The sequence below is a fragment of the Acinetobacter sp. YH12241 genome, from assembly GCF_013417535.1.
Taxonomy (GTDB): domain Bacteria; phylum Pseudomonadota; class Gammaproteobacteria; order Pseudomonadales; family Moraxellaceae; genus Acinetobacter.
The window spans coordinates 1-57,671 of sequence record NZ_VPDQ01000003.1; the positions used below are offsets into that span (position 1 = coordinate 1).

The 57,671-nt window shown below is 42.7% G+C and carries 52 protein-coding genes and 6 tRNA genes (1 of these 58 running past the window's edge); 31 read left to right on the forward strand and 27 right to left on the reverse strand.

Annotated features, from left to right (window positions below; all coding sequences use genetic code 11):
• From FTV18_RS02525 to trpC, 4 genes are all read left to right on the forward strand, one after another.
• Positions 1-221, forward strand: a 221-nt coding sequence (locus FTV18_RS02525; RefSeq protein WP_180016882.1) for an IS30 family transposase, incomplete at its 5' end; no start/stop codon positions are given.
• Positions 222-522: 301 nt separating this feature from the next.
• Positions 523-1,107, forward strand: a complete 585-nt coding sequence (locus FTV18_RS02530; protein WP_004782771.1) for an aminodeoxychorismate/anthranilate synthase component II — start codon at positions 523-525, stop codon at positions 1,105-1,107.
• Between the two features lie 17 nt (positions 1,108-1,124).
• A complete protein-coding gene (trpD, locus tag FTV18_RS02535; protein WP_034590018.1) occupies positions 1,125-2,171 on the forward strand; it encodes an anthranilate phosphoribosyltransferase in 1,047 nt (348 codons plus the stop codon).
• A 20-nt stretch (positions 2,172-2,191) separates the two neighbouring features.
• Positions 2,192-2,998 (forward strand): indole-3-glycerol phosphate synthase TrpC, encoded by an 807-nt coding sequence (trpC, locus tag FTV18_RS02540; RefSeq protein WP_180004238.1) that lies wholly within the window; start codon positions 2,192-2,194, stop codon positions 2,996-2,998.
• A 70-nt stretch (positions 2,999-3,068) separates the two neighbouring features.
• Here trpC and FTV18_RS02545 read toward each other — a convergent pair whose 3' ends face one another.
• Positions 3,069-3,509, reverse strand: a complete 441-nt coding sequence (locus FTV18_RS02545) for a GFA family protein (protein WP_159124403.1) — start codon at positions 3,507-3,509, stop codon at positions 3,069-3,071.
• A gap of 252 nt (positions 3,510-3,761) precedes the next feature.
• Here FTV18_RS02545 and FTV18_RS02550 point away from each other — a divergent pair, with 252 nt between their 5' ends.
• The 4 genes from FTV18_RS02550 (at position 3,762) to FTV18_RS02565 (ending at position 6,333) form a co-directional block, all read left to right on the forward strand.
• Positions 3,762-4,445, forward strand: coding sequence for a Smr/MutS family protein (locus FTV18_RS02550; RefSeq protein ID WP_034590020.1), 684 nt, complete (start codon positions 3,762-3,764; stop codon positions 4,443-4,445).
• Positions 4,446-4,538: 93 nt separating this feature from the next.
• Positions 4,539-5,087 carry a GTP cyclohydrolase I FolE gene (gene folE, locus FTV18_RS02555; protein ID WP_171064799.1) on the forward strand — a complete coding sequence of 183 codons (549 nt, stop codon included), beginning with the start codon at positions 4,539-4,541 and terminating at the stop codon, positions 5,085-5,087.
• A 64-nt stretch (positions 5,088-5,151) separates the two neighbouring features.
• On the forward strand, positions 5,152-5,511 hold the full coding sequence (locus FTV18_RS02560) for a cupin domain-containing protein (protein WP_180016880.1): 360 nt from the start codon (positions 5,152-5,154) through the stop codon (positions 5,509-5,511).
• Between the two features lie 267 nt (positions 5,512-5,778).
• Positions 5,779-6,333 (forward strand): DUF4385 domain-containing protein, encoded by a 555-nt coding sequence (locus FTV18_RS02565; protein ID WP_159124405.1) that lies wholly within the window; start codon positions 5,779-5,781, stop codon positions 6,331-6,333.
• On the opposite strand, the gene FTV18_RS02570 is transcribed toward FTV18_RS02565, so the two are convergent.
• The 5 genes from FTV18_RS02570 to hemE all read right to left on the reverse strand — a co-directional run bounded on the left by FTV18_RS02570 (position 6,330) and on the right by hemE (position 12,390).
• Positions 6,330-7,727, reverse strand: a complete 1,398-nt coding sequence (locus FTV18_RS02570) for a diguanylate cyclase (RefSeq protein WP_180016878.1) — start codon at positions 7,725-7,727, stop codon at positions 6,330-6,332. The two genes, FTV18_RS02565 and FTV18_RS02570, sit on opposite strands and share 4 nt — an antisense overlap.
• 204 nt (positions 7,728-7,931) lie before the next feature.
• Positions 7,932-9,818: a DUF4105 domain-containing protein gene (locus FTV18_RS02575; protein WP_180016876.1), complete on the reverse strand. Its 1,887-nt coding sequence runs from the start codon at positions 9,816-9,818 to the stop codon at positions 7,932-7,934.
• Between the two features lie 73 nt (positions 9,819-9,891).
• A complete protein-coding gene (locus FTV18_RS02580) occupies positions 9,892-10,362 on the reverse strand; it encodes a DUF3015 family protein (protein WP_004782788.1) in 471 nt (156 codons plus the stop codon).
• A gap of 143 nt (positions 10,363-10,505) precedes the next feature.
• Entirely contained in the window at positions 10,506-11,309 is an 804-nt protein-coding gene (locus FTV18_RS02585) for a DUF817 family protein (protein WP_159124408.1), read from the reverse strand.
• 10 nt (positions 11,310-11,319) lie between these two features.
• Positions 11,320-12,390, reverse strand: coding sequence for a uroporphyrinogen decarboxylase (gene hemE, locus FTV18_RS02590; RefSeq protein WP_180016874.1), 1,071 nt, complete (start codon positions 12,388-12,390; stop codon positions 11,320-11,322).
• A 206-nt stretch (positions 12,391-12,596) separates the two neighbouring features.
• Here hemE and FTV18_RS02595 point away from each other — a divergent pair, with 206 nt between their 5' ends.
• From FTV18_RS02595 to FTV18_RS02610, 5 genes are all read left to right on the forward strand, one after another.
• A complete protein-coding gene (locus FTV18_RS02595) occupies positions 12,597-13,814 on the forward strand; it encodes a L,D-transpeptidase family protein (protein ID WP_180004225.1) in 1,218 nt (405 codons plus the stop codon).
• A gap of 163 nt (positions 13,815-13,977) precedes the next feature.
• Positions 13,978-14,676, forward strand: a complete 699-nt coding sequence (locus FTV18_RS02600) for a pirin-like bicupin family protein (protein WP_180016872.1) — start codon at positions 13,978-13,980, stop codon at positions 14,674-14,676.
• Positions 14,677-14,981: 305 nt separating this feature from the next.
• The gene (locus FTV18_RS02605; protein ID WP_180016870.1) at positions 14,982-15,962 is read left to right on the forward strand and encodes a methyltransferase; all 981 of its coding nucleotides are present in this window, start codon (positions 14,982-14,984) and stop codon (positions 15,960-15,962) included.
• 236 nt (positions 15,963-16,198) lie between these two features.
• Positions 16,199-16,546 (forward strand): hypothetical protein, encoded by a 348-nt coding sequence (locus FTV18_RS15670; RefSeq protein ID WP_257218571.1) that lies wholly within the window; start codon positions 16,199-16,201, stop codon positions 16,544-16,546.
• A 48-nt stretch (positions 16,547-16,594) separates the two neighbouring features.
• Positions 16,595-19,129 (forward strand): ImpA family metalloprotease, encoded by a 2,535-nt coding sequence (locus FTV18_RS02610; protein WP_257218570.1) that lies wholly within the window; start codon positions 16,595-16,597, stop codon positions 19,127-19,129.
• A gap of 107 nt (positions 19,130-19,236) precedes the next feature.
• Here the strand turns inward: FTV18_RS02610 and FTV18_RS02615 are convergent, their stop codons facing one another.
• The 8 genes from FTV18_RS02615 to FTV18_RS02650 form a co-directional block, all read right to left on the reverse strand.
• Positions 19,237-19,722 carry a CinA family protein gene (locus FTV18_RS02615; protein WP_125278923.1) on the reverse strand — a complete coding sequence of 162 codons (486 nt, stop codon included), beginning with the start codon at positions 19,720-19,722 and terminating at the stop codon, positions 19,237-19,239.
• A 476-nt stretch (positions 19,723-20,198) separates the two neighbouring features.
• Positions 20,199-20,396 (reverse strand): hypothetical protein, encoded by a 198-nt coding sequence (locus tag FTV18_RS02620; protein ID WP_034706083.1) that lies wholly within the window; start codon positions 20,394-20,396, stop codon positions 20,199-20,201.
• 70 nt (positions 20,397-20,466) lie between these two features.
• A complete protein-coding gene (locus tag FTV18_RS02625; protein WP_004782813.1) occupies positions 20,467-20,694 on the reverse strand; it encodes a hypothetical protein in 228 nt (75 codons plus the stop codon).
• A gap of 102 nt (positions 20,695-20,796) precedes the next feature.
• Positions 20,797-21,012 carry a cold-shock protein gene (locus FTV18_RS02630; RefSeq protein WP_004782814.1) on the reverse strand — a complete coding sequence of 72 codons (216 nt, stop codon included), beginning with the start codon at positions 21,010-21,012 and terminating at the stop codon, positions 20,797-20,799.
• Between the two features lie 417 nt (positions 21,013-21,429).
• Positions 21,430-23,130 (reverse strand): NAD-dependent malic enzyme, encoded by a 1,701-nt coding sequence (locus FTV18_RS02635; protein ID WP_180016868.1) that lies wholly within the window; start codon positions 23,128-23,130, stop codon positions 21,430-21,432.
• A 424-nt stretch (positions 23,131-23,554) separates the two neighbouring features.
• Positions 23,555-23,645 (reverse strand) — tRNA-Ser (locus FTV18_RS02640).
• Between the two features lie 87 nt (positions 23,646-23,732).
• Entirely contained in the window at positions 23,733-25,769 is a 2,037-nt protein-coding gene (locus FTV18_RS02645; protein WP_034704913.1) for an NADPH-dependent 2,4-dienoyl-CoA reductase, read from the reverse strand.
• Positions 25,770-25,916: 147 nt separating this feature from the next.
• Positions 25,917-26,270 (reverse strand): hypothetical protein, encoded by a 354-nt coding sequence (locus tag FTV18_RS02650; protein ID WP_125278928.1) that lies wholly within the window; start codon positions 26,268-26,270, stop codon positions 25,917-25,919.
• A 245-nt stretch (positions 26,271-26,515) separates the two neighbouring features.
• On the opposite strand from FTV18_RS02650, the gene argG reads away from it, so the two are divergent.
• Positions 26,516-27,859: an argininosuccinate synthase gene (argG, locus tag FTV18_RS02655; RefSeq protein WP_180016866.1), complete on the forward strand. Its 1,344-nt coding sequence runs from the start codon at positions 26,516-26,518 to the stop codon at positions 27,857-27,859.
• 57 nt (positions 27,860-27,916) lie between these two features.
• Here argG and FTV18_RS02660 read toward each other — a convergent pair whose 3' ends face one another.
• Positions 27,917-29,188, reverse strand: coding sequence for a GGDEF domain-containing protein (locus FTV18_RS02660; RefSeq protein WP_166138230.1), 1,272 nt, complete (start codon positions 29,186-29,188; stop codon positions 27,917-27,919).
• A gap of 152 nt (positions 29,189-29,340) precedes the next feature.
• Here FTV18_RS02660 and pyrC point away from each other — a divergent pair, with 152 nt between their 5' ends.
• The 13 genes from pyrC (at position 29,341) to FTV18_RS02725 (ending at position 39,102) form a co-directional block, all read left to right on the forward strand.
• Positions 29,341-30,375: a dihydroorotase gene (pyrC, locus tag FTV18_RS02665; protein ID WP_004782837.1), complete on the forward strand. Its 1,035-nt coding sequence runs from the start codon at positions 29,341-29,343 to the stop codon at positions 30,373-30,375.
• Positions 30,360-31,019 (forward strand): ribonuclease T, encoded by a 660-nt coding sequence (gene rnt, locus FTV18_RS02670; protein ID WP_034704922.1) that lies wholly within the window; start codon positions 30,360-30,362, stop codon positions 31,017-31,019. The genes pyrC and rnt overlap by 16 nt, the downstream gene beginning before the upstream one ends.
• A gap of 20 nt (positions 31,020-31,039) precedes the next feature.
• Positions 31,040-31,115, forward strand: a tRNA-Glu gene (locus FTV18_RS02675).
• Positions 31,116-31,276: 161 nt separating this feature from the next.
• Positions 31,277-31,432 carry a hypothetical protein gene (locus FTV18_RS02680; protein ID WP_004782839.1) on the forward strand — a complete coding sequence of 52 codons (156 nt, stop codon included), beginning with the start codon at positions 31,277-31,279 and terminating at the stop codon, positions 31,430-31,432.
• A 132-nt stretch (positions 31,433-31,564) separates the two neighbouring features.
• Positions 31,565-32,995, forward strand: coding sequence for an amino acid permease (locus FTV18_RS02685; RefSeq protein ID WP_159123358.1), 1,431 nt, complete (start codon positions 31,565-31,567; stop codon positions 32,993-32,995).
• Positions 32,996-33,205: 210 nt separating this feature from the next.
• Positions 33,206-33,281 (forward strand) — tRNA-Glu (locus tag FTV18_RS02690).
• A 109-nt stretch (positions 33,282-33,390) separates the two neighbouring features.
• Positions 33,391-34,803: an amino acid permease gene (locus FTV18_RS02695; protein WP_034170462.1), complete on the forward strand. Its 1,413-nt coding sequence runs from the start codon at positions 33,391-33,393 to the stop codon at positions 34,801-34,803.
• An 84-nt stretch (positions 34,804-34,887) separates the two neighbouring features.
• Positions 34,888-35,778, forward strand: coding sequence for an alpha/beta fold hydrolase (locus tag FTV18_RS02700; RefSeq protein ID WP_180016864.1), 891 nt, complete (start codon positions 34,888-34,890; stop codon positions 35,776-35,778).
• 248 nt (positions 35,779-36,026) lie between these two features.
• Complete coding sequence (locus FTV18_RS02705; RefSeq protein WP_180013915.1) at positions 36,027-36,938, forward strand: alpha/beta hydrolase; 912 nt, start codon at positions 36,027-36,029, stop codon at positions 36,936-36,938.
• Positions 36,939-37,069: 131 nt separating this feature from the next.
• A tRNA-Glu gene (locus tag FTV18_RS02710) sits at positions 37,070-37,145 on the forward strand.
• Positions 37,146-37,169: 24 nt separating this feature from the next.
• Positions 37,170-37,245, forward strand: a tRNA-Glu gene (locus FTV18_RS02715).
• A gap of 45 nt (positions 37,246-37,290) precedes the next feature.
• Positions 37,291-37,366, forward strand: a tRNA-Glu gene (locus FTV18_RS02720).
• A 314-nt stretch (positions 37,367-37,680) separates the two neighbouring features.
• On the forward strand, positions 37,681-39,102 hold the full coding sequence (locus FTV18_RS02725) for an iron-containing redox enzyme family protein (RefSeq protein ID WP_180016862.1): 1,422 nt from the start codon (positions 37,681-37,683) through the stop codon (positions 39,100-39,102).
• A gap of 67 nt (positions 39,103-39,169) precedes the next feature.
• Here FTV18_RS02725 and FTV18_RS02730 read toward each other — a convergent pair whose 3' ends face one another.
• The 5 genes from FTV18_RS02730 to FTV18_RS02750 all read right to left on the reverse strand — a co-directional run bounded on the left by FTV18_RS02730 (position 39,170) and on the right by FTV18_RS02750 (position 47,766).
• The gene (locus FTV18_RS02730) at positions 39,170-40,414 is read right to left on the reverse strand and encodes an NADH:flavin oxidoreductase/NADH oxidase family protein (RefSeq protein WP_180016860.1); all 1,245 of its coding nucleotides are present in this window, start codon (positions 40,412-40,414) and stop codon (positions 39,170-39,172) included.
• 127 nt (positions 40,415-40,541) lie between these two features.
• A complete protein-coding gene (locus FTV18_RS02735; RefSeq protein WP_166138250.1) occupies positions 40,542-41,552 on the reverse strand; it encodes an ABC transporter permease in 1,011 nt (336 codons plus the stop codon).
• Complete coding sequence (yejB, locus tag FTV18_RS02740; RefSeq protein WP_034703759.1) at positions 41,552-42,595, reverse strand: microcin C ABC transporter permease YejB; 1,044 nt, start codon at positions 42,593-42,595, stop codon at positions 41,552-41,554. Before yejB ends, FTV18_RS02735 begins: the two co-directional genes overlap by 1 nt.
• Before the next feature lie 22 nt (positions 42,596-42,617).
• On the reverse strand, positions 42,618-44,450 hold the full coding sequence (locus FTV18_RS02745) for an extracellular solute-binding protein (RefSeq protein WP_180016858.1): 1,833 nt from the start codon (positions 44,448-44,450) through the stop codon (positions 42,618-42,620).
• A 16-nt stretch (positions 44,451-44,466) separates the two neighbouring features.
• Positions 44,467-47,766: a LysM peptidoglycan-binding domain-containing protein gene (locus FTV18_RS02750; RefSeq protein ID WP_180016856.1), complete on the reverse strand. Its 3,300-nt coding sequence runs from the start codon at positions 47,764-47,766 to the stop codon at positions 44,467-44,469.
• Positions 47,767-47,974: 208 nt separating this feature from the next.
• Here FTV18_RS02750 and dnaQ point away from each other — a divergent pair, with 208 nt between their 5' ends.
• The 3 genes from dnaQ (at position 47,975) to nudC (ending at position 51,897) form a co-directional block, all read left to right on the forward strand.
• Positions 47,975-49,348: a DNA polymerase III subunit epsilon gene (gene dnaQ / locus FTV18_RS02755; RefSeq protein ID WP_180016854.1), complete on the forward strand. Its 1,374-nt coding sequence runs from the start codon at positions 47,975-47,977 to the stop codon at positions 49,346-49,348.
• A 126-nt stretch (positions 49,349-49,474) separates the two neighbouring features.
• Positions 49,475-51,118 carry a chemotaxis protein gene (locus tag FTV18_RS02760; RefSeq protein ID WP_180016852.1) on the forward strand — a complete coding sequence of 548 codons (1,644 nt, stop codon included), beginning with the start codon at positions 49,475-49,477 and terminating at the stop codon, positions 51,116-51,118.
• Positions 51,118-51,897: an NAD(+) diphosphatase gene (gene nudC / locus FTV18_RS02765; protein WP_180016850.1), complete on the forward strand. Its 780-nt coding sequence runs from the start codon at positions 51,118-51,120 to the stop codon at positions 51,895-51,897. The genes FTV18_RS02760 and nudC overlap by 1 nt, the downstream gene beginning before the upstream one ends.
• Positions 51,898-51,966: 69 nt before the next feature.
• Here nudC and FTV18_RS02770 read toward each other — a convergent pair whose 3' ends face one another.
• The 4 genes from FTV18_RS02770 to FTV18_RS02785 form a co-directional block, all read right to left on the reverse strand.
• A complete protein-coding gene (locus FTV18_RS02770) occupies positions 51,967-52,845 on the reverse strand; it encodes an alpha/beta hydrolase (protein WP_180016848.1) in 879 nt (292 codons plus the stop codon).
• The gene (locus FTV18_RS02775; protein WP_159123345.1) at positions 52,835-53,527 is read right to left on the reverse strand and encodes a BON domain-containing protein; all 693 of its coding nucleotides are present in this window, start codon (positions 53,525-53,527) and stop codon (positions 52,835-52,837) included. The genes FTV18_RS02770 and FTV18_RS02775 overlap by 11 nt, the downstream gene beginning before the upstream one ends.
• Before the next feature lie 136 nt (positions 53,528-53,663).
• Positions 53,664-54,077, reverse strand: a complete 414-nt coding sequence (locus FTV18_RS02780) for a YraN family protein (protein WP_034703744.1) — start codon at positions 54,075-54,077, stop codon at positions 53,664-53,666.
• A gap of 9 nt (positions 54,078-54,086) precedes the next feature.
• On the reverse strand, positions 54,087-55,046 hold the full coding sequence (locus FTV18_RS02785) for a penicillin-binding protein activator (RefSeq protein WP_180016846.1): 960 nt from the start codon (positions 55,044-55,046) through the stop codon (positions 54,087-54,089).
• Positions 55,047-55,056: 10 nt separating this feature from the next.
• Here FTV18_RS02785 and rsmI point away from each other — a divergent pair, with 10 nt between their 5' ends.
• Positions 55,057-55,899, forward strand: coding sequence for a 16S rRNA (cytidine(1402)-2'-O)-methyltransferase (gene rsmI, locus FTV18_RS02790; RefSeq protein ID WP_180016844.1), 843 nt, complete (start codon positions 55,057-55,059; stop codon positions 55,897-55,899).
• A gap of 68 nt (positions 55,900-55,967) precedes the next feature.
• Here the strand turns inward: rsmI and FTV18_RS02795 are convergent, their stop codons facing one another.
• From FTV18_RS02795 to ubiH, 3 genes are all read right to left on the reverse strand, one after another.
• Entirely contained in the window at positions 55,968-56,219 is a 252-nt protein-coding gene (locus tag FTV18_RS02795) for a hypothetical protein (protein ID WP_004782870.1), read from the reverse strand.
• A 174-nt stretch (positions 56,220-56,393) separates the two neighbouring features.
• Positions 56,394-57,641 (reverse strand): FAD-dependent monooxygenase, encoded by a 1,248-nt coding sequence (locus FTV18_RS02800; protein ID WP_166138271.1) that lies wholly within the window; start codon positions 57,639-57,641, stop codon positions 56,394-56,396.
• Positions 57,638-57,671, reverse strand: the 3' end of a protein-coding gene (gene ubiH / locus FTV18_RS02805) for a 2-octaprenyl-6-methoxyphenyl hydroxylase (RefSeq protein WP_034703738.1). 1,175 nt of this gene lie beyond the right edge of the window; 34 of the gene's 1,209 nt are visible here — the last part of the coding sequence; its start codon lies off the right edge, out of view — the gene reads right to left on this strand; the stop codon is at positions 57,638-57,640. Before ubiH ends, FTV18_RS02800 begins: the two co-directional genes overlap by 4 nt.

Genomic DNA, 57,671 nt, shown 5'->3' on the forward strand with positions numbered 1-57,671 from the left:
ATTTTGCTGATCCTTACAAGTCTATTCAGCGAGCTAGAAATGAAAATACGAATGGTTTAATCCGTCAATATCTGCCAAAATCATCATCGTTTGATGGCGTGTCAAACGAACAAATAGAGCAGATAGAATTTGCACTCAACCATCGTCCTAGAAAAACACTAGGTTGGTATACACCGAGTGAAGTTATGGCTGGTTTTTATACTGTTGCACTTGCCGCTTGAATCCGCCTTAATTTAAAAAAATAATAACTGCAATATTTATTTAAACTTACTTTTCATCAGTTAATTACTTATACACACATTTAAAATATTTAAAAGGCTGTGAGCTAATCACCAGGCTGAAAATTGAAAAATTATTGCGCCCGATGTGGCTATTTTTTGCTATGATGAGGCGTGCTTTATTTTCACACAATGAAATCAACGATTTAGTAGTGTATTCCCTAGACTTGCAACAAGTCCCGATAAAGCTCAATCTGGATCACTTTAGCACAGTTAAGTGCAATAATTTCAATAGGTTAAGCTCATGCTTCTAATGATCGACAACTATGACTCCTTTACTTATAACATCGTCCAGTATTTTGGCGAACTGAATCAAGAAGTAAAAGTAGTCCGCAATGATGCCGTGACATTGGAGGATATTGAGCGATGGCAACCCAAGTATCTGGTGATTGGTCCTGGTCCATGTTCGCCAAGTGAAGCAGGAATTTCGATTCCTGCCATTCAGCATTTTGGCGGCAAGATTCCCCTGCTCGGTGTTTGTCTGGGACATCAAAGTATTGGTCAGGCTTTTGGCGGCGATATTATTCGTGCCAAACGCGTCATGCATGGTCGTTTGTCTGACATGTATCACAGCGACAAAGGCATTTTTAGCAACTTGCCGAATCCTTTCTCTGCGACGCGTTACCACTCGCTGGTGATTGATCAGGCCACTTTACCTGAATGCCTGGAAGTGACCTGCTGGACCAATGAAGAAGATGGCTCTATGGAAGAAATCATGGGGATTAAACATAAGACACTACCGATTGAAGGTGTGCAGTTCCATCCGGAATCAATCCTGAGCCAGCATGGTCATCAGATCTTTAAAAACTTTCTTGAAATTTACGCATAATGGGCAAAACGCAAGTCATGAATATTCAACAAGCTTTAAGCAATATTACTAAAAACATTCACCTGACTCAGGAACAAATGGAAGACGTGATGCGCACCATTATGTCTGGCGAAGCAACCGATGCCCAGATCGGTGCTCTGCTCATGGGTCTACGCCTGAAAGGCGAAAGTATTGACGAGATTACTGCTGCAGCACGTGTCATGCGTGAACTGGCAACCAAAATTGATGTCAGTGATGTCCCTCATCTGGTGGATATCGTCGGTACAGGCGGTGATGGACAAAACCTGTTTAACGTATCTACCGCTTCAGCCTTTGTAATTGCAGCAGCTGGTGCAACGATTGCCAAACATGGTAACCGTGGTGTTTCTACCAAATCAGGCTCTTCAGATTTACTGGAACAGGCAGGCATTAATCTTGATTTGAATATGCAGCAAACCGAACGCTGTATCCGTGATATTGGTGTGGGCTTCCTGTTCGCACCGAATCATCACAAAGCCATGAAATATGCGATTGGTCCACGTAAAGAACTGGGTATTCGCAGTATTTTCAACCTGCTCGGCCCGCTTACGAATCCGGCCGGCGTAAAACGTTTGGTCATCGGGGTATTTTCCAATGAACTTTGCCGCCCAATTGCAGAAGTCATGAAACAGCTCGGTGCTGAACATGTCATGGTCGTACATTCACGTGACGGTTTAGATGAAATCAGTCTGGCTTCTTCGACGCATGTGGCTGAGCTGAAAAACGGTGAAATCACTGAATGGGAAATCATTCCTGAACAGGTCGACATTGAATCGCAAACCTTAACTGGCTTAATTATTGAAAGTTCAGCAGAAAGTCTGGCTCTGATTAAAGATGCCTTAGGCAAGAAGAAATCTGAGATCGGTCATAAGGCTGCCAATATGATTGCCCTAAATGCCGGTGCTGGTATTTATGTATCAGGCCTGACTTCAAGCTATAAGCAAGGTGTGGCATTGGCACACGATATTATTTATGGTGGCCAGGCACTGGAAAAAATGAGCGTGCTGTCTGAATTCACCAAAACCATCAAACAATATGAAGCTTAATACGGTCAGGAATTTGAATCATGGTTGATATTGCAAATACAATTTTGGGTAAAATTGTTGATCGTAAGAAAGAAGAGTTCGCTCTTCGTTTGAAGCAGAAAAGCTATAAGGATATAGAAGAGTTAGCTCAAGGCGCGACACCTGTACGTGGTTTTGCTCAATCTTTAATGTCTAAACGTCCGGGTGTAATCGCTGAAATTAAAAAGGCTTCTCCGTCCAAAGGCGTGATTCGTGAAAACTTCAATCCTGCAGAAATTGCGGCGCAATATCAGGATGCCGGCGCTGCCTGTTTATCTGTACTGACTGATGTGGATTTTTTTCAGGGTGCTGATGAAAATATTCAGATCGCCCGTTCGCACTGTGACTTGCCTGCGTTGCGTAAAGACTTCCTGATCGATCCTTATGGCGTGATTGAAGCGCGTGCACTACATGCAGACTGTATCTTGCTGATCGTGGCCTGTCTGTCTGATCAGCAGTTAGAAGAAATGTCTAAAACCGCATTTGAGCATAATCTGGATGTACTGGTTGAAGTGCATGATGAAGAAGAATTAGGACGTGCTTTAAAACTGTCTGATCGTTGTCTGCTGGGTGTGAACAACCGTAATTTAAAAACTTTTGATGTCGACCTGAATACATCACTACGTTTAAAAAGATTACTGGATCCTTCACGCCTGCTGGTCACTGAAAGCGGTATCGCAACCCCTGCTGATGTTGCGATGATGCAGGAACATGATATTCATGCTTTCCTGGTCGGTGAAAGTTTCATGAAACAGCCACGCCCAGATCATGCTTTCCGTGATTTATTCGGTGAGCCTGAATCGGTTTAAAATATTAAGTATATAAAAAAAGTCCCATATCAGCATGGGGCTTTTTTTTATTTCTATTAACCAAATTCATTTAATACTGAGTTGAATGATCAAAATAAGAGATTAATTTTTCAAATTCTGGCAGTTCAGAATAGGACTCATCCGCCTTGATTTCATCTGCCCAATCCACCTTCGAGTTCAGACAAAAACTCAGTCTGTGCTGAATTTTGGGTGCTTGATCCAGAAGCCCTAAAGGAATCCAGATCAATGCAATTGTACCTACCTGATTCGGTACAGGCGAGCCACAGTGTTGACAAAAATGAGAACGAAATCCGGTCTCTTTTTGATAGCAGGAAATTGAAGTCTGTTCTGAGGTCCATTCAAAATATTGCTGATGAACTAAAGTTGCTGCATTTGCGGCCGTACCACTCTGTTTACGACATAAACTGCAGTGACAATGATACATGGCCTGAATATTCGTATTTACTTTGAACTGGACATCGCCACACAAACAACTGCCTGAATAACTCATTTTTTTATTTTCCAGGTTTGATTGATTTATATTTAAAGAGAGATGTTCCATCGCGGCAACTGTTAAGATGATAAAAGGAGAATATTCATGAATTATTTTCTATTTAAAGTTCATCAAGCTATACAATCTTAGAAAACTATTGAGAAATTAATGCTGGGTTTGGGATATGTTGTATTTAGTGCAATTCATTTCTCCTTTCAGTCATTTAAGACTATAATTTACCAAATTCAGTATCTCCCCCGTTTCCAGATTATGAGCAAACACGATTCTTCGCTTTCTAAAGATCAGTACAATTTACTCAAAGATCTTAAAAAGCAAATTAGTCATCCTCAGCCTAAGGCTGAACCTGTTGCCCCTGTCGTGAAAACAGCGGAGCAGGAACAGGAGGAAGACCTCGATCTATTTCGCAAGCAGATGCAAGGCGTACAAAAAATTGATGCCGGCAATATTGCGAAAATAGAAAAATCTCCCAAGAAAAAAGTCGATGCGCAAACTTTGGCCAAGCGTGCTGCTGCCGAAGGCCCCATGCATACCGATGAAACCGTCCTGTCTGATACTCAAGCCATGCTCAATCCGGTTGGCAGTCAAGCGAGCTTAAGCTACCGCATTGCGACCTTGCAGCATAAGGTTTTTGAAGATTTAAAAGCAGGCAATCTGCGCTGGTTCGAAGCTGTCGACCTGCATGGTTGTACGGTCGAAGAGGCACGTCAGGCTGTGCTTCAGATTATCCAGATCGCCAAAGATGAAAACCAGAACGTGATCAAGATCGTACATGGCAAAGGGCCGGAAGCGATTTTAAAAACTTATGTCAACGGCTGGTTACGTCAGCACCGTGATGTTCTGGCCTTTGTCAGTGCGCCTGAAAAACAGGGTGGCACTGGCGCAGTTTTAGTTTTGCTAAAACGTGCAGAAAAAAATCCAAAGTTTAAACAGTAAGCGGATTTACCCCCAAAATAAGGCATTGTAAAAGATTTCTGCTACAATGCCGTCCTTGTTCATTCTCAGTTTAAGTGAATACGTCATATGACTATGCAGCAATCTTACGCAAACATTCTTACTGCCGTTGGTGAAGATCTCAATCGCCCTGGTCTCAAAGATACGCCCGTGCGTGCTGCGAAAGCGTTTTCGTATTTAACCTCAGGTTATAGCCAGACTCTGGAAGAAGTGACCAATAGTGCGGTTTTTCCATCAGATAACCGTGAAATGGTTTTGGTGAAAAATATCGAATTTTATTCACTGTGCGAACACCATTTATTGCCGTTTTATGGCCGTGTACATATTGCCTATTTACCTGAAGGCAAAGTATTGGGGCTATCTAAATTTGCCCGCATTACTGAAATGTTTGCCCGTCGTTTACAGATTCAGGAAAATCTGACCCAGCAAATCGCAGAAGCGGTTGCTGAAGTCACCAATGCACGTGGTGTGGCTGTGATGATTGATTCAGCACATATGTGTATGATGATGCGGGGCGTTGGCAAACAGGAATCCACTACGCGTACGGTGTCATTTATCGGTGACTTTAAAACCGATAAAGAAGTCCGCCGTGAGTTTTTAGGTGCTGTACCAGAAAGTTATTAATATAGATTCATACATGAAAGCCTCAATTGATATTGGGGCTTTTTTACACGATGAGGTTATGAAAATGTCATCTATTTGGATTGCGGGTCAAGGTTTAGGCCAGGCTGAAGAAAGTATCGATTATCCACGTCCAGACCGGCTGGTTAAAGGTAATCCTAAACGCCTGACCCAGAGTGCCTATCAACATCCCCATATGGATTGCGGAATCTGGCAATGTGAAGTAGGCGCCTGGAATATTGTATTCGCTGAAAATAAACAGGAATTCTTTCAGGTAATCGAAGGGATCGTCCGTTTACATGATGCTCAGGGACAATCCTTTGTTGAAATCAAAGCAGGTGAAGCCGGCATTATTCCACCCGGTTTTATTGGCACTTTTGAAGTGGTTGAAGCCGTTAAAAAATATTATGTCGTGGTAGAAAGTTAAAAGATAAGTACGAATTCAATACCTTCATCAGTTAAGGAATTTTGCAATCAATTCCTTAACTTTTCTACGTATTCATTCAATTTCTTAAAATTTTATCCCTACATTCTTTTCAAAAAGTTGTCTCATTAACTTAACTTCCCTAGTTTTAAAAATAAACAAATTGATGCTGCATAATTAATTTCCTGACTACATTTCCTGCCATGTTTAAATACAGATCTTTTGTTTAGAAGGCTGCATGATCCAAGTGTATAAATTCTGGAAACAGCCATGAGTAGAAAACAGCCTGATCCGCCTAAACGCCCTTCACGTGTTCATTCAAATAGTTTTGACTATAGTCTGGATTTTAAAAAAATTGATTTCCGTAAACGGCCGGACTTATACCGGATTGGACGCGGTGAGCAAGGCGTGCTTTTAGTAGAACCTTATAAGTCAGAAATTCTGCCCCACTGGCGTTTTGCAGATGCTGAAAAAGCCCAAGCCAGTAGTGAAAAAATTTATGCCCTGTTTCTAGAATATTTAAAACATGAAGATTTCGTCGGGGCCGATATGGCACGCAAGTTTTTACAAATGGGTTATACCCGCGCCCGACGTTATGCCAATCATAAAGGAGGCAAAAAATACGATGGTCCGGTTCCAGATGATAAAAAGGGTTTAAGTGGTGCGCATGGGCGTGAGGAATTGCCGCGCAGTTCTGAAGATCCGGTTAAAGCTGCTGCAGCGAAAATATTTAAACAAAAATGGGATAAAGCCAAAGTCCATCCCGAATATGTACGGCAAAAACAGCAATTTCAGGCTGCGATTCAGCAGCAAATTTTAAATTAGACAGACGCTTTTTGTGTGCCCTGAATTTGAGAAGGTTGCGCCAGATAGACCCGGTTACGCCCTGTATTTTTAGCCATATACAGTGCAGCATCTGCGGCATCCAGGAATCTTTGGTAATCCGGATGACCATCAAATAACGCGCAGCCGATACTAACTGTGAGTCTAAATTGCTGTCCTTGAGCCGTACTGATCAGGCCATGCTCTACATATGTACGGATATTTTCAGCAATGTTCAGCGCGCGTCTTTCATCGGAATCCACCAGCAGCAGCAGGAATTCTTCCCCACCGACACGGAATGCATAGTCACTGCCCTGAATATATTTCTGTAAGGCATCAGCAATAAATTTTAAGGCCAGATCACCAGCTGCATGACCATATTTATCATTAATGGCTTTGAAGAAGTCGGCATCGATCGCTAGCAAGGATAATGGTGTCTGGTTATCACGAGAAAAGTTAATTTCACGTGAAATAATGGTATTTAAATAACGGCGATTCAATAACTGGGTTAGAGAGTCATTTCCAGATTCGATGTAATCTGCAACCTGGAATAATTGATCGACCAAGTGCTGTATTTCACGGTTTAAATCACGAATACTTTGAATCAGATTCAGCATCTGATCTTTTTCAGTACATTCCAGCACTGCCTGATTCAGCGTATCGATCTGATAAATTCGCTCGATAATTAAATCGACCTGATCGGAACCGGTAAAGGCATAAGACGCCTTATGAATAAACCATAAGCCAAATTCTGACTTGGACAGCATTTGATGTCTAATGCCTGTAGTGCCAGAAAAGACCTTGAACATCAGCTCATTTTCCCAATCCAGCAATGAACTGCGCTGCTTATCTTTTTGTACCGCGACATCCTGCATTGCAGAAAATACCCGGTAACTGTGCTTCATTTCCTGATTCTGAACTGATTTCGCCTCATAGGAACGACACATAATTTCTGTGGCAAACCCCATGATTTGTACAATATAACTACAGGTAGTTAGCATGTTTGGCTGCGGATTTAAACTTAGCAATTCAAATATTTTGCGCTGAATTTCTCGTACACCGCGCATAATCAGCCAGGATGGAATCCCGACCCGTGCATGCACATGTCCAACAATATTCTGTTTTTGCACGGCCTCTGCATAACGCTTATTTAGCGCCACACTAAAACTTTCTGAAAGCCACTGATGTAAAGTATCGCGTAGACGCTGCTGAATCAGCTCATCGGTAAAATATTGAGATGCTTCTTCTTCCAGAAGCATATTTTTATAGAATTCTTCTACCAGTACCGAAGAGTGGTCTTGAATAAACTGAAATGCGTGTAGCAAATCATCCGATGAATAATTTTGACAGATCTGTTCCCACTGCTCCGCGAGCATAGCCATACACTCATTATTCATATAACTTTTCCCGATACTTTGCGATTCGCAGTGATCTTATGTGACAAATACAACAATATTCAGGCATTTTAACCCAATTACTGAATACAATCTTTGATAATATCGGTAGAAGTCTCCGAACATGAATTTATTTTAAACATTCAAATACAAGTCATTTGATCTATAAAATTAATTTACTCAATATTCGAGGTTATGTTAACCAAATCAGAAATAATGGACTAAGCCCAGACTCCATTTTTCCCAGCCTTTCGATTCCTGTTGCTGATATTCCCAGCCCACCCGAATGGCATTTTGTGCATTCAAGGCATATTGCAACTGGTTTTTCAACTTCAGTTGCCACTGATGAGAATCTTCCCAATACGGCAGTTCCACCTGTACCAGACTATTGATCTGATCCGTCCAGATATTCTGACAACCCACCGTTGGCCCCATACCGACACGCCATCCTTTGTCAAGCGCTTTTCCGGCCTGCACATGATTTTGTAGCTGCACATAGCAGAGATGTTCACGTGCTTCATTTGCCCAGCTATAGCCACCCTGAACCTGAAAATTGGCTACGCCATGCTGCTGCTCGGTACTAAACTGGCCATGCTGATCCAGTGCTTCCTGTTTCCAGCCCAAACTAAAACCCCAAGATAACGGCGCTTTAAATGCATTGATCGGGTTATAGGAATTCACTGTAAGTAGATCCAGGTGCTCCAGCTTCACGCGGTCATCACGGTATTGCAATGCACCATCCAGGAATAATAATTGGGTTCCTGTACGCAGCCCGCCTTGCGCATCCATGAGGTCGTGATAAGCCTGACGATGACCGAGCTGCACAAAAGTCTCACCCTGTACTTGCCCAGTTTCAAGAACGATATTTCGGGCATGATGGCTTTGAACCGGATCTATTTTTGGACGCTCTGGCTGCTGACGCTGTTTGTCTATCGCCAACTGACTTCTTAGGCCCAATAATTTGCGAAAGCGCGGCTGGGCAAAAGATTCATCAACTTCTTGACGAAGAAAATCCAGATATAAATGGTCGTAGGCCATTTCCAGAATCTTGGCCTGATCTTCAGCCGGATAATTGTGCAGCATGGTTTCCATTTCAGAGGTTTCTGCATACGCTACCTGATGCGCAGTTTTTGCCAAGGATTTGCCATGTTGCCGGGCTTGAGCCAGTAATTGAGTTTCCAGTGCCGGACGGTAAATCTTTTTCCTGATCAGTCCCTGCTGTTCCACAACTTTTAAAGTTTCGACCGGAATCGCGGCGGTATCGAATTGCTGCTGCAAGTTCAGTTCAGGACGCACCAGATCAAAAAGCCCTAATAGACGATAGGCACAGTTATCATTAATGAAATAATAAGGGAAACTTACTTGTTGCATTTCCCAGAGATGCTTCACCAGAAAACCGGTTTCTTCAGGTGTTAAATTAAGTTCATATTCCCATAAATCACGGCTTTCAAAGTCACCATATTCCTTGACTTTGCGGTAATACGGCATCAAGGAATATTCCCCCGGATATTGTCCGGTCAGCCCTTTCCAGGCAAAGGACCAGTTATCATTACTGTCAACTGTGGCAGCATAATTGACCGCATAAGAAACCAGATTCAGTTGCTGCTGGTCTTTGGGATCCAGACGCAGCAAAGTATGACCAAACATGGAGCTGGGATTACCCATATAATCGGTGGCATAAATCAGGGTCGCTTGATAAGGCTTGACTTCATTCATCCAGCGCTCAAAATCCGGGCAACTCGCTTCAGGCAATTGCTGTTCAGGAATATTCAGCTGTTGCATCAACCACTGACTACGCGCCGGAAATTTACATCGTACAGACTGATTGGGTTCTGCGGGCTCAAACAATGCCTGTATATTTTGCTCCAATTCAAGTTGCAGGTCTGTCTTGCTCTGCTTTGCCAGAAAATAGCCAGCATAGCTGACTTCACTTTTTCCTTCAGCATTGACATACATCAAACGCTGCCAGGTCGCGGTCTGGTGCAATCTTTTTTGTGTGGCTTGTTCTAGATAAGCTTGAATATCTGGAGAAATTTCGGATGCAAAACTTAGGGGACTCCACAGCAAGGCTGGGAACAAAAAAGCATATTTCATTCAGTCAACGGTTCTTTTCAGTTTTTATTTATAAGAAAACCCTGCCAGGACAGCAGGGTTTTTACAGCGATACTTAGATATAAGCTTTTAATACTTCATCTTTAGCCATGACTGTTTGTAGAGTACTTAACACTTGTAAAGTATTCTGGTTTTCTTCTGAATAGATTTCAGAGAAATTCTGCTTAGATACAGTGAAGAAACGTGCTTTGTCTTCTGCCTTGATATTTAGCAGTTCAGCCAGTACATTCAGGCTTTCACCTTCACCTACGGCCATATCACGTGCCAATGCCTCAGCATTTTCATTGGTAAAAGTCACGACTTGAGCCGTTACTGTACCGCCCTGGCTACATCCTAAAGTACCGAAAGTAATACCCAGCCACTGGTTAGTAAACAGGACGTTTGTTGTACCTGCAAGCAGCTTAGGAATAATGCCTGACTGGCCTGCCCATACCTGGCTACCAATACCACAACCTACATCTCTATCCGCCATCGCCATACCAGAACCCGTTGCCAATACCACAGCGAGCATAATCTTTTTTAACATACTTATTCTCCGGTTATTCTCATGCATCTTTTGTTATTACGCTAATGATGTAATCTTCATTACACATTCAGGAGAGTAGCGGGAAGTCTAATTTGGCGCAATGAAAAAAATGTCCAATTTACATAAAGATAAACAGAATAATTTTACCGGGTTTTTAGGCTCCAGTTACCTTGAGAATTACGCTGTCCTAGAATCTTTAATACCAGCACCAGACTGAGCAATAAAAGTAAATACCATGAACCGAGTTTCCCCCACCCGACCATATGCCATTTTTCTACCTGGCTTGGATATAGCCAGATCTGATAAAAGGTACTGATGTTCTCAGCCACCCAGATAATGAAAGCCAAAATCAACAGGACAGGCAACATCGGCAGCTGAAAAGCATGCTGATTCAACTGAAACCGAATTCTGGTTTTCCAGAACATCACTATACTCCAGACAAATAACAGCAAGCGATAGTCCGGAATGAAGAATTTGCTCATAAAGTTGATGTAGGACAAGACGGCCAAAGCCAGCATATGGCTAAAGCGCGGCAATTTTTCAAATGAGACTTGGTATAAGCGTAAGGAACGTGCAAAAAAACTGCCGACAGCCGAATACATAAAGCCGGCAAATAAAGGCACCGTCAGTATTTTAAAAATTGCAGGTTGTGGATATTGCCAGGATGCAATCGCCGGATGGGTCAGGAAAATTTCCATAACCATCGCCATGATATGGAACAAGGCAATTACTTTGGCTTCGGCCCAAGATTCCAGTTTGGTATAGAGCAACACCATCTGAATCAGTAAAGCAAAAAATAATAGATAGTCATAGCGGTAGAAACCATAAAAAAGTTCACTACCCATTGATGCGGTTTGTGCAAAAGCAAGCAGGAGCAGAATCCCAAATAAGGCAGCCGAAGCTGCCTTATAGGTAAATTCAAACCCTGATTTAAAAAAGTCGATCAAGGCTTACATCCTAAAGATATTTAGCGCTGTACTCATGTACGGTATCAATAAATACTTTAGGATTGGCTGGATCCACCCACTGGGTAATGCCATGACCTAAGTTGGCTACATAACCGGTTGTTTCACCGTTGGCATAGGCATCATCCAGCATCAACTTGGTCGCTTTAGCAATCGCGTCCGGAATGCCATATAAAGTTGCCGGATCCAAGTTGCCTTGTAGCGCAGCACGACCTGCAACAGTCTGGCGTGCAACATTGAGCGGCGTGGTCCAGTCCAGACCAAAAGCATCTACACCGGTCGCGACCATAGGCTCTAGCCATTGGCCACCACCTTTGGTAAACAGAATCACTGGAATCTTGCGGCCATCTTTTTCACGTTGCAAACCTGCCACAATTTTCTGCATATAATTGAGTGAAAATTCAATATATTCACGATGCGCAAGTGCACCGCCCCAACTATCGAAAATCTGCACTGCCTGAGCACCGGCATCGATCTGGGCATTCAGATATTCAGTCACAGCATCTGCTAAACGTTCTAATAAAGCATGCAGAACTTCTGGCTGTGCGTACATCATGTTTTTAGTGAAGCGGAAATCTTTACTCGAACCCCCTTCAACCATATACGTCGCCAAGGTCCACGGGCTGCCGGAGAAGCCGATCAATGGTACTTGCCCACCCAAAGCGGAACGAATGGTCGACACTGCATTCATTACATAATCAAGGTCAGACTTGGCATTGAATTTGGGTAAATTAGCCACATCCTGTTCAGTCCGCACAGTTTTGTGGAATTTCGGACCTTCACCTGCTTCAAAATACAGACCCAGACCTAAAGCATCTGGTACAGTCAGAATGTCCGAAAATAAAATGGCCGCATCCAGCTCATAACGGCGTAAAGGCTGCAAAGTCACTTCACAGGCAAATTCAGTATTTTTGCAAAGAGAAAGGAAATCCCCTGCTTTGGCACGTGTTTCTCGATATTCTGGTAAATAACGGCCTGCCTGACGCATCATCCATACAGGGGTAGTATCTACAGGTTCACGTAACAATGCGCGCAGAAAACGATCATTTTTTAAGGTCGTCATTCACTTTCCTATCTATCTTTGATATTGCCCACATCATAACAAAATGGCTGCATTTTGAATAACTTCTCATGACTTTAAAAACCGATCATGTTAAGTGATCAAATGTGAGGAATTACACAAAAGAACTACTGCATCTCCACATTTTTTCTGTAATACTTATAGTGTTTTTTCACATAGTTAACGAAATATTTTTAAGGTTGAGTTACATGTTAGTTCGCACAATGCTCGCTGTGAGTCTAGGTTGCATTTTCGCAGGTACTGTTTTCGCTGCGTCTACTGCTGAACAACCATTAAACCCCCAAGTTGTCACTGATGTTGCGGTTCAGGATCCGATTGATCCTTTAGCAACTGAAGCTTCGGCAGCACAAGCAGAAACTCGAATTAGTGCTCAAGAACAACAAGATCTGAAGAAAGCTTCTGAAGCATTAGATGTATTACAAGATACTGAAGACCAGACTGCCGATATCGGTGCTGCTCCAACCACGACTAAAGCACCGACAAATTCTGCTGCTGCGAAAGCATCTTGGACTTTAGACGGCCTTAATAATGCAAGCTGGTATGAAGATATTGGTAAAGGCCAATTTCCGGTATATGCACGTGCGCATGTCATGTTAAATAATGCCCATGCTTCTCCAGGTGCGATTGACGGTACTAGCGGTAAAAATACCTTGAAAGCGATCGCATCTTTCCAGCAAATGAATGGTATTAAACCAACCGGTACATTGACTCAGGAAACTTGGGATGCCCTATTGGCTAAACAGGGTTCTAAGCCTGCTTTTGTGGAATACACCATCACTGAAGAAGACCTGAAAGGTCCTTATGCCGAGTCTATTCCTTCTGACTATGCCTTACAGGCAAAAATGAAAGGTCTGTATTACACTCGCGTAACTGAAATGCTGGGTGAAAAATTCCATATGGATGAAGACTTTTTGAAAAAGTTAAATCCAAAAGCTACCTTCAAAAAAGCTGGGGAAAAGCTGATTGTTGCCAATATCCGCAATGAAGTTCCTGAAGATATTCATTTAATTGTGGCGCATAAAGGTGCTAAGCAGCTTTATCTGTTCAATAGCCGTAACCAGATGATCGCTTCTTTCCCTGCAACGATTGGCAGTTCGAGTACTCCATCGCCAACAGGAACTTATAAAGTGACTGGCGTAGCGAAAAACCCATGGTATAGCTACTCACCATCTAACTTTGTTCAAGGCAACAACAAGAAACCACTTTCTTTACCACCTGGTCCAAACGGTCCTGTAGGTAATATCTGGATCGGTTTAAGCAAAAAATCATTTGGTATTCATGGTACGCCAAATCCATCTGCAATCTCTAAAACTGCATCACATGGTTGTATCCGTCTGACTAACTGGGATGCGAATGATTTAGGCCGTAAAGTGAAATCAGGCGTAACTGTCCGTTTCCTTGAATAATCTTTATTTAAATACCTAAGCCCGCTTACGAGTGGGCTTTTTTATACCTACATCCTTTTGTATCGTTGCAAAAATGCAATGATCTGTCGCCTGTTTATAATTTTTTAAGAATTAAAACAACGTTATGATGATCTCAAGTTAAAAATTAAAGTGAGATAAATTCATGAAAGCTTTTCTACATCCAAGTGAAAATCGTGGTCATGTAAAAATGGGCTGGCTGGAGTCTAAACACAGCTTCTCATTTGGCAACTGGTACAATCCGAACTATATGGGCGTGAGTGCATTACGCGTTATTAATGATGATCTGATTGATGCACATCAGGGCTTTGGTACCCATCCGCATGACAATATGGAAATCCTGACCTGTGTATTGAAAGGCACGATTACTCATCAGGACAGTATGGGCAATCATGGCGGTATTGCAGCAGGTGAATGGCAACTGATGAGTGCTGGAACCGGTGTACGTCATAGTGAAATGAACCAGGGCGATGAACAGGTGCATCTCCTGCAAATCTGGATCATTCCGAATGAACATGATGCTCAGCCAAATTATCAGCAAATTCGTCTGGACGCAAAAGAACAACCAAATCAATGGCATTTAATTTGTGGACCAAATGACAATGCACCCATGCACATTCGTCAAAATGCAGAAGTCAAAACCGCAGTGATCCAGCAAGGTCAAAGTCTAGATATTAAGGCAACCCAGCATATCAATTATGTACATGTGATTTCTGGTTCAGTACAAATTTCGGAATATACAGTTGAAGCTGGTGGTGCGATTGCCTTTATGGATGACGCAGAAATTAAAGCAATTGAAGATGCTCAGGTGATCTGGTTTGATTTACCAGAAGCTACTCATTAAAACTTCTATTTATATTCAGTCTATGCCGACTCATCATTTTGATCAGTCGGCATTTTTATAGAAAACATATAAAAATAAAAGTGATTCATTCTTTATAAGGATTTGGGCTTCAATATACCACTATACAAATTAAACCAATTCACATCAGTTTTTTACCGAACAACAGTAAATTTTGGGCGAAGATTGAGCTGATCCATTTTGATTGAATCAATATAGCGAATGGCTGTTCTGGTCATTATCTTGTATAGATTAAACAGGTGTATGCACCTTTTCATTTATTCTGAATAAACCGAAGAGCACATCTAATGAACCAGATTTTAGAAATCCAAAGCAGCCAGCAACAAGCTCTGCACTTTTTATTAGACTTTTTAAAACAGCAGCAATATCAGTTTACCGCCATTACGCCACTTTCCCATCAACGGATTCTGGATCGTAAAAGAAGCGAAAAAAATAAATATAAAACCTTACAGGATATCTTTGGCTGGAATCTGGAATTTACAATTACCGATCTTGATCCTGTTCTTTTTTCATTATTGTTAGAACATCAGCTTTTGGAAGTTCAGGATAATACATATAAAAGTCTGATCAGAGTCGCTTCACTCGAAGACGAATTATTTATTCACTCAGCCTTTCCCACCACCCAACAGGACGCTGTTTTTTTTGGTCCTGATACTTACCGTTTTGCCTATCATTTAAAGCAGTATTTATCTTGCCAGGCCAATTCTTTTAAACGGGCGGCTGAAATATGCTGTGGCACTTCTACTGCTGCAATTCATATAGCTAAACATTTTCCAGATCATGAGGAAATCTTTGTCGCAGATCTGAATCCGAAAGCCCTTCTCTATAGCCAGATTAATATTGATTTTTCAGGTTTTAATTCGATTCATCCTGTGCAGAGTAATTTATTTTCTGGTCTTGAAGGTCAGTTTGACCTGATTTTTGCCAATCCCCCTTATTTAATTGATCCAGATCAACGGCAATACCGTCATGGAGGCAATGAACTGAATGGCAATGAATTGTCTTTTAAGATTATCAAACAGGGTTTACAGCGACTCAGTCCAGATGGACGTCTATTTTTATATACTGGCGTCACTATTTGTCAGGACGGCAATCGCTTCTTACAGCATCTGGAGGATTTAATGAAACAGCATCAAAATATTGACTGGTCTTATGAGGAAATTGACCCGGATATTTTTGGTGAAGAGTTAGAGCAACCTGCTTATCAACATGTAGAAAGAATTGCGCTGGCCCTACTCAAGTTCGAAGTCAAAACTGATAGACCATAAAATTTCAGCTCGGGTTGTGGCTATTTTTAAACTGCGGCCTAATTAAAACAAATAAAAATTAACTCAATCCGCATCACATTTAAAATTATTTTTAATAATTATTTATAATTAAAAAACATATACTTAAATAAAATATTAGTTCTATTTTATCACCACGTACTTCTATAATTCTCATCTGATATTTACGACAACTTTAAAAATAATGTCGTCTTTTTGGTTATACCTTGGGGAAAATTATGGAAAGAAATTATTTGAGGTTGAGAACAGCCTTACTAACCTTATCGCTATCGATGAGTCTGATTGCCTGTGGTGGAGGTGGCAGTAGCGGAACATCTTCTCCTGCAGAAACACCAGATTCTGCTGTTAATCCACCATCAACAACTAATCCATCTGATAACGAGGAATCATCCCCTTCACCTGTAGAAACACCTGATGGCAGTACACCACCTTTAAATCCACAAACGCCAACGACCACCCGGATTAATAAGGCATTGAGTACAGGTGATGCCCGACCTTTGATTCAGCAAGATTCCGCTACATTGCTAGACTGGGCCCTGCAGCTCGCCAAGCAACAACAAACATGACAAAAGGGTTTAATTACCTCACTCTATACCAGTTCGAATGGCAAAGTTTTGCAACCTCAACTGCAATTTACGCCAACTGCTTCGATTAATCTTTATCCTTATGATTTAAGCGCAGCTTTACCAATCGCAGTTTCAGATCAAGCCTGCGGCTGGAATTTAAGTCAGCAGGCGAATAAAGGCTGTGGTTTGGGAGTCGCATCACAAATCAGTAAAGGCCGTGCGCTGGCTTTTGGCCAGAATATGCTTGGGGGAATCTCAGCGAATAGTCCTGACGTGGTAGATTTTGCACCCGTGCTCAACAATGGTTTTCGCTGGCTATTGACGGGGAAAACACAAGCACAGCCTAAACAAGAACTAAAACTTACCGTAAATGGTCTGGCACAAACCAACCTGAGCATGATAGAGAATTATTTTGCCCAGCATTTAGGGGTTAAAGTTACCTTTCTACAATGTAATGTACTGGATCAAACCAATACCTGCTGGAAAGATGCTGACCTGATGATTTTAGGCAGTAATATTGGCGCCAATAATTTTGAATCCAGCTTGATTCAGGAATATCTGGAGGCAGGTAAGCCAATATATTTCCAGGCAATGGGTTATAACGTCACTACACCGATGGAAAAAATCTTTTCGGCATTGAAGATTGAAACCAATAATAATTACTGGCGTGGCCAAGATACTTTACTCATGTCTTCAGGACGTTCTATCACAGATCAATGGAATAAAGTGAATGACATTGATAGTACGATCCAAATGTTGGAATATTTCAAGTCACCAAGTGCGGCACGTCTAGGTGATTTAAATGCCAATAATCCGTTGATTCAAACCATCAATAAAGCTTCTACCAATCTACAAAATTTAAATGCACAAGGCATTACTGCATTTAGCGCAAAAAATAATAATCAGATTCTAAAAGCTTTGGTGTTATTGGCAGATCTCTGGCGTCCAGGCGTGAATTACAGCGGACTGTCGAAAAATGGCGATGCTCTGACTTTTATGCGTACCTATGCCAGCGACTCCTGGACGGACTATAAACGCAAAACCACATTGGTGAATCCAAATGGTGCCGGCGATTATATGCCAGCCTCTGCACAAAACATGGCTGTCAGTGCTCAAGCCGAAACCATTACCGTGACCATTCCACAAGGCAGTGGAATTACCACAATTGGTCGTGCCAGCATTCCGGGCAAACCTGTCAGTATTGAGATTGTTGATGCTCAGGGTGCGCAGCTTTCAGTCCAGACCAGCTATTTACGTGCCTGGGGCAATCCCTTTGATGATGGCGGCTATAAACGTCCTCGCCGTCCCAATAGTTTCACCGTAAAATTAGACGCCACTCAAAGCAATGACTTTATTAGCCCGTTCGGTGGACCATTGATGTTGAATTACAGCAATGCCAAAGCAGGCTCGGTGGTGACCTTAAAAATCAAAGGCGCAGCAAAATATGCGCATTATGATTTTACTCAAATGATCACTGAAGCGGATATTAGCGAAGCAACCAGCATCCTGCAAAGTAGAAACTTCGGCTGGAACACTTTTAAATTTGTTGGTGGTGAAATTCAACAGACCAATGACTATGCTTTAAAAGCCATTGGTGATCGATCGGCACGTACCTATGTGGATCAGATTAAGGGCGTAATCTTTGACAGTAACCACATTGCCAACGGTTATAACAACATGCCGCTGGATAGCAGTACGGCACAGCGTTGTAATGAATTAGGCTGGGATTGTACCGGCACAGTTCATCGTGCCCCGAATGTTCAACATTTTGTGGGCTGGATTGCGACCTGTGGCTTCCTGTGCTCAGGAAATCCATCAGATGGGTCAACTGGCATTGATACCGGTTGGGGCTGGGTGCATGAACTGGGACATAATACTGTTCAGGATGTCTTAACCATGGTATTCCCTTCCACTGAAACCGGGAAAACTATTGGTTGCGTAGTGGAATGTAATAACAACATTCTGGCAGGCCTAAGCATGATGCGTAAATATCATCTATATGCTCAGGACAGTAATGGCAGCAACTTCCGCCACTCAACCTTATATGCCAATATCAAGGATACACGGAGTCTTGGTCTGTCAGGTGAGGTACAACGTGCCGCCATGGAAAAACGCTTATGGCAAGATGGCTATCATGTATCGATGCAGGCCTTCCATATCCAGATGGCCATGAACTATACCCGCTTACATCAAGGTAAATCGCGACCTGATCTTCAGGGTGTATTTGAGTTCATACGCCTACTGAATACGGCACAACGTTTATATAACCAGATCGATTTAAGTAAAGCTTCTCAAGCAGATAAGAATAAACTGGGACTAGGTGCATTTAATGCGAAAAACATGAGCCGCCCTGACCTGATTTATGTACTCAGTTCAAAAATCATGGGCTATGACCTAAAAGATTTTTATGCACTTTATGGCTTGCCTTTAACTGCAACCGCACATGCTTCAGTCGCCATGCTTAATCTGCCGACCGCACCTTTGTATTTCTATGCGCAACCGGATGGCGGTTCAAATCGCTTGGCAACAGGACAATGGCTCACCATTCCAGCAAACGGCCCTGTCCCTAATTATCCTTATTAATTGATCGATCAAATATAAAAAATCCCGGCTTCGGCTGGGATTTTTTATAACAGAGCATTTTCATGATCAGTGTATGAGCGACTATCAAGAGCTAAATAAATAGCGATTTACTTATTTTTCTTGTCCCGACTGCCTTCAAGGATTTCAATTAAGCTCAGATTGATATTTCTCGCCAGTTTTTTTAATTTCTCTCTCGGTTTTCCTCTGCAAAGAAAGCGGAAACTATAAAGCTCATCTTTATAAGAAATTACATAGAAAAAAGTTCCTACTGGCTTTTCTTTGGTTTCTGTCCCGCCTCTTTTTAAGAGTCCTGTACAGGCAATATAAATATCAGAATAAAACATTTTCTTGGCTTTTCTGACCATTTCCTGTGTGACTTCCATAGATTCCGGCGTATATTGTTTAATAAATTCAGGTTTGATTTTTAAAATATTCTCTTTGACACCCATGTCATAACACACCAGTCCGCCATATAAAATATCACCCGAATATTTATTTTGGGAAAATCGGTAAGCCAGGTAACCTGCTGATGCACTCTCTAGAAAAGTAATACTTAATTTTTTTTTAGCGAGTAATTTTATACATTTATTCATAGAGTAAACTCCTGACTTTACGATCTTCTATTGAGTATTAAATATTCAAAAATAAAAGATTAAGTACTTAGCTTCTGAATGTCCTAGCAAAACTAAAACTGAACTGCCCTTGCTCACCACCTTAAACCAGCTGTATATCCTCAGTCATTTATATGACTTAAGTTCATACCAACGAAACTCATAATAACCTTGACGGGTTTTAACTCTGATTGGCTTTCTGATTTGATGTGTATTAGATTTTTTATAGATTCATGATAGTTTTATGCCTAAAAGCATAAGTAGTAGAAGATATAAAATATAGATCACTGAAATGATGGCTAAGTCGATTTAAGTGTGAACTAAAATGTGCTTATTAATTCAGGGTTTATTTATAAGACGATGAATAGGTTTAATTAAGAAGTGAATAATTTCAAAGACAAAATCCTGGCAAGATACCAGGATTTTTTATATTCACTTTTGGTCATGTCATATGACTACTAAATAATTTTGAAAATTTTGCCGCTGATGGTGCTTTGAAAAAACATTTCAAAACTTGGGCGAATATTTTCACCTTCAACTGTAATATGTTTAACGTTAGAATCCGATTGGGTATGAACAAAATCAGGGTCAACAGTAGCCTGAATCACGTATTGAACACCGAATTGATCTTTCACATTAATATTTTGCTTAAGCATAAATAAACCTTTAGTAATGATTATAAGAGAGATCGGCTAGAAATTGGTTAGCCAATATATAATTTAAATATTAAATAACTTTATGATTTAATTTAAATAATTGATTTAAAGATGTATAAAATGTACGACCGTCTAGATTCAGGTCAACTTCGATTCCTGATTGAAGCAGTACTCTTTTACCTACTTCAATTTCCTTAAAACCTTGACGTGTATTTTGCATTTTATTCAAGGGAATCAAAGAAACAATAATTTCTGTACCATTTTTAGATTTTGCAATTAATTCATTAATTTTTAACAATTTGTATCCTATTTTTATACTTCTTCCAATCTAGAAAAAGCTTTTTAACTTTTATTTAAAACAATAAAAAAGCACTGATGCGTGCTTTTTTATTCTACAGACTTATAGCGCAGTAATATTTACAGCATTTGGGCCTTTTTGACCTTGAACTACGCTGAATTCAACTTGCTGACCTTCCATTAAGGTTTTAAAACCTGAACTAGCAATTTCACTGAAATGAGCAAAAACATCTGGACCAGATTCTTGTTGAATAAAACCGAAACCTTTAGTTTCGTTGAACCACTTTACAGTACCTTTAACAATATTTGAGTTTGACATAATAAAACCTACTAATTTTTAATAATCTGAATGACCAGTTGTAACTTTGAAAATAATAAAGAATGGAACTTAAAATCTGGATAAAACGAAGGATTATGAATAAAACGACGATACTTAAGGAAGATTTTTTGCAACAAGACTTTTTTCTAGTTAAGACCAGTATACAGGAAGATTTAAAATAATCAAGTTTTCTTATATATATATTTAATTACTTTATAAATATTATTTTATTATTTACAGAATTTTCATTATATTTTATTTAATTTCAACGACTTGATAAAATAAATCCATATTGCTTCAGTGAGTTAAACTTTTACATTTTAGTGTACTTTCGTTTCCTGCAAACAAAGAAGCAGAGAAATAACAATGTCATCGCTCTGCTTTACTTAATTTTAGACTGCCCTTTCCCTAATAATATTAAAAGGTCACACGCTTATATTCCCGGTATTCCGGTATCCAGAAATTCGCATCTATGGCTTTCTGCAGCACCTCAGAACCAACTTTTGGAGCGACGCCATCCTCAACCGCAGCTTGTGCAACCCTTAGAGCAATAATCTTGGAAATATGCTGAATCTGATCCAGATCTGGCAACAAATTGGCGGTTGGGTCTTGAAGTTTTGGAGAGCATTCTGCTAAGGCATTACTTGATGCCATCAGCATATTATCCGTGACTCGTGTAGCGCCTGAAGCAATCACGCCTAGTCCAATTCCCGGGAAAATATAAGAGTTATTACATTGAGAAATAGTATAAATGTGTTCCTGATAATTAACGGGTGCAAATGGGCTACCTGTAGCAATCAGAGCTTTCCCATTGGTCCATTGAATAATATCGGCTGGAACAGCTTCTACGCGAGAAGTAGGATTCGATAAAGGAAAGATGATCGGATGTTCACAATTTTCAGCCATGGTCGTGATTACTTCTTTACTAAATAATCCCGGCTGTCCAGATACCCCAATCAGTACTGTGGGTTTTGCATATTTGATGACATCCAATAGAGAAATAATCTCTTCGGCATTTCCCCATTCAGCAATATTTTCTGGTTCTTGAGCCAGTTTTCTCTGAAAATTTAATAGGTTTGGCTGATTCTGGGTAATAAGACCAAAGCGATCCACCATAAAGACCCGCTTACGCGCTTCAGCATCAGTCAGGCCTTCCGCCACCATTTTTGCCACAATCTGTTCAGCGATCCCACAACCGGCTGAACCTGCTCCTAGAAAGGCAATGGTCTGATCTTTTAATTGTTTGTTTGACGCATAGGAAGCTGCAATCAGACTGCCTACTGCCACAGCTGCCGTACCCTGAATATCGTCATTGAAGCAACATACTCGATCACGATATTTTTCCAGTAAAGGCATGGCATTGTGCTGGGCAAAATCTTCAAATTGAATCAACGCATCGGGCCATCTTTGCTGAATCGCCTGTATCACCATTTCGACAAACTCATAATATTCATCACCAGTGATACGAGGCTGACGCCATCCCATATAAATCGGATCATTCAACAGCTGCTCGTTGTTCGTGCCTACATCCAAAGTAATTGGCAAGGTATAGGCTGGACTAATGCCACCGCATGCCGTATATAAAGCCAGCTTTCCAATTGGAATACCCATTCCGCCAATGCCCTGATCACCTAAGCCAAGAATGCGCTCACCATCCGTAATCACGATCACTTTGACATTTCTTCGATTCACGTTATGCAGGATATGCTCAATATGATCCCGATCCGGATAGGAAATAAAAACCCCGCGATGACGGCGATAAATCTCGGAAAAATGCTGACATGCTTCTCCTACCGTTGGCGTATAAATGATCGGCATCATTTCGCTTAAGTGATTTTCGATCAGGTGATAGAAAAGCGTCTCGTTGGTGTCCTGGATGTTACGTAGGTAAATATGCTTATTGATTGCATCATTGAATGAGCAGTATTGTTGATACGAACGCTGACTTTGTTCCTCAATCGATTCGATCGCTTGGGGCAAAAGTCCATGTAAATTAAAATGAATACGTTCTTCTACAGAGAAAGCTGAGCCTTTATTCAGCAATGGGAGTTCAAGTAATGCAGTGCCTGCGTAGGGAATATAAAGTGGACGTTTAGGATTCAGAGGTTCAGTTGCCATTTTTAACTCGCACTTTAAGATTCGACATAAATGAAAGCCGAAAAGAACAAAAAATTATCCTACTATCTTAGTCGACTTTCAGCTGTTTCAGTCATTCAGCGAATTAATAATGAAAAATGTTCTATTTAATAAACTGATAACGGCAATAAAATAAGCTCTAAATTTTTATATCCTCTTGTCAGATAAAAGTTTAGATCATACTTTTTTAATTTAGGTTTAAGCCCATTGATTGAGATTAAATATTAGAAATTAAAGCTATATATGCATTCGTTTTTATTTATTCACTTTTTAATAAGAAAATATTTAGGAAATTAGATCAATTAGCTTGTTATCTATCTGCTTTATCTAAAAAATCAGACAATTTTGAACTCAATAAAACTTAGGCAATAAAAAACCCCGATCAATGATCGGGGTTTTCCGTATCTGGCGGAAGCGGTGAGATTCGAACTCACGGAGGGGTATAAGCCCTCGTCGGTTTTCAAGACCGGTGCATTAAACCGCTCTGCCACGCTTCCATGTCCGCAATAATACGGAGCTTTTAGGTGACTGACAAGTGAAAATTACAGTGAATCTCATCAACTGCATATAGTTTCATCAAATCCTTACAATTTTGCTGCCAATTCTGCCCCTTCACGAATTGCACGCTTGGCATCCAGCTCAGCAGCCAGCTTTGCTCCACCAATAATATGGTAATTCGCTAGAGTCTTTTGATCATCTGAAGGCATAACATCTTTGACTGACTCCTGACCAGCACAAACGACGACCGTATCTACACGCAGCAATTGATCATGCCCATCCACTTCAATCCACAAACCTTCATCCGTAATCGATTTGTAGTGCACACCGCGTAACATGCGCACGCCATGTTTTTTTAATTGGGCACGATGAACCCAGCCCGTGGTTTTACCTAAGCCTGCTCCTAAAGCAGTAGTTTTACGCTGTAATAGATAAATTTCACGTACAGGTGGCTCGACTTCTGCTGGCTGCAGTCCGCCTTCACTTACATAATTTGCATGCAGATCTACACCCCATTCCCGTTTCCATTCATCTACAGGTTGCGGTTGTGGCTGATGCGGTGGCTTTAATAAAAATTCTGATACATCAAAACCAATTCCTCCGGCACCAATGACAGCGACACGATCTCCTACTGGTGCGCCGCGCAATACTTCAGCATAAGACAGGACTTGAGGTGCATCACTACCGGTAATTTTCAATTCACGCGGAACAACGCCCGTAGCCACAATGACTTCATCAAAACCTTCGCGTTCCAGTTGTTCCCGATTCACTCGGGTATTTAAACGGACATCTACCCCAGTTTTTTCCAGCTGCACTTTGAAATAGCGAATGGTTTCGTGGAATTCTTCTTTGCCTGGAATCACTTTGGCCAGATTAAATTGCCCCCCCACTTCATTAGTGGCTTCAAATAAAGTCACATCATGACCGCGGCTGGCTGCGACTGTGGCTGCGGATAAACCTGCCACTCCACCACCTACTACGGCGATGCCTTTAGGCTTTTTGGTTTTGACATAGACCAGTTCGGTTTCATAGCCGGCACGTGGATTCACCAGACAGGTAGCGCGTTTATTTTTAAAGGTATGATCCAGGCAGGCCTGATTACAGGCGATACAGGTATTAATTTCATCAACACGATTCGTTGCAGTTTTATTCACCCAGAATGCATCTGCTAATAACGGGCGTGCCATTTGCACCATATCTGCCTGTCCCGATGCCAAAATCGCTTCAGCCGTTTCTGGCATATTGATCCGATTCGATGCAATGACTGGAACAGCAACATGCTTTTTGACTTCTGCGGTGTAATCTACGAATGCAGCACGAGGAACAGAAGTGACAATCGTCGGAATACGCGCTTCATGCCAGCCAATACCGGTATTGAGTAAAGTTATTCCAGCCTTCTCTAATGCTTTAGCGACGGTAATCACTTCCTGCATAGTATTGCCATCATGCACCAGATCTAGCAAGGACAAACGGAAACAGATAATAAATCTTTCACCAATTTCAGCACGAATCGCTTTAACAATTTCCACTGCAAAACGCATGCGGTTTTCAATTTCTCCGCCCCAGCGATCAGTACGCTGATTGACATGACGGCTTAAAAATTGGTTAATCAAATACCCTTCAGAGCCCATGATTTCCACGCCGTCATAACCCGCTTTTTTAGCCAGTTTTGCAGTTTTAACATAGTCCTGAATCGTATCCAGAATCTGGTTTTCAGACATCTGACGTGGTTTAAAAGGTGAAATTGGCGATTTGATCGGACTGGCAGATACCACAAAAGGCTGATAGCCATAACGTCCGGCATGCAAAATCTGCAACAGAATCTTGGCCCCATGCTTATGCACGGCATGCGTAACCAGTCGATGCGGTGCAACATCGCCCAAGGTATTCATGGTTCCGCCAGCAGGCAATAACCAGCCCTGACGATTCGGTGAAATCCCGCCAGTAATCAGGAGACCCACACCACCTTTGGCACGTTCACCAAAATAAGCGGCCAGTTTAGGATAATTATAAAAACGATCTTCCAAGCCCGTATGCATTGATCCCATCACCACACGGTTTTTAATCGTGGTGAAACCCAGATGTAATGGTTTTAAAATATTTGCATAGCGCGTCGTTGTCATAAAATATCCCTGATTCTTATTTGGCTAAAAGCTTAAATCTTATAAATGTACTTTAACTGATTTTCAGGGGCTTTTTATGACTATCAGGTCCGCTTTCTCAGGCACAAATACCAATTGTGATATTCATGCCGTACCTGAGTGATGGATTTATTGCTGCCATTGATTTTTACTGGATTTCCATAACGCAATTACGCCGAGTACTGTACCAATAGGAAAACTGAGCAGCATCAGGATCGCCATAATTCTGGACAAGGTGCGTCCTGAACCATTGCCCTGTTTGACCTTGAGACAGGTCTGAATATTCAAAACAATCAGCACAGCCAAAAGCAGCAACACAATACCCAGACTCAACATGGAAATCGTCGACTGCTGATATTCCAGATATAAAAATGCAACTGTACTAAAAACCAGCAAACCGGCATAGATTCCATGCACAATCGACAGGGTTTCATTTTTGGCAGCCGGTTGCAGATTAGGTAAAGGAGGAATATTCGGGCTCATGAGGGCTATCCTAAAGATGTTTTTTCTTAATGATGTTATTGAATCTTCCCAGATTTTCCTATTTTTTAAGCGTTTGTCAAAAATACGGTAATTTTATGATTATTTAAGCCTATTGAATCAAGATTTTGAAACGAGTTTTTCTTTTCTAAAGCAAACCTAAATAAAATAATGATACAATTGATGCAATATGTGTTTTTTCAGGCCACCACTTCTGGCGTGCCTATTTCATATCATTAGGATGAACAATGTCTGATAATGCAACTATCTTGCAGAATGTCCCAGTAGGCAAAAAAGTTGGTATTGCCTTTTCTGGCGGTCTAGATACTTCTGCAGCTCTTTTGTGGATGAAACAAAAAGGCGCTGAACCTTATGCTTATACAGCAAACTTGGGTCAGCCAGACGAAGACGATTACGATGCTATTCCAAAAAAAGCTGAAGCTTATGGCGCAGTAAAAGCACGTTTGATCGACTGCCGTTTACAGCTTGCATTAGAAGGTATTGCTGCAATTCAATGTGGCGCGTTCCACATTTCTACAGGTGGTGTTCCATACTTCAACACGACTCCTCTTGGCCGTGCAGTGACAGGTACCATGCTGGTAACTGCAATGAAAGAAGATGACGTGAACATCTGGGGTGACGGTTCTACTTATAAAGGTAACGACATCGAGCGTTTCTACCGCTACGGTCTGTTGACCAACCCTAACCTGAAAATCTACAAACCTTGGTTAGACCAGACCTTCATTGACGAGCTAGGCGGCCGTGCAGAAATGTCACAGTTCCTGATCGACAATGGCTTTGACTACAAAATGTCAAAAGAGAAAGCTTACTCAACTGACTCAAACATGTTGGGAGCGACTCACGAAGCCAAAGATCTTGAATACCTGAATGCCGGTATCAAAATCGTTGATCCAATCATGGGCGTTGCATTCTGGAAAGAAGAAGTTGAAATCAAACCTGAAGAAGTATCGATTACTTTTGAAGAAGGTTTCCCTGTTGCAATCAATGGTCAACGTATCGAAGATCCAGTTGAGTTCATTCTTGAAGCGAACCGTATTGGTGGCCGTCATGGTCTAGGTATGTCGGATCAGATCGAAAACCGTATCATCGAAGCGAAATCTCGTGGTATCTACGAAGCTCCGGGTATGGCCCTTCTTCACATCGCTTATGAACGTCTGGTCACGGGTATTCATAACGAAGATACGATCGAACAATACCGTATCAACGGTCTTCGTTTGGGTCGTCTTCTGTACCAAGGTCGCTGGTTCGATTCTCAAGCATTGATGCTTCGTGAAACTGCACAGCGTTGGGTTGCCAAAGCGATCACTGGTACTGTGACTTTAGAACTGCGTCGTGGTAATGACTACACTATCATGAACACTGAATCTCCTAACCTCACTTATGAAGCTGAGCGTTTAACTATGGAGAAAGGTGATTCTATATTCTCTCCAGCGGATCGTATCGGTCAGTTAACTATGCGTAACCTGGACATCACAGATACACGTGCAAAACTGGGCATCTATACAGATTCTGGCTTACTTGCAGTAGGTACAGGTTCTGCAGTACCTCAATTAAAAGACAAAAACAAATAAGTTTGTTTTAACGTCAAAAAAAACCGCTCATCTGAGCGGTTTTTTTATAGATTCGATTCAGGTATTTACACTATTTGGATTTGCAGTGCGGATCGACTGATAATAAATCTGATTCCGTCCTAGCTGTTTGGCCCGATACAACGCCTGATCGGCAATTCCCAATAAGACATCCTTATCAATAAAGTCTTCACCACGATACACAGTGATGCCCAAACTGATGGTGATGTGATCAGCCACACCAGATTTCTCATGCGGAATTTCCAGACGCTCAATCGCATTAAAAATATTAGAAGCCACTGCATAAGCACCATGAGCATCAGTTTCTGGAAGCAGTACCACAAACTCTTCACCACCATAACGGGCCACGAAATCCATATGCCGGATCGCATTTTTAATAGTAAAGGCAATACTGGAAATGACATCGTCCCCTTTTTGATGTCCATAAAAATCGTTATAGTTTTTAAAATGATCCACATCGATAAATAAAATCGCTAAAGCATGCTGATTACGGCGAGAACGTTCAAAAAAGATATCCAGTGTTTCATCGAAAGTTCGTCGATTAGAGATTTTGGTCAGCTCATCATGCTGGCTTAAATGCAACAATTCTGTGGTATGAATCCGCTGAATTTTCTCACTGATTCTAGCCCGCATGGTATATAGAAAAATCATGCGCTCACGGGCAAAAAGCATATAACTAATCACACATCCCAATAGGCTACTGCCGATCAGAATCCGCCCCAAGACCAGTGCATTAAATTCGATCGATAACACGGATAACAGCCAGACCGTACAAAGTGCAGCAAACAACCCCGTGATTAACATCTGTAAAGGTTTTACTCCGGTCAGAATATAACCCAGAATGTAGATAATAGTGATGATCGCCATCGACTGATGTTGCAAGCTTACTGTTTGAATGGACATGGTCAGATAAGAGGTCGAGACTATCATCCAGAACATTAGCAGCATGGAAGCCTGCGGAAAAAAGCGTTTGATTTTAGGTAGACAGGAGAAGAAATAAAAAGCAAGTAAAGCTAGACTACCATTGATCAGCCCCAGCATGCAGCGCACAAAATCTTGCACGAAATATTGTGAATCGATAATCCAGTAGTCGGTCGGAATCATGACCAGCAGAAAAATAAAATAGGTCAGTACACCTGCCCAGACATACTTTTCGACATGTTTACGTGCCCGCTCCAGGTTTTTGCTCCAGAACTCCTGTTCCAGATTCTGAGGGAAAACCGAGCCTACACGCTGACTTTGCCGTGTGATTAATTCTTCTATTTTTTCTTTTTCATCTTGCAATTTTGCTAGATTGTACTTGTATTCCATTGCCAAGTATTTATGTAATTTTTTTATTAATTTTAAAATATCATACTTTTATAAATTAATTTATAGATATCCCTTATTTTGTATATATTTCTCGTTACCATTTTAGGCATAGATGCATTATCATTTGTTTTATTTCTCCGATTGAATTCGCCTTGAATACGATTACCCTTCTCCAGCCAGACGACTGGCATGCCCACCTGCGTGATGGTCACGCTCTGCAACGCACCGTTCCTGATCTAGCTAAACAGTTTTCCCGCGCCATCTGTATGCCGAACCTTGTTCCACCGGTTAAAACTGTGGAAGAAGCATTAAGCTACCGTGAACGTATTATGGCGCATGTTCCTGAAGGTAGCGATTTTGATCCACGCATGGTGCTGTATTTCACAGATAATACCTCTCCAAGTGAAGTCAAAAAGATTAAAGATTCTGAGCATGTCAATGCTATTAAACTTTACCCTGCTGGCGCAACCACCAACTCGGATAGCGGTGTAAGCGACATTCGTAAAGTATATTCAGTCATTGAACAGCTTGAAGAGCATCAGGTGCCTTTATTGCTGCACGGTGAAGTGACGCATAATCATGTCGATATTTTTGACCGTGAAAAACGTTTCCTTGATGAAGTCTTAGCACCGTTACTAAAACAGTTCCCGAAACTGAAACTGGTTCTGGAACACATTACTACCAGCGAGGCAGCTAATTTCGTACTGGAACAGGATCGTAATGTGGCTGCGACTATTACCCCACAGCATTTACTGTTTAACCGTAATGATATGCTGGTTGGTGGGATCAAGCCGCACTTCTATTGTCTGCCAATTTTAAAACGTCAGACGCATCAGCAAACGTTGCTTGAAGTGGCAACGAGCGGTAATCCTAAATTTTTCTTAGGCACCGACAGTGCACCGCACTCAAAAAATGCCAAAGAAAATGCGTGTGGCTGCGCAGGATGCTATAGTGCTCCGACTGCAATTGAGTTATATGCTCAGGCCTTTGATCAAGTAGGTAAAATCGACCGCCTAGAAGGTTTTGCCAGCCACTTTGGTGCAGATTTCTACGGCCTCCCACGTAATACCAAAACCATTACGCTGGTCAAAGAAGATCAAGTTATTCCTGAAAGTCTAGACTACTTGGATGGTGAACAAATCGTTCCGCTATATGCAGGAAAAACCATTCAATGGAGAAAAATGTGACAAATGAAACTCTTCCAGTCATTGGTCAGCGTTTCCGTGGATTTTTGCCTGTTGTTGTCGATGTTGAAACAGCAGGCTTTAATGCACAGACTGATGCCTTGTTAGAAATTGCGGCCATTCCTATTGTTTATAATGAAGATGGCCAGTTTGTGCCCGGTGAAGCTTACCACGCACATATCAATCCTTTCGAAGGTGCCAACCTGGATCGCCGCTCTTTGGAATTTATCGGGATTGACCCGTCAAATCCGATGCGGATCGCAATGGCTGAAGATGAAAAAACCGCGTTAAAACGTATTTTTAAATCGGTCAATGAAGTGCGTCGTCAGCAAAATTGTACGCATGCCGTTTTGGTCGGTCACAATGCGCATTTTGATTTGGGCTTTGTACAGGCAGCAATTGCCCGTACCGGAACCAAAAACCAGAATCCGTTTCACAGTTTTTCTGTGTTTGATACCGTGACTTTAAGTGCGGTGATGTTTGGTCAAACGGTTCTGGCTAAATCTTGTATTCAGGCCGGTATTGAGTTTGATGGCAAAGAAGCACACTCTGCGTTATACGATACGCAAAAGACTGCGGAACTGTTTTGCTATATTTTAAACAAACTCGCACCTCACCTGCTTGACACTTTGGTGGCGGATCAATAAGATACCGCCATCTTCTAAACGTCCCTATCGTCTAGAGGCCTAGGACATCGCCCTTTCACGGCGGTAACCGGGGTTCGAATCCCCGTAGGGACGCCATCTTATTTATCCCCTTCTTCTTTCATTTTTTCCAAGAAAACTCTTTTTCTTATTATTGCTTTCAATACTATTGTTATAAATTTCGCATGACTGAGTTTGGTGCCCTTTCTCGTTTGCTTAGGCTATAATCAAGTTGATGTTAGGTTTTGATCAATTTTCCCATGCTAAAGAAAATCCTGCTTGTTTTACTTATTCTGGCACCTTCAGCGCTTTATATTTATGTGATCAGTCGCGATGATAAAACTGCTGAGAACCGAGCAGAAACTACGCCTGCTGAAAAAACACCGACTGAGCAATACCAGACTCCCGATCACTAGTTTTTAAGAGGCTTTGCAAATATTTATTTTTTAAATTAAAAGAAGAACTTTATGAGGAAATTCCAATTTATGTGATATTTCACATAATTAAAACTAAAATACTTTTTTTAAATCTCTCCTTTTAATTGAGCTATGCAATCTCCCTCTCCACCTTCACAGCATTCGTCTGTTGAGGGTCAAACTCCGTCGTTAAAACGTGCCATGGGCACACGTCATCTGATCATGCTTTCCCTTGGTGGCGCTATTGGTACCGGCCTGTTTATGGGTTCCGGTGAAGTGATTTCACAAGCTGGACCTTTGGGCGCAGTACTGGCCTATATTATTGGTGGCTTGATCGCCTATATGGTAATGCTCTGCCTCGGTGAACTGGCCGTACATTTACCCGTGTCTGGTTCTTTTGGTGCCTTTGCAACCCATTATATTGGGCCGGGTACAGGCTATATGGTGTCCTGGATGTACTGGCTCGGCTGGTCAGCCACCTTGGGTACCGAATTTACTGCCGCTGCGATTCTGATGCAGGAATGGTTTCCCCAAACTTCGATCTGGTTATGGACATTGATCTTTGCTGCAGGTGTACTGCTCTCCAATTTAAGCTCAACCCGTACCTTTGCTGAATCAGAATTCTGGCTGTCACTGGTTAAAGTTGCGACTGTACTGATTTTCATTATTCTGGGCTTTGGCTGTATCTTTGGCTTTATTCCATTCCAAGGTTATGAATCCGCACCGCTGTTCAGCAATCTGACTGAACATGGCTGGCTGCCAAATGGTTTAATTCCGTTATTCACCACATTACTAATCGTGAATTTTGCCTTTAACGGTACCGAGATGATCGGGATCGCTGCCGGTGAAACCGAAAATCCTGAGAAAAATGTACCGAAAGCGATTCATGCTGCGGTATGGCGTCTGATGATTTTCTTTGTTGGCACCATCATTGTGATCAGCTCGTTACTGACTTATACCGATGCAGGTCTACAGGTCGGTGGTCATGGGGGCTTAAGCAGCAGTCCGTTTGTATCCGTGTTTACCCAGATGGGTATTCCTTATGCCGAAGATTTCATTCGTTTCGTAATTATCACTGCGCTGCTCTCTACTGCAAACTCTGGACTCTATGCAGCTTCACGTATGATGTGGGCATTGTCTTCACAAAACCAGTTACCGCGACTATTTGCCAAAGTCAGCAAATCCGGCGTGCCTTATGTAGCAGTTTGGGTCACCATGATTGGCGGCTTGCCTGGTCTGCTCTCTGAACAATTTGGTGCAGATGTCATCTTTAAAAACCTGATGGGCGTGGCCGCTTTTACCATGGTGATTGTCTGGATGAGTATCTGCTGGAGCCAGTTTAATTTCCGTCGCCAATGGCTGAAGTCTGGTCATAGCGTCTCTGAACTAAAATTCCGTACACCTTGGTTCCCCTTAGTTCCCACTCTAGGTTTTGTAACTTGTACTGCAACCGGTCTGAGTATGGCAGCTGACCCTGAAATGCTCTCTGGTTTTATTGGCTGTTTATTGTTTATGGCAGCATGTTATGCAAGTTATTACTGGCTTTATCATCAAAAAGCTTAAGTTCTAAACTTTTGAACTGAAATAATTTCTTTAATAAACCCAATTCCGATTGGGTTTATTTTTTCATATCAGGTAAATCCGTTCAGAAAATAATATCTTAATAAAATAAAGTTTTTGTTTTGCCTAATGTTTAAACTGTTAAATACATTTTAGTAAAAACTCTTTTGACAAAGTCCGGCTTAGTCCTTAATATAGCCATCACCTCGCAACGTCCCTATCGTCTAGAGGCCTAGGACATCGCCCTTTCACGGCGGTAACCGGGGTTCGAATCCCCGTAGGGACGCCATTATCTGATCGCTCACGATCAAGTCTTATACATAATCCATATTAATACGTTGCAGATTTGTAGTTTTTCACTACAATAACCCGCTTCATTCTTTTATTTTTTGACTCCTATGCACTCATCTCCGAATGATGCTACGCATCAGGGCAATTCTGCGCCTTTAAAACGCGCTATGAGTACTCGACATCTGGTCATGATTTCGCTTGGTGGCGCAATCGGAACAGGCCTATTTCTAGGTTCGGGTGAAGTCATTGCACAAACGGGGCCTGTAGGTGCCATTCTTGCTTATCTCCTTGGCGGGATCATCGCTTACATGGTTATGCTATGTCTGGGTGAACTTGCCGTTCATATGCCCGAATCTGGCTCATTTGGCGCCTATGCCAAACGCTATATTGGACCGGGGACTGGCTACACCATTACCTGGCTATACTGGCTGACCTGGTCAGTGACCTTGGGAACTGAATTTACCGCTGCAGCTTTATTAATGCAGGAATGGTTCCCGGATAGCTCTATGTGGATGTGGACACTGATTTTTGGTGCTTTCGTATTCGCACTGAATATGATTTCTACCCGCTGGTTTGCAGAGTCCGAGTTCTGGCTGGCACTGGTGAAAGTCGTTACTGTCGTGACCTTTATCCTGCTTGGCCTACTCGCTATTTTTGGTGTAGTAAGCTACCAAGGACAGGAAACTGCTCCGCTATTCAGTAACCTGACAGCTCAAGGCTGGTTCCCAGAAGGTCTGTTCCCAATCTTCACCACCATGCTGATTGTAAACTTTGCATTCTCTGGCACAGAACTGATTGGTGTGGCTGCGGGTGAAACCAAAGATCCTGCCAAAAATGTACCGAAAGCGATTAATACTGCAATTTTCCGCTTACTGATTTTCTTTGTAGGTACGATTATTGTGGTGACTTCCCTTCTTCCGCATCAGGAAGCAGGTCTGGCAGCTGAAGGTGTCAGTAGCAGTCCATTCGTGACAGTATTCCAGCATATCGGTATTCCTTATGCCGAAGATATTATCCGCTTTGTGATTATCACAGCATTACTATCTGCTGCTAACTCAGGTCTATTTGCTGCATCCCGTATGATGTGGTCATTGTCTTACAGCAAACAGTTACCAGCGGTATTTTCCCGCTTAAATGCGCGTGGTGTACCTTATATTGCAGTCATTGTCACCATGATTGGCGGTATGCCTGGCTTGTTGTCTGAACAGTTCGCACCGGAAACCATCTTCACTAACTTGCTAGGTATTGCAGCATTTACCATGGTAGTGGTCTGGATGAGCATCTGTCTGAGCATGTTCAACTTCCGCCGCGAATGGTACAAACAGGGTAAAACAGCAAAGGATCTTGATTTTGCTGCGCCATTGTTCCCGATCGTACCGATTCTGGGTTTTCTGTTCTGTCTGATTACCTGTATCAGTATGGTATTTGATCCGAGCATGCGTATCAGTTTCTTTGGCTGCTTGCTGTTTATCGCACTGTGCTATGCAAGCTACTATAAGTTTTATCACAAAAATGCTTAAACATTAAAATGACTAAAAGAGCAGCTTCGGCTGCTCTTTTTTATTTATACTGAAAATGTTCTAGGCAGCCAGCGTGGTGTGTCGATGAAAATTATTTATATTCATGGCATGAATAAGCAGAAATTTAGCTCTGCGTCCCTGCGTCAACGTTGGCTGAGTTTGCTAAAACATGGTCTGGAACAGTCGCATCAACAAACACGTTTTGCCTACCTCAAACGGCATATCCGTATCCCTTTTTATGGCGACTTACTGTCACGTCATCATTTACATAATGTGCTAAATGCCAGCACCTTAATGCCGCAAGACTGGCCTCGCTTTCCTTTCCAGTCTCCAATTAAATCCCAGCCACCACCCCATCTCAATCAATATTCACCTGAAATTTGTGAAATTCCCGAGCTAAAGGTTGAGGATGCCATGACCTTTAACCAGAAGCTGAAGTTTATTAGTATATTAAGCCGGAATACTCTATTACGGGATTTTGTGATTTTACTGAATCATTTCCCTCGCCTGCATGATACGCTGATCAAAAAATTTCTGATCGAAACCTATTCTTATCTAGCGAATTCCACATTCATGCAGCAGGTACATCAGCGAATTGGTCAACAACTGCATGGCGATAAACCCTGTATCCTGATGGCTCATTCTTTAGGAAGTGTGATTGCCTATCATTATCTGCTTCTGCACCCGGAACTGAATGTACAGCGTTTTATCAGCATGGGATCACCAATGGCTTTCCGGGTCATTCAGGAACATTTGCCACAGCCTGTTCATCGGCCAAAAGCTATTAAAGGTGACTGGATTAATTTTTATTGCAGTGATGACTTTTTAACTGCCTTTCCATTATCAGAACCGCCTTTTCAGTTTCAGCCGGCAATTATCAATCGGGAGATTCGTACTTCAATTTATCATCCGCATGATATTGATGGCTATGTCCAGCATCCGGAAGTCATCGAAGCCCTGCTAGAATTACTCTAAAAAGCATCTTAATTTACAGATTTAATTTTACTATTTCCTTTGCATTATTTTTCTGCTGAGTAAAATTCTTTATTCATACCTACTCATTTTGTGGTTTATTTATGACTCTTTTATAAATATACATATGTCTGTTAATTATTGTTTTATCAAAGATAATTTACACATTAACACCACAAAAAGCGCTGCTTTTGCTACGTTAATATTTTCTATACTGTAAATATAATTCTATCGAACTCAGTGGGGTGTCGATGAAAGTTATTTTTATTCATGGAATGAATCAGCAACATCATAGCGCTGCCTCCATCCGGCAGCGCTGGCTACATATACTTCAAAAAGGGATGCGTAAACATCAACAAGATGCCAGATTTAGTTATTTAAAACGTCACATTCGTATTCCATTTTATGGCGATCTGCTTTCACGTTATAACGTCCGCAATATTCTAGAAGCTGGCACCCTGATGCCCCAGGAATGGCCTAGCTTTCCTTTTCGCAAGCCTACTCAACCTCAGCTTCCCGCCCCTGTTCCACGTCCTGGTTGGCGTAGGCCCACAATTACCGATTTCGCCCAACCCAGTTCAAGTGACACCATGGATTTCAGGCAGAAATTCAATTATTTTACCGCCCTCGGCAGGAATGTGGCGCTTCGGGATTTTGCCTTATTACTCAATTATTTTCCCACTCTGCATCGCACTCTGTTGCAGAGATTTCTGATTGAAACTTATCTTTATCTCGATAACCCTGATTTCATGAGGAAAGTGCATGAACGGATTGCCCGACAACTGAGTGGTCGCAAACCCTGCATTGTCATTGCCCATTCTTTAGGAAGTGTGATTGCCTATAATCATCTTATCCAGCACCCTGAACTGAATGTACAGCGTTTTATTACTTTAGGTTCACCATTAGCCTTTCAGGTGATTCAATCCAGCTTGGCACAGCCGGTGGTACGACCTAAGGCAATTAAAGGCGACTGGATCAATTTCTACTCAACGGATGATTATCTCACCGCCATTCCGCTTACCGAACCGCCATTCAAGTTTGAACCTGAAATCATCAATCATGGCATTCGTACGCATATTCACCGTCCACATGATATTACTGGCTATTTACTGCATCCGCAGGTTGTTGAAGCCATTCTGGAATTGCTTAAAAATCCGGCCTAAATCCTGCATTTTTCAAGTATTCTGCTAATATTGTTTTAAATTTATGCACTCAAAAGAAAATTTCCAAAAAACTCTGGAAAAGCGTTTGACACCCCCCTGTTTTCACCCTAATATACGCCCACCTCTGAAACGTCCCTATCGTCTAGAGGCCTAGGACATCGCCCTTTCACGGCGGTAACCGGGGTTCGAATCCCCGTAGGGACGCCAATTTCAGAAGTAATATTTTATTAAGTCCCTATCGTCTAGAGGCCTAGGACATCGCCCTTTCACGGCGGTAACCGGGGTTCGAATCCCCGTAGGGACGCCATTACTTTAGATCAAAAGTTCTGGTTTAAAATATCACTTCTACATTGTCCCTATCGTCTAGAGGCCTAGGACATCGCCCTTTCACGGCGGTAACCGGGGTTCGAATCCCCGTAGGGACGCCATATTCGAGATGGTTAATTTAATTAACTTCTCATAAAAAAGCCCAAGCATGATGACTTGGGCTTTTTTATTATTTGTTTTTTTGCTTGTTCCTTCATTCCTGTTTTTAACCTTTGATCAAATTGTCTCGATTGCAATTTTATTTGTTTATAAATAATTCATTCAAAAACCTTATTCTTTTACATTTCTCTTCAACTCGTTATCCATTCATTTTCATTTACAGCAATCGCACTATAAATCCGAACAAAAAATTAACACCGGTGGTATAAGCATGCCGTTAAGGTAGAAAGCATAATATATCTGCAAGGATCAGATTATGTTCGTCAGTACAAAGTTAAGTTCGCCTGAATCATCTATTAAAAATCATAATCATCAATTTAATAACTTTAAAGATTGGGTCAACTTCTTTCAAGATCAACAGATTTCGACGGCAGTAAAGACCGAACAGGCTGAGAACTATTTAAGAGATTTAATCCAGCAAGTTGATGTGGCTGGGCTGGAATGGCTGGATCAACCCAGACATGTAGAGCAACATTTTCTGGAACAGCACCACCAAACCTGCGCAATCTTCCAGTCTTATGTAGAGCGGCGTAGACAGCAGCAAGGACGTGAATACTTCCCGACTGTGTCACATGCATTTGAGTTCCTGGCCAAAGTCGCACCTGTAAAACTGGTAGACGGCTCATGGCTGTATTCAACTGTGCAAAACTGGAATCGTCCGGAAACCAAAGACCTGATTTATATCTATCTGGAAGAACTAGGCATGGGTCATACCCGTGCCAATCATGTCACCATGTATCAGGATTTGCTGAATCATTATGAGCTGAACAGCTATGCTGAGCAACTGGATGCCAGCTATTATGAACACGCAGCCGTGCAGCTGGCTTTGGCCTATGCGCCGCCAGAATATCTGCCGTTAGTAATTGGTTTCAATCTGGGTTATGAGCAGCTGCCCTTACACCTGTTAATTACCAATTATGAGCTGTCTGAACTCGGTATTGATCCACATTACTTCAATGTACACATTACCATTGATAATGCTCACAACGGTCATGCACAAAAATCTCTGCAAGCCTATTTAGATCAGTATGCACTCGCTGAAGATCCTGCCCAGTATCTAGACCTGATTAAAAAAGGTTATGTGCTGAATGACATTGGTAAAAGTTCTACCCAGATCATCAAGCAACTGGATACTGAAAAATTGGCTTTGAAAGTATTTCAGAACAAAGCGCTGATTGGACAATATATCCATAACCAGAAATGCCAGTTTAGTGGCAAGACCATTAATGAGTGGTTATCCGATCCGGCACAGATTGCAGACTTCTTGAAAGTCATGATTGAAAAAGGCTGGATTGTAAAAGATGCACCTGTAGAACAAAGCCGGTTCTGGAAAATGATTGATGATCCAGATGGCAAAATGTTTGGTGTATTTAATGCGACTGAAAAACAGATTATTAAAGACTGGATTCAAGGTGAGACTTTTGCCGCTCGTCTGTCATCACGTAGCAGATCTCAAGTTCATAACCAGATGGAACCGGTATTGAACCGTATTGACCAGCAACAGATCCATCAGCTGAAAAGCCGTCTGAATCGCTGCGCTGCTGCCGAACAAAAGATTGATTTATTGATTCCTTACGTGGCACCGCATATGCATCATCAGGAAGTGGGCTTGTGGGCAACACGTCAGCTTTCTCAGTTGCTCTTCCCTTTTCAGACTCAAGCCATGACTTATTCTTAAAAAGGTCATTCATAAAAAAAACAGGGTATTTTATATGCCCTGTTTTTGCTTCAATGCATTATACAAATTAAGCCGATTTACGTGAATTGATCTGACCTTTAATCACAGCTTTCACATTACCTTTTACGTAATTTAAAAATACCTTTAAAGGTGACAGTTTTGGATTTGGTCGATTACCTTTGGCAATTTCTTTAAATTGCGCAGCATACCAGATGATTTCCATAATCGCCATTTTATCGATCATTGGAATACCGGTTTTAATTTTTTCGACTGTATAACGTACATCCTGCCCAGCCACCAGACGGTTGCCCAGATCAGGCTCGACCGCAAATGGACGTGCAATACCGACAAAATCACATGCGCTACTATCAAGGGCTGCATTCATACCCACTGCGGTACGGAAGCCACCCGTCACCATCAAATGGCAATTTACTTCCTGACGGATCTTTTCGGCAAAGTCGAGGAAATAGGCTTCGCGGGCAACCGTTGATGCTTTACGTTTCTCTGCTTTTACTCCGGCCATTGCAGGTGCTTCATAGGTTCCGCCAGAAACTTCAATCATATCGATCCCGGCTGCATCCATCGCCTTAAAAACATAAATAACGTCTTCTTCACTAATGCCACCGCGCTGAAAGTCTGCCGAGTTTAATTTCACTGAAATGATAAAATTCTCTGAAGTTGCTGCACGTACCGCCTTATAGGCTTCTAGCAAAAATCGGCTGCGGTTTTCAATACTGCCACCCCACTGGTCTTGACGTTTATTGGTCAGGGGCGATAAAAACTGGCTAATTAGATAACCATGTGCACCATGTAACTGCACGCCTTCAAATCCCGCCTTTTCACAAATGGCAGCTGAAGTCGCAAAGCGCTGGATAATATCTAAAATTTCATCTTCACGCAGTTCACGTGGCGTACCGAAACTCATCGCCAATGCTGGACTAAAAGGTACAGCTGAAGGTGCTACGGTTTCTTTATTCAAGCCTTTTGGGCACTGACGTCCAGGATGAGATAACTGTACCAGTTGCACCATGCCATGACGTTTGCCGACATTCGCCCAAGCTTTTAACTTTTCCAGGTCACGTTCAGTTTCTACTACCACTACACCGGGTTCATTCTTGGCACGAAAATCCACCATGACATTACCCGTAATCGCACAGCCTAAACCACCTTTGGCCCAAGCTTCATATAACTTTAAATGGGCCTGATTGGGTTGGCCTGCATCATTGGCCAACGCCTCACTCATGGCACCTTTAATGATACGGTTTTTAAACTGGGTATTACGGATCTGGATGGAATCGGCCAATTGTGTCATGTACTTTCCTGAAATGTTTATCTTATTTTGTATGTGTTATAACCTAACTTGCCATAATTGACAATTCATATTGTCAAATGGATACAAATTTTATTTGTAGATATTAAATCAGTCTTAAAAAATCATTTTAAATTTTGGGATCGAAAGCATCCCGGATGGCTTCACCGATATAGATGAGTAAAGACAAGACAATGGCTAAAGTCAGAAACCCGGATAAAGCCAACCACGGCGCATTGAGATTATTTTTACCCTGCAGTAATAATTCACCTAGAGAAGCGGTTTCGGGTGGCAAACCATAACCTAAAAAGTCCAGTGCAGTTAGTGCGCTGATGTTGGCAGTCAGCATAAAAGGTAGTTGTGACAGGCTGGAACCCATCACATTGGGTAAAATATGCCTGAACATGATCCGGCCATGCCCTGCACCAATACTTTTCGCTGCCCAGACATATTCCAGATTTCTGGCCCGTAAAAATTCAGCGCGCACCATCGACACCAGTGTTGTCCAGCCAAAAAATAGCATGATCACAAATAGCCAGTAAATATTCGGACTAAACACACTGACCAGAATCATGACCATAAACAGCATCGGCAGGCTGCTCCAGACCTCAAGTGCACGTTGCCCGATCAGGTCAATCCAGCCACCATAATAGCCTTGAACTGCACCGACCAGCACACCTAATCCTGCCGACAGCAAAGTCAGTGCAAAGCCAAACAGCAAGGAAATACGCAAGCCATATAGAATCCGTGCCAGCACATCCCGTCCCTGATCATCTGTTCCTAGCCAATTTTGCCTGCTTGGAGGTGAAGGTACTGGAATATCGAGTGCCAAATTGGGTGTGTCATAGCCGAAGCGGATCACCGGCCAGATTGCCCAGCCTTTGGCATTAATCAGCTGCTGTACCGCAGGATCCTGATACTCGGCTTCAGTTTCAAAGACACCCCCAAAAGTCGTTTCAGGATATGACTTTATTACTGGCAGATAATAGGAGTCCTCATACTTGATCAGTAAAGGCTTATCGTTAGCGATCAGCTCAGCACCAAGTGACAAGATAAAAATAATGACAAAGGCAATGCAGCAGGCAAATCCGGTTTTATTATTTTTAAAACGTTGCAGGCTGGCGCGTAGCATTGGTGACATTATTTTGACCCTCGTGAATCAAAATGAATCCGGGGATCAATCACCCGATACAGCACATCACTGATCAAACGCAACACTAAACCCAATAAGGTAAAAATAAACAAGGTTCCAAAAATGACCGGATAATCCCGCTGCAGAATCGCTTCAAATCCCAGCATGCCCAAACCATCCAGATTAAAGATGATTTCAATAAACAGGTTCCCGACAAATAAAATACCGAGCAAAGCTTCTGGCAATCCAGCGATCAACACCAGCACTGCATTGCGCAGTACATGCCGATAGAGTACTGCCCTTTCCTGTAGTCCCTTCGCTTTTGCTGCCAGCACATAGTGTTTACTGAGTTCTTCCATAAAGGAAAATTTCACTAGATAAGTCAGCCGTGCAAAACCACCGAGTACCATAGCCAGCAATGGCAAAGCCATATGCCAGAAATAATCCTGAATTTTTCCAAAGAAAGATAATTCATCAAAATTTTCCGAGCTTAAGCCTTGTAAAGGAAACCATTGCAGATAGGAACCACCTGCAAAAAATACAATCAGCAAAATGGCAAAGATAAAGGCTGGAATGGCATAGCCCACAGCCAGCAGCAAAGACGTCGTTTGATCAAACAGGCTGCCATGCTTTTTGGCTTTCTGGATGCCAAGAGGAATAGAAACCAGATAGATCAGCAAGGTACTCCAGAAACCTAAAGACAGTGAAACTGGCAATTTTTCCCAGATCAGTTCAGTCACAGCTTGGCCTTTAAAAAAACTCTGGCCTAAATCAAATTGGGCATAGCTTTTCAACATTTCCCAGAACCGTAGATGAACCGGTTGATCAAATCCATACTGAATCTTGATCTGCTCCAGCATTTCGGGCGTCAGGCCTTGCTGTCCCTGATACTGCAAGCCACCAATCGCCAAATTATTCGCATGCTGTGACTGATAGATAGCCTGTTCCACTGGACCACCCGGTGCAAGCTGAATCACCACAAAATTGATCAGTAAAACCATCAATAATGTCGGAATCATAAGAAGCAAACGTTTGACGATATAAGTGCTCATGGCACTCCCCAAAGCTGAAAACCTAGCGATATTTTAAGTACGGTGCCACTTGTCTGGCTTTAGCTGTATCCACCCACCAGTAATCAATACCCGCAGAAAGCTTGGGCTTGATCTTGGGCTGCCGATACATATTCCAGTAAGCATACCAGTATTCACCCGTACCATAGGTCGGAATATGATAATAACCGGCTCGCAATAAACGATCTAAAGCTCGGGTACTATAAATCAGCTGCTCCCGGCTTTGTGCCTGAACCACCTGATCAATTACCCGATCAATCACCGGATTTTGAATACCGGCATAATTATAATTGCCAGGCTGACGTGCCGCCTCACTGCCCCAAAACTGTTTCTGTTCCTGCCCCGGTGTCAGCGATTGCGGCATGGTATCCATAATCATATCAAACTGATAATTTCTTAGTCGCTCATAATACTGAGCCGTTTCCACCATCCGAATGTGAGCCTGAATTCCTAAACGTTTCAAATGCCGTAGATAAGGCATCAGATGACGCTGCTGTTCAGCCTGATGCAACAGAAATTCAATCTGTACAGGTTGACCTTGAGCAGTCACCAGTTTCCCCTGCTGATAACGGTAACCGGCATTCAATAAAATTTGTCGCGCCTGTAATAAATTTTTGCGGTTAAACCCGGAGGCATCTGATTGCGGATAATGCCAATCCTGTAATACCGCCTGACGTTGCACCGGATGCAATTTTGATAAATTTGGCTGTAATATTTCCAGCTCCTGAGCACTCGGCTTGCTTGTAGATGCCAGTTCACTATTACTAAAAAAGCTGTTCAGACGCTGATATTCTCCATGAAACAAGGCTTTATTTAGCCATTCAAAATCATAGGCCAGAGTTAAAGCTTGCCGGAAGCGAATATCAGCAAAGGGCTGACGTCGCGTATTAAAAATCAGGCTTTGTGTAGGAATCGGATTGTGATGCTGAAAACGATAGGTTTTGATTTGGCCTTGCTGTACCGCAGGAAACCGATAATCACTTACCCAGCGGTTGACCTGTTTTTCTTCATGCAGCGTAAACTGGCCAGATTTAAATGCCTCAAACTTGATTTCCGGACTACGGTAATAGCGATACTGTATGCGATCAAAATTATAACGGCCGCGATTGACCAGGAGGTCTTTACCCCAATAATGCGGATTACGTTTATAGGAAATACTGCGTCCTGCATCAATACGTTCAATCACATAGGGCCCAGAACCCAAGATCGGTTTCAGGTTAATGTCCTTGAAGTTGCGCTTTTGCCACTCCTGCTGAGAATAGATCGGCATTTGCGTCACAATCATCGCCATTTCCGGATTATGGCGAGATTTAAAACTAATCTTAACTTTTGAAGGTGACAGGACTTCGGTTTTTTTAATATCTGCCAGATACATCTGCAAGCCGAAATTAGACTGGGTCTGGTACAGATCAAAACTGTATTTCACATCCTTAGCCGTCACTGGCTGACCATTACTGAATCTGGCTTTAGGATTTAAATGGAAAATAATATAAGCGGTCTGCTTTGGGTCAAAACTGACTTTCTCCGCCAGCAAAGGATAATAGACGCCGGGTTCATCCAGGGATTTTGACATGAGGCTGTCAAAAATATAATTAATCCCTTCAGTGACATTCCCCTTACCATTCATGCTGTTCAGATTATCAAAACTGCCATCAGCTGCCTGAATAAGAATACCGCCTTTGGGCGCTTGCGGATTGGCATAAGGCAGAGATTTAGCCTGTGCATATTTGGGTACACTATGCAGTGCAATATAAGGCGTCGTAATGACTGCTGCCCCGCTGGAACTGATGATCCAGGGGGCAGCAAGAATCCATAAGATATGGACGGGATTAAACAATTTCACGATCCAGAAATTAGTTTGGAACCTTAATCACATCACCAATACGCAATTGAGTATTGGGTTTCAGTTCATTCATTTCTGCCAGTTCATTGGTTGCCATACCATAACGGGATGCCAGGCCGATCAAGGTATCGCCACGCTTCACCTTGTATTCAGTGACAAGTTTTGGAAGCTGAAGCGTTTGGCCCACACGTAAACCGGCACGTGGACTAAGATTGTTCAGGCTCGCCAGATCAGTAACGGGTACTCCTACACGATTGGCAATCGCAATCAGAGATTCCCCGGATTTTACCGTATAGGATTCTGTCGCCTTAGAAGATGCAGATTTTGTTGCGACTTTCACTACCGGCTCTTTTTTGGCGATCTGAATATCTTCATTAATTTTTAAACGCTGTCCAATCCGCACATTGCTATTGGTATTCAAACCATTCAAGTCTGCCAGATAACGTAATTGCAGATGATATTGGCGGGCAATCGAGCTTAAGGTTTCACCAGATTTCACGATGTGAGTATCTGATTTAACATTCTTTTCCTGAGTCTCGGTGACCACTTCCTGCACAGGTTCAGGACTGCCAGATAATTTCAGATGCTGACCCACACGCAGATTGGCACTACGAGAAATATTGTTCAGGTTGGCAATTTGATCCATCGACAGATTATATTTTGCTGCAATCCCAGTCAGCGTATCACCCGATTGAACCGTATAACTGTCAGGAACCTGACTACCAGCTGGAATCTTGATGGTTTGACCAATGCGTAAGCCGCTGTTTGCAGACAGGCCATTTAACGCAGCCAGTTCAGATACCGTCAATTTACTTTGATTGGCAATGCTGTACAGGGTTTCACCACGTTTGACCTGATAGTTTTCTGTTGGCGTATGATCAACCTTAACGTTCTCAAACTTCTGTTCGACTTTTTCGGTTTTCTTACTGCTCGCAGTCAGTTCTTCAACTTCATTAAGAGGAACATTAATCTTCTGTCCGACCATCAAACTGCTACCCGCAGTTAAACCCGGAGTTAGTGCAGCAAGTTCTGCATTCGACAATGCGTAGCGATCTGCAATCAATTTCAGATACTCACCACGTTTAACGGTATAGGACTTTGTTTGAACTTTGGCAGTTTCGGCTTTTTTACTGTCTTCAGCTTTCGCTTTGCTGGCACTTTCTTTCAGGGAAAGCTTTTGCCCAACAAATAAACCGCTGGTCGTACTCAGATCATTATAATCAGCCAACTGTTTAACGCTCAGGCCGAACTGGCTGGCAACGCTGGTCAAAGAATCATTGGCCTGAACCACATAGCTTTCCGGTTTCTCTTTAGCTTTCGGTGCTTCCTGCACGGGCTTGGCATCATAGAGATAAATTGTGGTGCCCACATATAATGTAGAGTTTGGATCAATCTGGTTCCATTTCGCGACATCACGCCAGTTCACGCCATTTTTGGCTGCAATCAATGCCAGGTTATCACCCGGTAAAACCTTATAGGTACTGCGCTTACCTTTCGGTGCCACAACCACGACTTCTGAATCAGTTTTTACATAGTTTTTGCCCTGATTGAGTCGAGCTTCAACTGAATCTGCACTGGTGTTTACAGCGACTTCTTTCGGATACGAGAATCCTTTGGTCAGCTCCTTACCCTGCTGCTCGGCAATAGACTGACTGGTCTGAATTGCAGTCAGTTTGATCTTGCCATCATAAGGGTCAACAATTTCTGTGCCTGCAGGTGCCAGTGCTTTCAGCTCTTCAATGACCTGTGCCTGTTCAGCCGCAGTCGCTACAGGTTGTAAAAGCTCATCCACAGTTTTATTAATTTCTTCTGCTGACACCACTTTCTGGATTTGCTGACGTTCAGCTGCGGTAATTGGTGGCTCGACCTGGATAGGCTTCACCGAAGCAACTGGCGTCACAGCAACCGGAATACGTGGCGCGCTTGGAATAGGCAATTCACTTTTTGCAGCAAATTCAGCAAGTGCTTCGGAACCACGTGGCGTGCTGACCCGTTTGGTGGTTTGTGCAGCTAAATTTGGTGTCGTCGTGGTTGACACTGCTGCTGGTACAGTCGTGGCTGGTTTAGGTGTTGCAGTCGCAGTTGGAGCTTTAGTTGCTGTTGCAGTCTTAGCAGTCGTAGTGGCAAGCACCGGTGGTGTCTGCTTGGCAGGTACGATGGTGGTACTGGTTGATGCTGCTACAGCTGGCTTTGGAGCTACTGTAGTGGTCGTTTTAGGCGAGTTACTGACAGTACCTGCCCATAAGCCGCTTGAGCTCGACTGCAGTTTTTTCAGTTTTTCATCAATCGATGGACTTAAGTCAGCCGGAATCAAAATACGGCGTGGACTTTCAGGATCAATACGGTCACCACGATGTCCCGGGTTAAGCTGATACAGTTCAGCACGGCTTAAACCCGTAATCGATGCAATCTCATTTAAATTGGCTGCACCCACAGTCACTTCACGAAAGTGAGGACGGTTGGCAATCGGTGGCAAACTCACGCCATAAGTACCCGGATTTTTCACAATCTGTGCAACTGCCAGGAAGCGCGGTACATAGTTCATGGTTTCCTGAGGCAGTTTCAAGGACCAGTAATCGGTAGGCAAGCCTGCAGCCTTATTACGGTTAATCGCCTGCTGGATACGGCCTGGACCGGCATTATAAGAGGCCAAAGCCAATTCCCACGAACCAAACTGGTTATATAAGCTACCCAAGAATTCATAAGCCGCACGGGTCGATTCCACCACATCACGACGGCCATCGTAAAGTGAGGTTTGTTTCAAACCATAAATACGGCCGGTACTCGGAATAAACTGCCATAAACCTGCCGCTGCTGCACTACTGGTCGCCGCCGGGTCATAAGAACTTTCAATAATCGGTAATAAAGCCAGTTCCGTAGGCATACCACGGCGCTCCGCTTCTTTCACCGTATAATAGAGATAACGTGATGCACGGGCACTCAGGCGGTCCAGATACGGCTGACGGGAAATAAACCAGCCACGCTGTGCATCAATACGCGGATTCCAGGTATTCAGATCCATCTTGAAACCAACGGTCATCCGTTTCCAGATATCACCATGCTTCAAAATCAGTAAACGGTCACCTTCAACCGCACGCATATCCGTTGCAGAAAGTAAATCTTCCAGCCCATCCAAACTGCTTGCATCTAGATATTGTGAGCCAACCTGCTTGCTTGACGCTTTTTGGGTCGCACTTTGTGTAGATGAACAGCCCGTCAGTCCCAAGGAAGCGAGTGCCGTTCCAAGTACAGAAAATTTTAAAAATGCTGGTAATGCGGGCTGCCACAAAATTGCGGTTGGTTTATACATAAAGAAATCCAAACAATTCGTATATAAATTTATTTTTTAGATATGCCATTGTAGTGAAGCATGTCGTGGACACAAGGCATTAATTTACCCCGATTTCACGTTAAATGTTACAAGAAATTAAAAAAACTGGTGCATCTAGACGCATCAAGCGTATTTGCGTTATACAATATCCGCATCAGCAAGTTCTTTTTTGATCGGATTTTAATTTATGTCTCACACTATCACGCTATATGTTGATGGCGCCTGTCGCGGCAACCCGGGTTTAGGCGGTTGGGGTGCGTACATAATTACCGAACAGCAGGAACACAAAATTTGTGGTGGCGAAGATCATACCACCAATAATCGCATGGAGCTGACCGCGGCGATCGAAGGCATCCAGTTCTGTCCGAAAGATGCCAAGCTGGTCATTTATACCGATTCCAATTATGTCAAACAAGGCATTACCGAATGGATTCATGGCTGGAAAAAGAAAAACTGGAAAGACGTTAAAAATCCGGATCTATGGCAAAAACTGGATGCCACCTGTCAAGGCCGCGATATTGAATGGCACTGGGTCAAAGGCCATGCCGGACATCCTGGCAATGAAATGGCCGATCAACTGGCCAACCAAGGCGCAGATGAAACCTTGAAAAAATCCAAATCAGTGACTGCAATCACTGAAAATAAAAAAAAATCTGAACCTGACTGGCTTCTAGACGACCCTTTCGGGCTGGATCTTGTCGATAGTGAAGAAGAACTCGAAGAGAGCATGGAAATGGCTGAAGAAGAAATGGAACAAACTGAAAATTTGGAAACAACAGAAAATACCGATGAATCCGCTTCAGTCACTTCAGATTCAACCGAACTACATCCACAAATTGTGATTACACCGCCGACCTTAGAGCTGCATGGCCCTCGTCAATTGATTCTGGATACTGAAACCACCGGTTTCTATTATCAGGATGGTGACCGGATCATTGAGGTGGGTGCGATCGAAATGATTAACCGGAAACTTACCGGCAGCTCAATCCATATTTATATCAATCCGAAAAAACCGGTTGGCGATTCGGTGAATGTCCACGGTATTACCGACGAGTTCCTGCAAGACAAGCCGCTGTTTGAAGAAATCTCACAGGTACTGTTTGACTATCTGCAAGGTGCCGAAATTATTGCGCATAACGCGACCTTCGATATGAACTTCCTGGATATGGAGTTCAAGCGGGCAGGCTTTGTCGCGCTTTCTGAAGTTTGTGAAGTGACCGATACCCTGGCAATGGCCAAATCCAAGCATCCGGGACAGAAAAACTCCCTGGATGCCCTCGTGCGTCGTTATGAAATTCCACAGCGTGACCGTACCTTCCACGGTGCCTTGCTCGATGCGGAAATTCTGTCCGATGTTTATCTGGCCATGACCGGTGGACAAGTCTCTTTTGATATGGATGCCCTGTCACATACCGAAGAACAAGGCGGCAGTTCAGGCACTGTAAAAATTGAAATTGAATTGCCTGTGATTCTTCCATCAGATGAAGAACTTGCCGAACATGAGAAATGGGTCAAACAATTTGAAGAAAAGCATGGAACGCCTTGCCTTTTTGCCAAATAAAATCTAAATTTCAAGCAGTAATTTCGCTTTTAAAATACAGTTCTTCAGTTATAGTAATTCCAAAGAGGCCCCGTCCGATAAAGCGGGGCTCATATATAGATAATACTCAAGGAAAGGTGCAGATCCATGTCTTACCAAACCTCTATACATTTTGATCCAACAGCTTTACTGATAATAAAAAATGAGGTTGATAACTCGATCAAGTTAGTCGAATCAGCAGTAAGCACCTTGGTAGAAGATCAAACTTTACCTTTTGGCATTGACGATGCATTAAATCAGTTCGAACAATGTGCACAGGTACTGGCACTGATTGATATGCCGAATCTGGCACAAATTGCACAATATTCAGCAGAACTGATGCGCGAGATTATGGGGAATCCGGCGCAGGTCAACACTCAGGATGTGATCGCATTGAGTGAAGGCACCACCATGCTGAAACGCTATATCGAATTTATCTGCTTGCGTGAAGTGAAAATTCCACAGTTCCTGCTCGATACCCTGAACCGTCTGGAACTTGCGCTTGGTAAACCATTGACGACCGAAGGTCAGCATATTGAACCTTTGCTTGATCTGATTACTCCAGACTTCCAGTTACCCCAAGTACCAGGTCTGGAAAAATCCAAATATGTGCAACGCCTGTATAAGCTGTCACTTAACAAACTGCTGAAACAGGAAGAAAGCGAGATGGACCTGCAAGCGATCAAACTGGTCGGTACTTATCTGGCAGGTCTTTCAGCAAATCATCCAAGCAAGCAATACTGGCATCTGGTGCATGTTGCTTTTGATAATATTGATCACCTGCTCATCAATGAACCACGTTTACGTACTTTAATCAGTATTGAACGCAACATGGCGCAGTACTTTAGTTCAGCCGACAGCTTCAAAGCCTCTCTGTCCGATCTGGCAAATGTATTAAGCTTATGTATTAGTCAGGAAGATGCAACTGCACAGCAAATCCGTAGCCAGCTGAATATTGGTGATGATCTACTGACAGATATGCAACTTCAAGTATTTAGCCGTCACCTATATGGTCCGGACTTCGAAACCATGCATACCATTAGCGAACTGGTGACTGCGGAAATGACCCAGATCCGCAATGATATCGAATATAACTATCAGCACATGACACCTGAAAAAACTCAGGAACTCCAGACTCAGCTGAATAGCTTGGCCAATATCTTCAAGGTTCTGAATCTGAATGAAGCCTATCATGACTTAAACCGTCAGGCAGCTTCACTCAGCCAGGCAGATATTCTGAAAGATGAGTCTTTTGCCCAACAATTGATGAATGTAATTCTATCCGCGATGAACTCGATTGGTGTATTGGAGCGCCATCATACTTCGAGCCGCTTGCAGCTACGTGTGAATAACATGAATATCTCGCTGGATCGTCTGGACGAAGCACATAACGCTTTGTTGAATGAAACCAAGGCACTGATTGAACTATCTAGCCAGATTCTGACTGATTATCTGCAGGATCAAGATCTGACCAAACTCGAACCTGTACCAATCCAGTTCTGTGAAATTGGCGGTGCTATGCTGTTCCTGAATGCTGAACATGTGAAAGCTGCATTCAATACAACTGCCCTGTTTATCAAAAACCGTATTGAACAGTCGGTTGCATTAACACCGGCAGAAATTCATCATGCGCTGGATGCATTGGCTAGTGCCGACATGATGATCGACAACTTAAAGAACAAACAGCCTGTATTACAGTCCATGTTTAAGGTAGCATTAGACAGTAGTGAGAAACTGAAAATCGTTGCCTAATGTCTAAAAAATTATCACTTGCTTATATTTTCCAGCAGCAACAGCTGCTGGTCGATCAACACTTTCAACTGCCTCAAGTTGAAGCTCTGGCAAGCGATTTGCTGCTGAATCCGGGTGATCAGGTGATTGCCCGTGATCTTCTTCCAGATGAGCCAATTCCTGAAGGCTTGCAACTGGTTCCAATCCGTCAATTATTACAGTTCTGGAATGTTCAGCAATTTGAACAGGCCAGCCGTGCTGTGCAACTACTGGAATGGCGCCGGAATCACAAGTTCTGTAGCCACTGTGGCACCCCGACTGAAGCCCATGCTGTTGAATATGCCATGGTTTGCCCAGCTTGCCATTATCGTCAGTATCCAAGGGTGCAACCTTGTGTGATTACTGTGATTACCCGCGGTGAAGATGAAATTTTGCTGGCTAAAAATGCACGTAATACCAAAAGCCAGATGTATGGTCTGATTGCCGGATTTGTCGAAGTTGGGGAAACGCTTGAAGAAGCGGTACGTCGCGAGACGCTGGAAGAAGTCGGCTTGAAATTGAAAAATATCCAGTATCTGGCCAGTCAGCCGTGGCCCTTCCCGAGTAACCTGATGATTGCCTTCAAAGCAGAATATACTGGCGGTGAGCTGCAATTGCAGAAAGAAGAAATTAGCGACGCGAAATTCTTTAAATTTGATCAGCTGCCGGAAATTCCATTTAAAGGCAGTATTGCCCATGCCATGATCATGCATGTGACTCAAGGTACACCGGTCGCAGATGATACCCATAAATGGCTCTAAGGTTTTCAATTAAAAAAGCCCGGTTTTTATACCGGGCTTTTTTATGGGAATTACCACGATCACAGTTCTTCACTTGAAAGCATCTTCTAGCGCCCACATCACACGCGGCTTGGTTTCAAAGAACCGGCTAAACAAACTGGACAATGAACCGATCATCGTAATATGACCCAGTTTCGGAATGGTAATCAGCTCACTATGATTGCCATGGTCTTTTAAAACCCGGTCCAGATCCTGACTGTTGAAATGACCGACAATATTGTCCCGCTCTGCCATGAACAGATAATGTTTGGTGGAGGTATTTTCCACAAAATAATATGGCATGACCTGCTGATACGGAATCGACTGGTCAAAAGCATCGGCACAGATCGGATCATCTTTATAGTCAAAATGATAAGGACCTGCCAGTCCAATAATGGCGCGGATCTGTTCCCGCTCAATCATGGCCTTTTGTGGATGGTATAGCGCTGACATGACATTAAATGCCCCGGCTGAATGCCCCATCAAGACCAGATTTTCCGTAGAAACATTTAACTGGTCTGCATGCTGCTGCAAATGATTTAGCAATAAATGCAGGTCATTAATATAAATCGGGAAAATATGTTCAGGCGCTAGATGATAATTCATCACCACCACATCATAACCTTCTTTGGCAAAGGCCTCGCCGATGAAGTGGTAATCCTTTTTATCACCATGCAGCCAGGCACCACCATGGACAAAGACAATCAGGGGGCGATGTGCTAATGGCTGATGGCTTAAAAACAGATCAAAACGTTGACGGGCTTTTAAGCCATAGGCTAACTGGGTTTCAACACTATAACCCTGTTTGGGGGTTAACCGGTTCAGCGCATAACTGCCAAAATCATAGATCCGGAAATCTTTATAACGTTGTTGGACTTCAAGGATCTGATCTGACAGCTGCGTTTTAAATTGACTGACCTTATGGAACATCGGTCGGTTCAACTGTATCAGGATCGATGGCGACTGGAGTCTGTTCAACACCCGACTGTGCATAAGATGCAGGCGCTGCAAAATTCTGGTTAGTACTATAACCAGAGCGCTGATCCACGTTGTCGATGAGCGTGACAATTTTCGTGATATTCCCCACTTGTTGCAGCACCTGATTCAGGTCATCGATTTCAGCACTGTTCAGACGTCCCATCACATACAGTACACCATCTTCAGTATGCACATGCACTTTGCTGTCAGACACCACCGGTGCTTTCATAATCAAACCACGGGTATTCGCCGTCACGGCGGTATCCTGCATGATCGTAGTGTAGCTGCTCTGGTTACCCACAGTGATAAAGTTATGCACCGCTCTGACATCACTCATGGATTTGACATTATCTTCTGCCAATTGCTTGAGATGCGCATCCGGCACCTGCCCGGTCAACAGGACATTACCATGGAAGCTTTCAATATTGACCCTTGACTGTTTAAAACGTGAATCCAGTTTATAAAGATTAATTTTTGCAGTACGTACAATAGAAGAATCGATAAATACCTGTCCTAGCGTCCGAGCTCCATTTTCGGTACCTACAGGAGCCGTACCAGTACCGCTAGAAATAAAGCTGGCACAACCCGATAAACTTGCGACACACAGCATTGTTATTGCAATACGCTTAACCACTCAGCAAGACTCCTTAATTTTAATCAGTCTTATTTCAATATAATAATCTGTTTTTTCAAGGCCAGATGTTCTTCATCATACTTGAACTTTCCCATGATGCTGCAAATTTTATCTACCGCATCCGATCTTATTTTATTCAAAGATTAATAAACTCTTGATCAAAAGTAAAAGCATTTTCAAACCAGTGCAGATCATAAGGGTATTGAGAAAAATCATGCTGTATGGTTTTTGCAAAATACCGATTAAAATCAAAACAAATCACATCAAAACGATAGTAATAATGTGCAAACTGTGGATTTTTTTGAATAAAACATACAGCCGTTTGTAGGACTTTTCGTTGCTTCGCAGAGGAAACAGATTCAAAAGCCAATGCATAACCCGTTTTAGCTCGTGCTTTTACTTCGACAAAGACCAGTTCCTGCTCACGCTGCATGACCAGATCAAGTTCACCATAGCGGCTATGCCAGTTTCTGGCAATGAGCTGAAAGTCTTGTTGCTGCATCAGTTGGGCAGCCTGTTGTTCTGCCCATGCACCTAATTGTTTCTGCATCACTGACCCTTATAGTGCCTTAAGACCTTTGGCACTCTGCTGAAAACAGGACGGCGTACGTTGTATGCCCTGATCTGATACCTGAATCATTCCAGTACGACCCTGGAATTCAATATTGCGTATTTTTTTATTGTTCAAATAATACTGGGTGATTTGCCAGGCATCGCCACCAAAAGCAATCAAGCGCTGATAGGCCATATTCACCGGTGCATGATGATAAGCCTGCATCACATCAGGCCAGTTAGCAAAATAAAGTACCGGCACATCGCAGAACTTGATGCCTCTTGGCGGAGCATGCTGCTCATTAATTGCATTCGCGACTGTATAAATCCGTTTATGTCCCAAACCCTGTAAGGATGCCAGCCAGTCCGCATTGCCAAGCAATAATATCCCCTGCTTGCTCTTCAGAAAAAATGGTGGCTTCTGGATCATTTCCAGTTGCAGCTCACTCTGACTAAGTAGTGACATTAGCAGAAGTTCATGTTCTGACTCACTACCCGGTTGGCGCATCACAAACAGTTGCTGAATCCCATCTTGCGCAATCTGCTTCTGTAAGGCAGCCGCATCTTCTTTTTTCGACAGACTAAATTGCCAGATATTTGGCGCTGTAAGACTACTTTCATTCAAACTCAGTGTACGAATCTTGGGTTTAGTTTGCACCAGTTGCTCTACATCCTGACGTGCCAGAGGACCAATCACCATTTGCGTCTTTTTACTGACATGTTGTTTGAGTAGTTGAGAGATTTTTTTCTGATCTGAATTGACCCATTTCAATGGTACTTTCTGTCCGGACGCTGTATATGCACTGAGAAATCCTTGCTTGATACTCGAAGCGGCTCGCGCCAAGGGGCCGCTTTCAGGTAGAATAATCAGCACTTCTGCTTGTACGCTGCTGACGCAGGCCAGTAACCCCAAGCCCAAAATTTTATTTTGAATCTTCCATTTTTTATTATTCGATTTATTCCACATGGAGAAACCTATGAGTGCTCAGTTATTTGTTGTTGCGACTCCAATCGGGCACTTAGATGATATTAGTTATCGTGCAATTAATGTATTGAAATCGGTGAGTCTTATTGCAGCTGAGGATACACGAACTTCTGCACAATTACTTAAACACTTTAATATTCAAACACCTTTGACAGCCTGTCATGAACATAATGAAAGCAACAAGATTGATCAGTTGATTCAACGCCTGCTCAATGGTGAAGATATGGCATTGATCAGTGATGCAGGCACGCCACTGATTAGCGATCCAGGATTCAAGTTTGTCCGTGCTGCCCAAGAACATAATATTCATGTGGTTCCTGTACCGGGTGCATGTGCTGCAATTGCCGCTTTAAGCGCAGTAGGTTTACCAAGTGACCGTTTCAGCTTTGAAGGTTTTTTGCCGTCTAAACAAAGCCAGCGGCTCTTGACTCTGGAAAAACTGAAAGATGAAACCCAGACCTTAATTTTCTATGAAGCGCCGCACCGCATTTTGGAATGTGTCAAAGATCTGGCAGCGGTATTCGGTGCAGAGCGTCCTGTCGGTTTTGCCCGTGAAATTACCAAGACCTTTGAAACCATCAAGAAAATGACACTGGGTGAATTAGTTGAATTTGTTGCCAATGATCATAACCAGCAAAAAGGTGAAATCGTACTGGTGATTGGCGGTTCTATCGAAGAAAAAGATCTGGATCAGGAAAAACTGGATAAATTGTTACTGCGTTTATTACAAGACCTGTCTGTCAAAGCAGCTTCACAGCTGGCTGCTGATTTGACTGGAATCAAGAAAAAAATCGCCTATCAACGTGCTTTGGAACTAACCTCTGCCAACGATTAATTTTTCTTTACCCATAAAAAACACCACAATCAATGTGGTGTTTTTTTATTTAATAATATTGAGTGCAATTATTCTCTTGCAACGGATTCATCAGCTGGAACTTCAGTAATACGGCCACCGCTTGCCAGAAAAGCCGCAATTTCATCTTCAAGTGCCTGACGTTTTTTCTGCTTAGCAGTTACAGTCAAAGTTTCAGCTTCTAATACATCTGTATCATTCACAACTTCTTCGCTACTTGCAGCGCCTTTTTCTGCTGCTTTTGCTTCATCGTCGTCGATTACAGGATCTTCTACATCATCATAATCATTTACGTCTGTCATTTTGCTCTCCCCACAAATGGCTTCGCTTTTATCTATTAAACCAAGCTTTAAATTAACTGAAATTTAGCAATCTCTTTGGTCTTCGCCTAGCCCTAATTTTCAAAAAATCGTATCTTTTTTAAACAAAATGGTTACTCTTTATAGATGTTTGTTTAAAAAATTTACATTCGGCCGCTAGGCTGAATAACGTGTATCTTTGAGTAAACTTAAACCATTCGCCTGAGCCATAAATGCATCTTTCAGGACTGTCTGTTGCTCGACCTGTTTCAGCCCGAAATTACGTGCCCACACCACTGGGAAAAGCTCTGTAGTTTCCATCCAGCCAATCGCCGACATGCTATGCATCATCGCATCATTCTGGCCTTTACGGCGATGCTCATAACGTTTCAAGGTCTGTTCATGGGCCCACACTCCACGCGCTTTGTCATGCAGCAACACGTCACAGAGTACGGCAGCATCCAGACAGCCGATATTAACCCCTTGTCCAGCGAGCGGATGAATCACATGCGCAGCGTCACCAATTAGTGCCAAGCCATCTTGTACATACTGCTGTGCAGCACGAGCTTTGAGTGGGAATTTCGCTCGTGCTGTCGCTTCCAGCACTTCACCCAGCATATGATAGCTTTCACGGGTCAATAGTTGAGTGAAGTCAGCATCTGATAGCGCTGCATACTCATCGGCATAATCATCAGGTAATGTCCAGACTATGGATTGCCAGTGGCCTTGCTCTTCTTCTTTAAGACTCGCCATTGGCAGATAAGCCAAAGGACCAGTTTCCAGAAAAATCTGACGGGCCACATGCTGATGTGGCTGGGCTGTTCTAATTGCGCAGCTGATTCCGGCCTGTTTATAGTCCAGTACATCGATATCGATAAAGGCTTGCTCGCGCACAAAGGAGTTCGCGCCATCTGCGCCAATGACCAACTTAGTTTTGAGCTGGGTGCCATCTGCCAGATGAATGATCCAAACATCTACTCCACGTTCAACCCGGTTAACTTTGACCTGTGTGCGGTAATCTTGCACCTCTTCAAGCATCTTTTGCTGGATGGCCAGATTCAGAATACTCGGTTCCACCATTGAGCCTAGCGCCTGCTCTACAGAAGGTGTTCTTTCTGAAGAATGACCAAAGTTAATTTCACCATAGCCATTTTTATTCCAGACCTGCATTCCAGTATATGGCTGCTGGCGTGCAAGTTTTTCCCACACACCTACGGTTTTTAATAAATGAATAGTCGCCTGACTTAGAGCCAAAACCCGCGGATTGGCTACGCTTAAAGTTTTGTCTGCATCCAGAATAGGCGCAGCATCCAGAACAGTCGCTTGCACACCACCTTGAGCGAGTAATAAAGCCGTTAGACCGCCTACCAGACCGCCACCAACAATCACGACATCTAATACATCAGAACTTGGATTCAGACTCATGCTTTTAACCCCATGGCATAGTTAGCGACT

Excerpts from the sequence above, each read along its gene's own strand:
- FTV18_RS02685 (WP_159123358.1), top strand. The coding sequence starts at position 31,565 with ATGCAATCTCCCTCTCCACCTTCACAGCATTCGTCTGTTGAGGGTCAA.
- FTV18_RS02530 (WP_004782771.1), top strand. The coding sequence starts at position 523 with ATGCTTCTAATGATCGACAACTATGACTCCTTTACTTATAACATCGTC.
- hemE (WP_180016874.1), bottom strand. The coding sequence starts at position 12,390 with ATGACGACCTTAAAAAATGATCGTTTTCTGCGCGCATTGTTACGTGAA.
- FTV18_RS02795 (WP_004782870.1), bottom strand. The coding sequence starts at position 56,219 with ATGACAGACGTAAATGATTATGATGATGTAGAAGATCCTGTAATCGAC.
- rsmI (WP_180016844.1), top strand. The coding sequence starts at position 55,057 with ATGAGTGCTCAGTTATTTGTTGTTGCGACTCCAATCGGGCACTTAGAT.
- FTV18_RS02575 (WP_180016876.1), bottom strand. The coding sequence starts at position 9,818 with ATGAAATATGCTTTTTTGTTCCCAGCCTTGCTGTGGAGTCCCCTAAGT.
- FTV18_RS02680 (WP_004782839.1), top strand. The coding sequence starts at position 31,277 with ATGCTAAAGAAAATCCTGCTTGTTTTACTTATTCTGGCACCTTCAGCG.
- FTV18_RS02705 (WP_180013915.1), top strand. The coding sequence starts at position 36,027 with ATGAAAGTTATTTTTATTCATGGAATGAATCAGCAACATCATAGCGCT.
- FTV18_RS02760 (WP_180016852.1), top strand. The coding sequence starts at position 49,475 with ATGTCTTACCAAACCTCTATACATTTTGATCCAACAGCTTTACTGATA.
- argG (WP_180016866.1), top strand. The coding sequence starts at position 26,516 with ATGTCTGATAATGCAACTATCTTGCAGAATGTCCCAGTAGGCAAAAAA.
- FTV18_RS02725 (WP_180016862.1), top strand. The coding sequence starts at position 37,681 with ATGTTCGTCAGTACAAAGTTAAGTTCGCCTGAATCATCTATTAAAAAT.
- FTV18_RS02785 (WP_180016846.1), bottom strand. The coding sequence starts at position 55,046 with ATGTGGAATAAATCGAATAATAAAAAATGGAAGATTCAAAATAAAATT.
- rnt (WP_034704922.1), top strand. The coding sequence starts at position 30,360 with ATGGAGAAAAATGTGACAAATGAAACTCTTCCAGTCATTGGTCAGCGT.
- FTV18_RS02600 (WP_180016872.1), top strand. The coding sequence starts at position 13,978 with ATGAAAGCTTTTCTACATCCAAGTGAAAATCGTGGTCATGTAAAAATG.
- FTV18_RS02605 (WP_180016870.1), top strand. The coding sequence starts at position 14,982 with ATGAACCAGATTTTAGAAATCCAAAGCAGCCAGCAACAAGCTCTGCAC.
- FTV18_RS02565 (WP_159124405.1), top strand. The coding sequence starts at position 5,779 with ATGAGTAGAAAACAGCCTGATCCGCCTAAACGCCCTTCACGTGTTCAT.
- folE (WP_171064799.1), top strand. The coding sequence starts at position 4,539 with ATGCAGCAATCTTACGCAAACATTCTTACTGCCGTTGGTGAAGATCTC.
- FTV18_RS02560 (WP_180016880.1), top strand. The coding sequence starts at position 5,152 with ATGTCATCTATTTGGATTGCGGGTCAAGGTTTAGGCCAGGCTGAAGAA.
- FTV18_RS02615 (WP_125278923.1), bottom strand. The coding sequence starts at position 19,722 with ATGAATAAATGTATAAAATTACTCGCTAAAAAAAAATTAAGTATTACT.
- FTV18_RS02570 (WP_180016878.1), bottom strand. The coding sequence starts at position 7,727 with ATGAATAATGAGTGTATGGCTATGCTCGCGGAGCAGTGGGAACAGATC.
- FTV18_RS02645 (WP_034704913.1), bottom strand. The coding sequence starts at position 25,769 with ATGACAACGACGCGCTATGCAAATATTTTAAAACCATTACATCTGGGT.
- yejB (WP_034703759.1), bottom strand. The coding sequence starts at position 42,595 with ATGAGCACTTATATCGTCAAACGTTTGCTTCTTATGATTCCGACATTA.
- FTV18_RS02735 (WP_166138250.1), bottom strand. The coding sequence starts at position 41,552 with ATGTCACCAATGCTACGCGCCAGCCTGCAACGTTTTAAAAATAATAAA.
- FTV18_RS02770 (WP_180016848.1), bottom strand. The coding sequence starts at position 52,845 with ATGTTCCATAAGGTCAGTCAATTTAAAACGCAGCTGTCAGATCAGATC.
- FTV18_RS02700 (WP_180016864.1), top strand. The coding sequence starts at position 34,888 with ATGAAAATTATTTATATTCATGGCATGAATAAGCAGAAATTTAGCTCT.
- nudC (WP_180016850.1), top strand. The coding sequence starts at position 51,118 with ATGTCTAAAAAATTATCACTTGCTTATATTTTCCAGCAGCAACAGCTG.
- FTV18_RS02730 (WP_180016860.1), bottom strand. The coding sequence starts at position 40,414 with ATGACACAATTGGCCGATTCCATCCAGATCCGTAATACCCAGTTTAAA.
- FTV18_RS15670 (WP_257218571.1), top strand. The coding sequence starts at position 16,199 with ATGGAAAGAAATTATTTGAGGTTGAGAACAGCCTTACTAACCTTATCG.
- FTV18_RS02635 (WP_180016868.1), bottom strand. The coding sequence starts at position 23,130 with ATGGCAACTGAACCTCTGAATCCTAAACGTCCACTTTATATTCCCTAC.
- trpC (WP_180004238.1), top strand. The coding sequence starts at position 2,192 with ATGGTTGATATTGCAAATACAATTTTGGGTAAAATTGTTGATCGTAAG.
- FTV18_RS02550 (WP_034590020.1), top strand. The coding sequence starts at position 3,762 with ATGAGCAAACACGATTCTTCGCTTTCTAAAGATCAGTACAATTTACTC.
- FTV18_RS02660 (WP_166138230.1), bottom strand. The coding sequence starts at position 29,188 with ATGGAATACAAGTACAATCTAGCAAAATTGCAAGATGAAAAAGAAAAA.
- FTV18_RS02620 (WP_034706083.1), bottom strand. The coding sequence starts at position 20,396 with ATGCTTAAGCAAAATATTAATGTGAAAGATCAATTCGGTGTTCAATAC.
- FTV18_RS02695 (WP_034170462.1), top strand. The coding sequence starts at position 33,391 with ATGCACTCATCTCCGAATGATGCTACGCATCAGGGCAATTCTGCGCCT.
- dnaQ (WP_180016854.1), top strand. The coding sequence starts at position 47,975 with ATGTCTCACACTATCACGCTATATGTTGATGGCGCCTGTCGCGGCAAC.
- FTV18_RS02750 (WP_180016856.1), bottom strand. The coding sequence starts at position 47,766 with ATGTATAAACCAACCGCAATTTTGTGGCAGCCCGCATTACCAGCATTT.
- FTV18_RS02545 (WP_159124403.1), bottom strand. The coding sequence starts at position 3,509 with ATGAGTTATTCAGGCAGTTGTTTGTGTGGCGATGTCCAGTTCAAAGTA.
- FTV18_RS02630 (WP_004782814.1), bottom strand. The coding sequence starts at position 21,012 with ATGTCAAACTCAAATATTGTTAAAGGTACTGTAAAGTGGTTCAACGAA.
- FTV18_RS02780 (WP_034703744.1), bottom strand. The coding sequence starts at position 54,077 with ATGCAGAAACAATTAGGTGCATGGGCAGAACAACAGGCTGCCCAACTG.
- FTV18_RS02580 (WP_004782788.1), bottom strand. The coding sequence starts at position 10,362 with ATGTTAAAAAAGATTATGCTCGCTGTGGTATTGGCAACGGGTTCTGGT.
- trpD (WP_034590018.1), top strand. The coding sequence starts at position 1,125 with ATGAATATTCAACAAGCTTTAAGCAATATTACTAAAAACATTCACCTG.
- FTV18_RS02650 (WP_125278928.1), bottom strand. The coding sequence starts at position 26,270 with ATGAGCCCGAATATTCCTCCTTTACCTAATCTGCAACCGGCTGCCAAA.
- FTV18_RS02595 (WP_180004225.1), top strand. The coding sequence starts at position 12,597 with ATGTTAGTTCGCACAATGCTCGCTGTGAGTCTAGGTTGCATTTTCGCA.
- FTV18_RS02800 (WP_166138271.1), bottom strand. The coding sequence starts at position 57,641 with ATGAGTCTGAATCCAAGTTCTGATGTATTAGATGTCGTGATTGTTGGT.